47 protein-coding genes, 2 tRNA genes and 3 pseudogenes (1 of these 52 running past the window's edge) are annotated in these 57,671 nt (G+C 65.6%); 27 read left to right on the top strand and 25 right to left on the bottom strand.

Annotated elements, in window-relative coordinates; translation table 11 throughout:
* Positions 1–9,073: the 3' portion of a LysM domain-containing protein gene (locus QW881_RS29965; protein ID WP_315754317.1), read on the top strand. 1,472 nt of this gene lie to the left of the window's left edge; only the last 9,073 of its 10,545 coding nucleotides appear in the window; its start codon lies off the left edge, out of view; it ends in the stop codon at positions 9,071–9,073.
* A 110-nt stretch (positions 9,074–9,183) separates the two neighbouring features.
* On the opposite strand, the gene QW881_RS29960 is transcribed toward QW881_RS29965, so the two are convergent.
* A tRNA-Arg gene (locus tag QW881_RS29960) sits at positions 9,184–9,260 on the bottom strand.
* Positions 9,261–9,374: 114 nt separating this feature from the next.
* Positions 9,375–9,635 carry a hypothetical protein gene (locus QW881_RS29955; RefSeq protein WP_315737659.1) on the bottom strand — a complete coding sequence of 87 codons (261 nt, stop codon included), beginning with the start codon at positions 9,633–9,635 and terminating at the stop codon, positions 9,375–9,377.
* 218 nt (positions 9,636–9,853) lie between these two features.
* Here QW881_RS29955 and QW881_RS29950 point away from each other — a divergent pair, with 218 nt between their 5' ends.
* The gene (locus tag QW881_RS29950; RefSeq protein WP_315754319.1) at positions 9,854–10,297 is read left to right on the top strand and encodes a hypothetical protein; all 444 of its coding nucleotides are present in this window, start codon (positions 9,854–9,856) and stop codon (positions 10,295–10,297) included.
* 256 nt (positions 10,298–10,553) lie between these two features.
* Here the strand turns inward: QW881_RS29950 and QW881_RS29945 are convergent, their stop codons facing one another.
* Both QW881_RS29945 and QW881_RS29940 read right to left on the bottom strand, forming a co-directional pair.
* Positions 10,554–10,859: a histone gene (locus QW881_RS29945; protein WP_315754321.1), complete on the bottom strand. Its 306-nt coding sequence runs from the start codon at positions 10,857–10,859 to the stop codon at positions 10,554–10,556.
* Positions 10,860–10,931: 72 nt separating this feature from the next.
* On the bottom strand, positions 10,932–12,377 hold the full coding sequence (locus tag QW881_RS29940) for a deoxyribodipyrimidine photo-lyase (RefSeq protein WP_315737662.1): 1,446 nt from the start codon (positions 12,375–12,377) through the stop codon (positions 10,932–10,934).
* 126 nt (positions 12,378–12,503) lie between these two features.
* On the opposite strand from QW881_RS29940, the gene QW881_RS29935 reads away from it, so the two are divergent.
* Entirely contained in the window at positions 12,504–14,207 is a 1,704-nt protein-coding gene (locus tag QW881_RS29935; protein WP_315754323.1) for a methyl-accepting chemotaxis protein, read from the top strand.
* Between the two features lie 9 nt (positions 14,208–14,216).
* Here the strand turns inward: QW881_RS29935 and QW881_RS29930 are convergent.
* Together QW881_RS29930 and QW881_RS29925 are read right to left on the bottom strand one after the other, a co-directional pair.
* Positions 14,217–14,366 (bottom strand): annotated as a pseudogene (locus tag QW881_RS29930) (C4-dicarboxylate ABC transporter permease); the annotation flags it as partial.
* Positions 14,367–14,902: 536 nt separating this feature from the next.
* Positions 14,903–15,415 (bottom strand): DUF6789 family protein, encoded by a 513-nt coding sequence (locus QW881_RS29925; RefSeq protein ID WP_316159199.1) that lies wholly within the window; start codon positions 15,413–15,415, stop codon positions 14,903–14,905.
* Positions 15,416–15,527: 112 nt separating this feature from the next.
* On the opposite strand from QW881_RS29925, the gene QW881_RS29920 reads away from it, so the two are divergent.
* The 5 genes from QW881_RS29920 to QW881_RS29900 all read left to right on the top strand — a co-directional run bounded on the left by QW881_RS29920 (position 15,528) and on the right by QW881_RS29900 (position 19,398).
* Positions 15,528–16,034 (top strand): Spy/CpxP family protein refolding chaperone, encoded by a 507-nt coding sequence (locus QW881_RS29920; RefSeq protein WP_316159198.1) that lies wholly within the window; start codon positions 15,528–15,530, stop codon positions 16,032–16,034.
* A 182-nt stretch (positions 16,035–16,216) separates the two neighbouring features.
* Positions 16,217–18,184: a DEAD/DEAH box helicase gene (locus tag QW881_RS29915; protein ID WP_316159197.1), complete on the top strand. Its 1,968-nt coding sequence runs from the start codon at positions 16,217–16,219 to the stop codon at positions 18,182–18,184.
* A gap of 72 nt (positions 18,185–18,256) precedes the next feature.
* Complete coding sequence (locus QW881_RS29910) at positions 18,257–18,658, top strand: DUF2177 family protein (protein ID WP_316159196.1); 402 nt, start codon at positions 18,257–18,259, stop codon at positions 18,656–18,658.
* Positions 18,659–18,732: 74 nt separating this feature from the next.
* Positions 18,733–19,017, top strand: coding sequence for a type II toxin-antitoxin system ParD family antitoxin (locus QW881_RS29905; protein ID WP_315799224.1), 285 nt, complete (start codon positions 18,733–18,735; stop codon positions 19,015–19,017).
* Between the two features lie 132 nt (positions 19,018–19,149).
* Positions 19,150–19,398 (top strand): type II toxin-antitoxin system RelE/ParE family toxin, encoded by a 249-nt coding sequence (locus QW881_RS29900; protein ID WP_316159195.1) that lies wholly within the window; start codon positions 19,150–19,152, stop codon positions 19,396–19,398.
* Positions 19,399–19,415: 17 nt separating this feature from the next.
* Here QW881_RS29900 and QW881_RS29895 read toward each other — a convergent pair whose 3' ends face one another.
* Positions 19,416–20,075, bottom strand: a complete 660-nt coding sequence (locus tag QW881_RS29895; protein ID WP_315754335.1) for a peroxiredoxin — start codon at positions 20,073–20,075, stop codon at positions 19,416–19,418.
* A 363-nt stretch (positions 20,076–20,438) separates the two neighbouring features.
* Here QW881_RS29895 and QW881_RS29890 point away from each other — a divergent pair, with 363 nt between their 5' ends.
* Both QW881_RS29890 and QW881_RS29885 read left to right on the top strand, forming a co-directional pair.
* On the top strand, positions 20,439–21,008 hold the full coding sequence (locus QW881_RS29890) for a hypothetical protein (RefSeq protein ID WP_315737674.1): 570 nt from the start codon (positions 20,439–20,441) through the stop codon (positions 21,006–21,008).
* A 160-nt stretch (positions 21,009–21,168) separates the two neighbouring features.
* Positions 21,169–22,293 carry a S1C family serine protease gene (locus tag QW881_RS29885; RefSeq protein ID WP_315754337.1) on the top strand — a complete coding sequence of 375 codons (1,125 nt, stop codon included), beginning with the start codon at positions 21,169–21,171 and terminating at the stop codon, positions 22,291–22,293.
* Between the two features lie 181 nt (positions 22,294–22,474).
* On the opposite strand, the gene QW881_RS29880 is transcribed toward QW881_RS29885, so the two are convergent.
* On the bottom strand, positions 22,475–24,331 hold the full coding sequence (locus QW881_RS29880; RefSeq protein WP_315754339.1) for an alkaline phosphatase family protein: 1,857 nt from the start codon (positions 24,329–24,331) through the stop codon (positions 22,475–22,477).
* Between the two features lie 205 nt (positions 24,332–24,536).
* Here QW881_RS29880 and QW881_RS29875 point away from each other — a divergent pair, with 205 nt between their 5' ends.
* A complete protein-coding gene (locus tag QW881_RS29875; protein WP_315737676.1) occupies positions 24,537–25,031 on the top strand; it encodes a ferritin-like domain-containing protein in 495 nt (164 codons plus the stop codon).
* Positions 25,032–25,183: 152 nt separating this feature from the next.
* Here QW881_RS29875 and QW881_RS29870 read toward each other — a convergent pair whose 3' ends face one another.
* Positions 25,184–25,855, bottom strand: coding sequence for a TetR/AcrR family transcriptional regulator (locus tag QW881_RS29870; RefSeq protein ID WP_315754341.1), 672 nt, complete (start codon positions 25,853–25,855; stop codon positions 25,184–25,186).
* Positions 25,856–25,936: 81 nt separating this feature from the next.
* On the opposite strand from QW881_RS29870, the gene QW881_RS29865 reads away from it, so the two are divergent.
* Positions 25,937–27,061: an NAD(P)/FAD-dependent oxidoreductase gene (locus QW881_RS29865; RefSeq protein ID WP_315737738.1), complete on the top strand. Its 1,125-nt coding sequence runs from the start codon at positions 25,937–25,939 to the stop codon at positions 27,059–27,061.
* Between the two features lie 47 nt (positions 27,062–27,108).
* Here the strand turns inward: QW881_RS29865 and QW881_RS29860 are convergent, their stop codons facing one another.
* From QW881_RS29860 to QW881_RS29850, 3 genes and pseudogenes are all read right to left on the bottom strand, one after another.
* On the bottom strand, positions 27,109–28,359 hold the full coding sequence (locus tag QW881_RS29860) for an arsenic transporter (RefSeq protein ID WP_315754343.1): 1,251 nt from the start codon (positions 28,357–28,359) through the stop codon (positions 27,109–27,111).
* Between the two features lie 22 nt (positions 28,360–28,381).
* A pseudogene (locus QW881_RS29855) lies at positions 28,382–28,667 on the bottom strand (MFS transporter); the annotation flags it as partial.
* Positions 28,668–28,694: 27 nt separating this feature from the next.
* Positions 28,695–31,160: a PAS domain-containing protein gene (locus QW881_RS29850; protein WP_315754345.1), complete on the bottom strand. Its 2,466-nt coding sequence runs from the start codon at positions 31,158–31,160 to the stop codon at positions 28,695–28,697.
* 226 nt (positions 31,161–31,386) lie between these two features.
* On the opposite strand from QW881_RS29850, the gene QW881_RS29845 reads away from it, so the two are divergent.
* From QW881_RS29845 to QW881_RS29825, 5 genes are all read left to right on the top strand, one after another.
* Complete coding sequence (locus QW881_RS29845; protein ID WP_315754348.1) at positions 31,387–32,514, top strand: putative zinc-binding peptidase; 1,128 nt, start codon at positions 31,387–31,389, stop codon at positions 32,512–32,514.
* A gap of 68 nt (positions 32,515–32,582) precedes the next feature.
* Positions 32,583–32,804, top strand: a complete 222-nt coding sequence (locus QW881_RS29840; protein WP_315754351.1) for a hypothetical protein — start codon at positions 32,583–32,585, stop codon at positions 32,802–32,804.
* Between the two features lie 156 nt (positions 32,805–32,960).
* The gene (locus tag QW881_RS29835) at positions 32,961–34,976 is read left to right on the top strand and encodes an acetyl/propionyl/methylcrotonyl-CoA carboxylase subunit alpha (RefSeq protein ID WP_315754353.1); all 2,016 of its coding nucleotides are present in this window, start codon (positions 32,961–32,963) and stop codon (positions 34,974–34,976) included.
* Positions 34,977–35,086: 110 nt separating this feature from the next.
* A complete protein-coding gene (locus tag QW881_RS29830) occupies positions 35,087–35,953 on the top strand; it encodes an isocitrate lyase/PEP mutase family protein (protein ID WP_315754356.1) in 867 nt (288 codons plus the stop codon).
* Positions 35,950–36,252, top strand: a complete 303-nt coding sequence (locus QW881_RS29825; RefSeq protein WP_315754359.1) for an acylphosphatase — start codon at positions 35,950–35,952, stop codon at positions 36,250–36,252. The genes QW881_RS29830 and QW881_RS29825 overlap by 4 nt, the downstream gene beginning before the upstream one ends.
* A gap of 117 nt (positions 36,253–36,369) precedes the next feature.
* Here QW881_RS29825 and QW881_RS29820 read toward each other — a convergent pair whose 3' ends face one another.
* A complete protein-coding gene (locus tag QW881_RS29820; protein WP_315754361.1) occupies positions 36,370–37,179 on the bottom strand; it encodes a class I SAM-dependent methyltransferase in 810 nt (269 codons plus the stop codon).
* Between the two features lie 149 nt (positions 37,180–37,328).
* On the opposite strand from QW881_RS29820, the gene QW881_RS29815 reads away from it, so the two are divergent.
* Genes QW881_RS29815 through QW881_RS29805 form a run of 3 tightly spaced genes read left to right on the top strand, consistent with a single transcriptional unit; the run spans position 37,329 to position 40,008 of the window.
* Positions 37,329–37,898: a GbsR/MarR family transcriptional regulator gene (locus tag QW881_RS29815; RefSeq protein ID WP_315737686.1), complete on the top strand. Its 570-nt coding sequence runs from the start codon at positions 37,329–37,331 to the stop codon at positions 37,896–37,898.
* A 17-nt stretch (positions 37,899–37,915) separates the two neighbouring features.
* On the top strand, positions 37,916–38,575 hold the full coding sequence (locus QW881_RS29810; RefSeq protein WP_315754363.1) for a DUF4166 domain-containing protein: 660 nt from the start codon (positions 37,916–37,918) through the stop codon (positions 38,573–38,575).
* A complete protein-coding gene (locus QW881_RS29805; protein WP_315754365.1) occupies positions 38,572–40,008 on the top strand; it encodes a TIGR01777 family oxidoreductase in 1,437 nt (478 codons plus the stop codon). The genes QW881_RS29810 and QW881_RS29805 overlap by 4 nt, the downstream gene beginning before the upstream one ends.
* 13 nt (positions 40,009–40,021) lie before the next feature.
* Here the strand turns inward: QW881_RS29805 and QW881_RS29800 are convergent, their stop codons facing one another.
* Both QW881_RS29800 and QW881_RS29795 read right to left on the bottom strand, forming a co-directional pair.
* Positions 40,022–41,068, bottom strand: coding sequence for an AraC family transcriptional regulator (locus QW881_RS29800; RefSeq protein WP_315754367.1), 1,047 nt, complete (start codon positions 41,066–41,068; stop codon positions 40,022–40,024).
* A gap of 59 nt (positions 41,069–41,127) precedes the next feature.
* Positions 41,128–41,985: a LysR family transcriptional regulator gene (locus tag QW881_RS29795; protein ID WP_315754369.1), complete on the bottom strand. Its 858-nt coding sequence runs from the start codon at positions 41,983–41,985 to the stop codon at positions 41,128–41,130.
* Positions 41,986–42,092: 107 nt separating this feature from the next.
* Here QW881_RS29795 and QW881_RS29790 point away from each other — a divergent pair, with 107 nt between their 5' ends.
* Positions 42,093–42,521: a 4-oxalocrotonate tautomerase family protein gene (locus QW881_RS29790; RefSeq protein ID WP_315754372.1), complete on the top strand. Its 429-nt coding sequence runs from the start codon at positions 42,093–42,095 to the stop codon at positions 42,519–42,521.
* 3 nt (positions 42,522–42,524) lie between these two features.
* Here the strand turns inward: QW881_RS29790 and lipB are convergent, their stop codons facing one another.
* Entirely contained in the window at positions 42,525–43,247 is a 723-nt protein-coding gene (lipB, locus tag QW881_RS29785) for a lipoyl(octanoyl) transferase LipB (RefSeq protein WP_315754374.1), read from the bottom strand.
* Between the two features lie 65 nt (positions 43,248–43,312).
* Here lipB and QW881_RS29780 point away from each other — a divergent pair, with 65 nt between their 5' ends.
* Positions 43,313–43,561 carry a FliM/FliN family flagellar motor switch protein gene (locus tag QW881_RS29780; RefSeq protein WP_315717718.1) on the top strand — a complete coding sequence of 83 codons (249 nt, stop codon included), beginning with the start codon at positions 43,313–43,315 and terminating at the stop codon, positions 43,559–43,561.
* A 135-nt stretch (positions 43,562–43,696) separates the two neighbouring features.
* Positions 43,697–43,781: transfer RNA gene (locus QW881_RS29775), tRNA-Leu, on the top strand.
* A gap of 47 nt (positions 43,782–43,828) precedes the next feature.
* Here the strand turns inward: QW881_RS29775 and QW881_RS29770 are convergent.
* A complete protein-coding gene (locus QW881_RS29770) occupies positions 43,829–43,984 on the bottom strand; it encodes a hypothetical protein (RefSeq protein ID WP_315754397.1) in 156 nt (51 codons plus the stop codon).
* A 44-nt stretch (positions 43,985–44,028) separates the two neighbouring features.
* Here QW881_RS29770 and QW881_RS29765 point away from each other — a divergent pair.
* Positions 44,029–44,262: pseudogene (locus QW881_RS29765) on the top strand (hypothetical protein); the annotation flags it as partial.
* Here QW881_RS29765 and QW881_RS29760 read toward each other — a convergent pair.
* From QW881_RS29760 to QW881_RS29725, 8 genes are all read right to left on the bottom strand, one after another.
* Entirely contained in the window at positions 44,169–45,545 is a 1,377-nt protein-coding gene (locus QW881_RS29760; protein ID WP_315754401.1) for a HAMP domain-containing sensor histidine kinase, read from the bottom strand. The pseudogene QW881_RS29765 and the gene QW881_RS29760 sit on opposite strands and share 94 nt — an antisense overlap.
* Positions 45,546–45,549: 4 nt before the next feature.
* Entirely contained in the window at positions 45,550–46,203 is a 654-nt protein-coding gene (locus tag QW881_RS29755) for a response regulator transcription factor (protein WP_315754403.1), read from the bottom strand.
* A 64-nt stretch (positions 46,204–46,267) separates the two neighbouring features.
* A complete protein-coding gene (gene ccmI, locus QW881_RS29750) occupies positions 46,268–47,587 on the bottom strand; it encodes a c-type cytochrome biogenesis protein CcmI (RefSeq protein WP_315754405.1) in 1,320 nt (439 codons plus the stop codon).
* Complete coding sequence (locus QW881_RS29745; protein WP_316159194.1) at positions 47,584–48,096, bottom strand: cytochrome c-type biogenesis protein; 513 nt, start codon at positions 48,094–48,096, stop codon at positions 47,584–47,586. Before QW881_RS29745 ends, ccmI begins: the two co-directional genes overlap by 4 nt.
* Positions 48,093–48,629, bottom strand: a complete 537-nt coding sequence (locus QW881_RS29740; protein ID WP_315737696.1) for a DsbE family thiol:disulfide interchange protein — start codon at positions 48,627–48,629, stop codon at positions 48,093–48,095. Before QW881_RS29740 ends, QW881_RS29745 begins: the two co-directional genes overlap by 4 nt.
* 8 nt (positions 48,630–48,637) lie before the next feature.
* A complete protein-coding gene (locus QW881_RS29735) occupies positions 48,638–50,626 on the bottom strand; it encodes a heme lyase CcmF/NrfE family subunit (protein ID WP_316159193.1) in 1,989 nt (662 codons plus the stop codon).
* A gap of 298 nt (positions 50,627–50,924) precedes the next feature.
* Positions 50,925–52,448, bottom strand: coding sequence for an ankyrin repeat domain-containing protein (locus tag QW881_RS29730; protein ID WP_315754411.1), 1,524 nt, complete (start codon positions 52,446–52,448; stop codon positions 50,925–50,927).
* Entirely contained in the window at positions 52,435–53,736 is a 1,302-nt protein-coding gene (locus QW881_RS29725) for an NAD(P)-binding domain-containing protein (RefSeq protein ID WP_316159192.1), read from the bottom strand. Before QW881_RS29725 ends, QW881_RS29730 begins: the two co-directional genes overlap by 14 nt.
* Positions 53,737–54,095: 359 nt before the next feature.
* On the opposite strand from QW881_RS29725, the gene QW881_RS29720 reads away from it, so the two are divergent.
* The 3 genes from QW881_RS29720 to QW881_RS29710 all read left to right on the top strand — a co-directional run.
* Positions 54,096–54,974, top strand: a complete 879-nt coding sequence (locus QW881_RS29720) for a pyridine nucleotide-disulfide oxidoreductase (RefSeq protein WP_316159191.1) — start codon at positions 54,096–54,098, stop codon at positions 54,972–54,974.
* Positions 54,975–54,986: 12 nt separating this feature from the next.
* On the top strand, positions 54,987–56,345 hold the full coding sequence (locus QW881_RS29715) for a cytochrome c3 family protein (protein ID WP_315799222.1): 1,359 nt from the start codon (positions 54,987–54,989) through the stop codon (positions 56,343–56,345).
* A gap of 487 nt (positions 56,346–56,832) precedes the next feature.
* A partial coding sequence (locus QW881_RS29710; RefSeq protein WP_316159190.1) for a hypothetical protein occupies positions 56,833–57,671 on the top strand: 839 nt, incomplete at its 3' end.

Genomic DNA, 57,671 nt, shown 5'->3' with positions numbered 1-57,671 from the left:
CGCGCAGAGCTTTCAGTTCGATGCTGGCTTCAGCCTGACGCTCAATCTGCTCAAGATCAACAACCAGCCGATCCTTGCCGTGCGGGAGGGAACGGTCTCAATCGCGGCGCAGACTCCGACGCAGACGCCCGACGGGGGCAATGCGACGACGCTGTTGCGGGCGGCGCCGCTGCCGATGCTCCGGACCTCGCGAGTGGTCGCGCTGCAGACCGCCTCGCAGACGCAATGGAAGTCGAGCGTCGGAGGCTTCCTCGATGTCGGGCCGTTGCACACCAAGGTCAGCGTGACCTATGACGGGTTCGAAACGCCGAAGCGGTGGGACCTCGCCGCCTCGCTGGAGGAGCCGCTCGAGGTCTCGGAACTGATCAACCAGTTCTTTTCGCCCGGCAGCGCCTATGGATTCCCGAGCTTCCTGCCCGGAGATCTCATCATCTCCGAATTTGCGATCACCGCGACCATTCCGGCCGAGCAGGGCGAGCTGAAGACGAGCTACGACATCACCGTCGGCTTCAGCTGGACGTTCACCTTCGGCGATCAGACCGTCGGCATCGATCCGGCGCGGCTCGGCGTCAGCTATGACGGCCAGAAGCCGGCCCAGCAACAGTTCTCCGGCTTCGCGCAGGGAACCTGGGTCTATTCGGCGATCAACCTCAAGCTCACGATGGGCTATGAGTTCAAGACGACGGAGGCGGGCTCCAACAACATCCTGTTCGTCGAGTGGGAAGGATTCCGCGCGGATTGGGAGAGCGGCAAGGAGCTGGTCACCTTCAGCCTCAAGGGCTGGAGCATCGGGTCGCTGGTGCAGGCGCTGGTGCGTACGCTCGGCAATCCCTACTTCACGCTGGATTCGCCATGGGACCTGCTCAACCAGATTTCGCTCGATGCGCTCCGTGTCAACGTCTCGCTCAAGAGCGGCGAGAGCTTCTCGCAACGCCTTTCGGCCAGCTACGAGCTGTCGAGCCCGATCAATCTCGGCTTCATCAGCATCACGGCGCTGACCTTCCGCCGCGGCACCGACGGCAAGGTGACCCTCGCCATCGAGGGCTCGAGCCCGCTCGTCGCCGATGATCCGGCATTCAAGAATCTGCTCGATCCCGCCAAGGGGCAGGACGTGCAGAACCTGCCGTCGGTGCCCGGCCGGGGCGAGGAATGGTTCAAGCTGTTCCTGCTTGTGCTCGGGCAGCGCATCGGAATCACCGGCCATTCCAGCTTCAACAGCACCAAGGAGGTGATCTGCGCGCTGCAGTCCGTCCCAAGCACGACGGGCAAGATGAATCCGGTGGATCCAAATGCGGACGAGGGCGGCGCGCCGGGCCTGCCCTATTACGACCAGTCGAACAACTGGCTCATTGCCGGGCATCTCGGCCTGATGAAAGTGGCCGGCGCCTGGTCGATCGATGCCATGCTGGTGTTCAACGACCCCAATCTCTACGGCCTGCGGCTGGCGCTCGCCGGCGAGAAGATGGGCGGGCTCGCCAATCTCGTCGTCGACATCCTCTACAAGAAGATCACCGACGATATCGGCGTCTACCAGATCGATTTCACCTTCCCGGACATCATTCGCAACCTCAATTTCGGCGCGGTGTCGATCACGCTGCCGCAGCTCGGGATCAAGGTCTACACCAACGGCGATTTCTTCATCGACATCGGCTTCCCGTACAATCTCGATTTCCGCCGCTCCTTCTCGATCTCGGTGATCGTGTACGGCGTGCCGGTGCTGGGCGCCGGTGGCTTCTACATCGGCAAGCTCTCCAATGCGACATCGACCAAGATCCCGAAGACCAACCTCGGCACTTTCGATCCCGTCATCGAGTTCGGCATCGGACTGCAGCTCGGCCTGGGCTACAATTTCGAGAAGGGGCCTCTGAAGGCGGGCTTCGCGCTCACGGTGTTCGGCATCGTCGAAGGCGTCGTGGCGCCGTGGCATCCCTACAATCCCGCGCGCACGCTGGCATCGCGCGCCAGCAGCGGTGCGCTGCAGAGTGACTATTATTTCAGGCTGTCGGGAACGGTCGGCATCATCGGCCTGCTGTACGGCAGCGTCGATTTCGCGATCATTTCGGCCTCGGTCAACGTCAAGATCGTGCTGTCGATCCAGCTCACCTATGAGAGCTATCGCGAGATTCCAGTGATCGCCAGCGCGAGCGTGACGATCAGCCTCAAAGTCAAGATCAACCTCGGCCTGTTCTCGATTTCGATCAGCCTGTCGTTCTCGGCTCAAGTCTCCGCGACCTTCGTGATCGGACAGACCAGTACGGCGCCGTGGGAGGTCCAGGGGGCGCGCGCGGATGCCTTGCTGATGCAGCGGGCCCATGCACGCGGACCGGACGCGGCCATGCGGCTGGCGCGCAGCCTGAAGCCGCGGACGAAGCGGCTGGCGCCGGCCGCCGCTCATCGCATGGGACTTGCCGCCACCGCCGGCGACAAGCCGAGACTGTCGCTGATGGCGGGCGCGCAGTACACCGTGCTCGCTCCGGAGGCAGCCACGGACGCAGCCTCGAACCAGGGGGCATTTGTGCTCCTGCTCGCAATGGACGCGCCGGATGCCGCGGCGAGCGCGCCGTCCGCCACCAAGACGTCCTTCGACGTGCTGGCCGAGGTCTACTTCCCCTGGATCATCGACGCACTGGGGAACGAGAGCGGGGATGCGGCCGAGCTCGGCGAGACGCTGGCCATGTCGGTGACGCTCACCCAGCTAGAGGCCTATGTCGCGCGTCTCGCCGACACGGCCGATCCGTTCCTGTCGATCAAGGGCCTGCTGCAGTTCCTGGCCGACGGATTCACGCTCGACATCTTCAATCCGGCGACGGCGCAATCGTCGGGGCTGAAGACCAAGCTCGATGCCGGTTCGGTGCTGTTTCCGGTGTTCGACGGATTGAAGCTGCAGGTCCCCGGCATGTCCGGTGGCCAGACCTCGCCGATCGCGTTCGAGACCTACACCACGGCCACGCCCGGCTACGCGACCGCGGTCAGCAAGATATTCGCGCAGGTCGCCGCGAACATCGAGGCCCAGAACAAGGAAACGCGCCGGCTTGCCGCGGAGACCGATACGAGCTCGGCGGAGTCGATGGCGGCCCTGGTGTTCGTCGACACCTTCACCCTGATCGCGCGCCAACTGCTCCAGGCCGCGGCCGACGCGCTGCAGAGCTATGCCTATCCGCTGACCCCGACGAGCAGCATCGGTGCTATTCTCGATGAGCTCAACGGGATCGCCGGCAATGCCTTGATGATTGCGGATATCGTGCAGCCCAACGTCGATCATGCCTTGGGGGCCGGGTTGTCGCTGCATGTCGACGGCCTCGAATATGTGGTGCAGAGCGGGGACACGCTGCAAGGCATCGCTGGCCGCTATTCCGATGCGGCGTCGCCTCCGCGCTGGACCACGACGCCGGACCGCCTGATCGTGGCCAACCGGTCCCGCCACATGCTGCAGGGCGGCGTCGTCTTGCTGCTCACCAACAGCCAGGGTCAGGAGCAGATCTATGTGACGCGGCAGGGCGACAGTTTCGACGACGTCGCGCTGCAACTCGGCGCGATCTCGATCGACGCGCTCGCTGCACAGAGCGTGCTCTACGGCGTCGCCGGCCTGCTGCAGCCGACCTTGCCGCTCGCGATCTGGCCGATCGCCTACAAGACCGCAGGGACATCCGGCCCGTCATCCGATACGCTGGCGACGGTGGCGAGCCTCTTCCAGACCACCGCCGTTGCGGTTGCGGACGCCAATCGCGGCGTCGCCGGCCTGTTCTCCGTGCAGGCGGAGCGCGGCCTGCTCACGGTCGCCAATCTTCAGGCCCTGTCGGTTGGCGCGCTGTGGTCGGCCATCGCGGCCACGGGTCAGGTCGGGCAGACCGCCGGCATGGTCTCGCGCTTCCTGGTCTATGGGTTGCGGCTGCCGGTCCAGGACGGATTGACGCTGTCCAATGCGTTCCTCTATCCGAGGACGCAGTCGGCCTATGGAGTCTATCAGCTCACCGGCCAGCAGTTTCCGACACCCAGTTCTGCCACGAGCTACAAGGTCGGCTTCGCACGCGAGACTCAGAGCCACGGCGTCCCGCTCGATTTCATTTTGCTGAACGACGGCACCGACCTCAGCATGGAGGTTGATCTGAGCCAGGCCTATGCGGCGCTCGATGTGGTCGTCAGCTGGGCCAGGGGGCCGGGCAATTTCGTCCCGAGCCCGACATTCGCGGCGCTGCCGCTCGCCGAGCGCCAGCCGCGGCCGTTTACCGCCAGCGGCTACGCGCGCTGGTCGAGCGGCTCCGTCGCGAGCCTGTTGGCTCTGACGAACCGCAGCGGCGTGGCCGCGGCGGCCGATGCCGGCGCGCAGGTGCAGCCGACGCTGTGGAGCCTGCCGCCGGCGCAGACCAATCTGGTCGCCACGCGGGAGCAGTCGATCCGCGCCGTCATGCCGGATCTTCGTTCGACCTTCGCGCTGCTGCCGAAATTCCAGCCGCAGACCGGCCGCAGCAATCCTGCAACGGGACGCACCGACTATGCCGACATCGCACGTTGGGCCTGGTGCACGCGGCTCGACGTTCAGATCAAGCGTCTGCCCGACGCGGCGGCGCTGGCCGCGCAGGGCGTGGGCGCAGGCGATCTGCCGAGCGGTCCGGCGTCCGCGCCGTCGCTGCCGTTCGTCTATGAGTTGGTCGGCCCCAGCTCGGAGGATGCGGTGCGACTGCAGCGCATCCTGACCGCCATGGACGCCCTGGGCGAAGGCATCGCCTCCGCCGTCTTCCTGCTCTACAACCAGTCCGGACCCGGCGCGCCGATGCTGGTGACGCCTGCGGATGCCAACTTCCTCGCCTTCATCACCCAGACCAACCTCTCGACCGAGACCAATCCGGCGGCGGCGCTCCGGCTGACGCTGGCTGCCGAGGACGCTCCGCCGCGCGGCGTTGCCAACTCCCCGGCGCAGTTCATCCGCCTGATGTGGGAGCTCAGCACGGTCCGCAGCGGCGGCTACTATCTCTATTACGAGAACGTCGAAAGCGGCGAGGGCTTGCCGGCCGCCGTCTTTGATTCCTCCGGTTCGGGCATAGTGACGGTGGTCGTGACGTTCGCTACGCAAGGCAGCGAGTCGTTCGGCACCACGCTTCCCGATTTCGTCAACGCCTTCGTGACGACCGACGCCGTCGATCCGCAGAGCGATCTGGTACAGACGGTGTCGCTCGCCTCGACAGGCCAGACGGCGCCGGTTGCGGCGGGGGCATCGCTCGATGCGCTCGCGGCGATCTACGGCCCTGGGCCCGGGCGGATCGCCGAGGTCAACGCGACCAAGCCGCTCGCCGCGGGCGCGCTGGTGCCGATCGTGGGCGCGGTACGCCAACTGACCGACGCGGATCTGGTCCGCGGTGCCGGCGGGTCCATCGACGCGCAGGCCACCCTCGACAAGCTCGCCAGGCTGTTCTCTGCCGGCGCCATCCACTCCATCAGCGGCCAGGACATCGCCGCGTTCAATCCGCAAGTCGCTGTTGCGCTTGCGGCCGTCTTCTACATCCCGCCGCTGACCTATCAGGTCAACGCCTCCGCCGCGCCCGGGATGAGCTTGGCCAGCATGGCCGCCTATTACGGGCTGGATGTCGACCTGATCGCCCGTGGCGCCAGCGCAGCGCCCGGACTGTTCCCGGTCAATGCCGTGCTCGATCTCGACCCGCAGCTGTTCTCGCTGCGCGACCAGCTGCCGCCGCAGAACATCGGTTTCTCCTTGACGCGCGACAATCTCGGCCTGCCGCCGGACGATCCAGCGGCGCCGGACTTTGCCAAGAAGACGATGTATCAGCTCTATACCTCGCTGGCCGCGGGGCTCGCGGGCAACGTCTTCTACAAGGCTACTCCGCTGGGCATGCCGTTCGGTCCTCAGGACCATGACGACGATCAGTCCGGCGCGTTCGAGAGCCATGCGCGCTCGGCGCGGACGCGCGGCAACCGGCTGGCGCAGGTTGCCCTCGCCGATTTCGACTATCGCCAATCGATCGGCATCGGCGCGCAGTTCGCGCTGGTCAACGCCGCGCCGGACCCGTCTGATCCGGATCTGCCGCCGAAGGCAGCCAACCCCTATCTCGGCGTCGGCACCATGGCGCAGGTCGCGCTGCAATGGCGCGATATCTTCGGCAACACCACGGTGACGCCGTTCGAGGCACCGCCGCAAGGGTACCGCGGCGCGCTCAACGGTGCGGCGGTGCCGATGCTGTATCGCGACGAGCTGATCGGGCTGGGGTCCTGGATCAATACCAACGCCAGCTACAGCTATGACGGCACAGGCGGTGCCGCGTTCAAGCTCGCTCTTTCCCTCAACGCCGCCGCCTATGCCGGGCCGGACGGCGTGGCGCGGGCCGCCGACGATCTCTCGCTCTACACCCGGATCTATTATCAGCTGCATCAGGACTATTCGGCCGATGTCGCCGTGCATGTGCCGGGCGTCTCCGGCAACGCGGTGGCGATGCGGCTATCGAATTCGCTGATGGCCAAGCCCGATGTGGACCTCAGCGACCCGCAGGCGGACATCATTCGCGGCTATGTGCGCGCCTGCGTGCTGTATCTGAAGCTCGTGACGCGCGGCCAGGCACCCGCAGCCCCGGCTGTGACCCTGTCGCTTCCGGTCGACGTCAAGGCGATCGCCGCCGGCAACATCCTCGAGCTGGATGTAACACTCGCGTTCAGCCGCAATCCGTTGCTGGTCGATCCGGCGGTGGCGGCGCTGCAGGGCGGCAGCGGCGTGGCTGCGGCGATCCTGCCGCGTGCCGATGGCGACGGCAATGTGTCCTATACGGTGTTCAGCAAAGCGGTCGAGGCCGTGTTCGCCACTGCCGACTGGTATCTCAAGGTCGGGCAGGGCCTGTCTCGCGACGGCGAGGATGCGGCCGACGGCGCTCAGCAGCTCTGGGCGGTGCGCTTCGGCAAGGCGGCAGGGCAGGGCATCCATTTCAAGCTCGGCACGTCACCGAGCTATTTCGCGCCGAAGCCGATCGCCAAGGCGCTGGCCAGCGGCGGTGCGACGATCACGCGCTATGACAGCGGCGACACCGACACGCTGCATCTCGACGGCGTCGACCTGAACCAGTGGTTCCAGAGCGCGCTGGATGCAATCGATCAGTTCCTGTCGGCCGACTACGCGCCGCACGCCTTCATCCTCGACCGTATCGACGGCGTGACCGATCCGATCAAGGACGGTTCGCTGGGAAGCGTGTTGTCGGCCAAGGAATCCCTGGCCGATACGATCAGCCTAAAGACGCTGCCGGTGCTGTCGACCAGCGCGGGCGATCCTTCAACCGGATTCGCCGCCAGCGAGAAGCTGCGCCAGCAGCTGCTCAACCAGCTCGGCGCAGCCTATCGCGCCGGTGCGGCCGTCGTGTTCGGATTGACCGAGGTGACCGGCGGAGGCGACAGCAACCCGGCCGGTCCGCCGAACCTCTACGGTCAGCCGGGCGGCAGCATCAAGGGCGTCGCGGACAATCAGAATTTCACGCTCACCCCGACGCGCATTCCGCTCGGCGAGGTGTACGATTCCGCCAGCAAGACTTGGTACGATCCGCGGCTGGCCTTCGTGTTCGCCACCAAGAACGTCGTCGACCAGGCCTATGTGCCGCTCGAGCTCACGCTCTCGCTCACGCATCTCGAGTTCGAGCGGCGGACTGTCCCCGGTATCGACGGCTATGTCGATTCGCGATGGCTCGCCTTCGTCAATGGGCCGTTCAGCTATCCGCTGGGCACGCAGGTCACCAACATTCCCGTGGTCAACCGCGATCTGCCGACACCGCCGACGGTCTCCGCGCAGCAGGCGCGGCAGCTCACCGGCGAGGGCACGACCGATCCATCGAAGCTGAACGCCTGGGGTTATTCGTTCGACTATCTCTATCAGCAGGCGGCAGCCGACGCAGTGTCCTGCACGATGGAGTTCAACCGGCCGACCGAGCCGACGCTGCGCGGCTCGGCCAAGTTGAGCGGCGAGCCCGACCTGTTCACCGCGCTCGCGCAATTCGTCACCAACTATCCGGCGATCCTGCGCGACCTCAACCAGTATCTGGTCGGCATCGATGGCGCCGAGCCGGATCCGGCGACGCTGGCCGCTGCGCGCAAGGCGACCGCTGCCTTTGCCCTTGAGACCAGGCAGATCGCGGATGCCTATGCGCGGGAGACGGTCGGGCCTGCAAGGCTGGCGGTCGCACCGGCGCATGTGATCGTGAAGTTTCTGTCGACGCTCGACAGCACCAGCGACGGGCACGCGCGCACCAATCTCGTCAACATCACCATCGATGGCGTGGCGGCGAGCTGGAATGCGGCGGCCAATACGATCTCGAACGGCACCACCACGCTTCCGGCGCCCGTGATCGCAATCATCGCGCCCGAGCTCTATACGCCCCAAGCCGTGCCTCCGGCGGAACTCCCCCCTGGTGTAGAGATCGCCTACGTCTATACGCGTCAGGTCGACGGCAAGACGGTCTATCTCCGCGAAGCGGAGGCGCGCGGGCTGCCGGCGCGGACGGTGTCGATCGCTCCGCTCGATGTGCTGCTGTACCAGAGCGGCTGGGCGTCGGTGTTCGTGCAGCGCAATCTCGCGCTGTTTCCGCTGGCAGATCTCAAGACCACCAGCACCAATCCGGCATTCCTGTTCCAGACGCCCGAGGTGCGTTTCGCGTCCACGGTGGTCCCGCAGCTGAACTACACGGCGTTCTCGCTCGACGCGATGTCGGGCGCCTCCGGCGACCTCGACGCGCGCCTGACCAAGTTCTTCGCGGGACTCTATGCTGACGGCAATGGCAGCACCAGCGACGAGGTCGCGATGCAGGGCATGTACAGCTACGAGGTCGTAGCCGGCCAGCCGGCGATCCCGCGCGTACGGCTGCCGATCAACCTGCTGACGCCGACCCCGTCAGCGGTCGATCCGGGCGTGAAGCCGCCCTTCGTGGCCCCGTTCGCGCAGATGATCGATACGTGGCGGGCGACGACCAAGCCAACGACGTCGGGCCATGCCCGCGTCGAGATCGAGCTGAAGGTCTTCGGTGGCGTCGGCGATGCGACGCAGCCGTTGATCCAGGTCGGCCGGCTCACTCACGACATCGCGAGCGCCTGAAGGCGGTACCGGCATCGAAACTGCGGCCGTCGCCGGAGATCATCTGGACATGCCGCCCGCAGCGTCGGGTGGTACGGGCTCAAGGGGCGAGTGCTGGGTCGGGTGATGACTGGCGCGCTCGGAGAGATTCGAACTCCCGACCCTCGGAATCGAAATCCGATGCTCTATCCAGCTGAGCTACGAGCGCGCGGTGCGGGCCAAATCTCCCGCGTCACCGGGATACCAGACTTGGATGGGCAAGGCCAGCCTCCGCCGCGCATGAATGGTCGTTCGCCGAAGCTGGCTCGGCGTCCGGATGGCATCAGAAGCAGGGATGCCGGCGTCGGTCCTGGCCGATATAGGCGGCCGAGCTCTGGTAGCAGTGGTTGGTGGAAGGACCGTCATAGAACGCAAAGGTGCCGGGCAGCGGGCCGGGGCCATAATTGTGCAGGAAGCTGATGGCGTAGGGCAGCCCGTAGTGGTGGCGATGATGCCGATGATGGCTGCGTGCCTCGGACGTGGCGGGCACCAGGGCGGCAGTTGACACGATCAAGGCGGCGGCGAGGGATGCGAGCTTGCTCATGACTTTTCTCTTCTCCGGAAAACGACGTCAAGGCCGGCCGTCTGGCCGGTAGCCTAACGCGGAAGTGGCGGAAAGGGTGCGCAAAAGGCGATAGTTCGTCAAAATTTTGGCCTTTTCCGCATGCTTAAGGAGCCATGACAAGGTCCGGTAAGTGCCGTCGTGCATTTGGCTCGAGGCGTTGTCGCGACAGCGCCAGAACCGGGTTTGCCGTCCGATCCATGAATCGCCTGATCCCAAGCGTCGTGCTCCTGCTGGTCGCCGCTAGCCCGGCGCGTGCGGATTTGCACATTACGCGTGATCATGGTGGCTACATCGAAGTGTACAAGGCCAAGTACAAGCACATCCGGGAAACGCATCAGCGTGTCATCATCGACGGCATCTGCAATTCGGCCTGTACGCTCGTCTTCGGCTTGGTGCCGCTCAACAGGATCTGCGTCACGCCCAGGGCCAGCCTCGGTTTCCACCAGGCCTATTACGACAAGGCGTTCACGTTCGGCATCAAGGTCACCAGCGTGGAGGGGACGTCCGAGCTGATGTCCTATTACCCCGATTCGGTGAAGGACTGGATCCGGCGCAACGGCGGGCTCACCACCGAGATGAAGCGGATCAAGAACGGCATCGAGCTCTGGAAGATCGTCGACCCCTGTCCTGACGTCTGGTGAGGACGACGTTCCTCCTCGAGACGCCGGCCTGACCTCTCCGACGGCTCCGATCGTCGCGCCGGGTTGCAGCATGTTTGCTGCGTTATGCCCTGGACACCGGATCGTGGTTCCGGGGGATCGTGGTTCCGGGCCGGCATCCGGACCACACCTCACGAAACAATCCAGCGCCAGATTGTCCCCATGACCGGGCACTGGATTGTTTCGCCGAGTCGGCCGGGCAAGCCGATCGCCTGCCTTCAGGCCGGGCCGAGCAGAATCAGCGCTTGGCCTTCTTCGTCTTCTTGGCCGCTTTCTTGGTGGCCTTCTTGGCCGTCTTCTTCGCAGCTTTCTTGGCCGCCTTCTTCACGGTCTTCTTCACAGTCTTCTTGGTGGACTTCTTGGTCGCGACCTTCTTGGCCTTGGCGGCGGCCCGCTTGGGTGCAGCCTTCTTGGAGGTCTTCTTCGCGGTCTTCTTGGCCGCTCGCCGGGCCTTAGGTGCCGTCGTGATCACCGGATCCTTCGGCGCCTCGGCGGGCATGCTGGTCTCGGTCACGGTCGGGTCAGAGAGTGGAGTGTCGTCCATATCGGGTCCCCCGATTTGTTGGAAACCCTGCGACGATAGCTGGATTCTCCGTGCTGTCAAAGCGCACCCCAACTAATCACTTGTGCGCAAGCTCGCGTAGGCTGCCAGCGCGCGCTCCCGCCCGGGCTTGTGATCCACGAACGGCGCCGGGTAGGTGCGGCCGAGTGCAACCCCGGCCTCCGCGAGCTCGAGCGGCTTTGCCGCCCAGGGCTGGTGGACCAGCGCGGCCGGCAGGCGCGCCAGCTCCGGCACCCAGCGGCGGACATAGGTCCCGTGAGAATCGAACTTCTCGCCCTGCAGCACGGGATTGAAGACGCGGAAGTACGGCGCGGCGTCGGCGCCCGATCCTGCAACCCATTGCCAACTTGCCGGATTGCTGCCCGGGTCGGCGTCGACCAGCGTGTCCCAGAACCACTGTTCGCCGAGCCGCCAGTCGATCAGAAGGTGCTTCACGAGCAGCGAGGCGACCACCATACGGACGCGGTTGTGCATGCTTCCGGTATGCCAGAGCTCGCGCATGCCGGCGTCGACGATCGGATATCCGGTTCGCCCGCGCTGCCAGGCCTGCAGCGCTGCATCATCCTGAGCCCAGGGAAAGGCGTCGAATGACGGCTGCAGGTTGCGGGTTGCGAGGTCGGGATTGTTGTAGAGCAGGTGGCGGCTGAACTCGCGCCAGCCGAGCTCGCTCAGGAACTTGTCGATGCCGGCGGCGGAAGCCGGACGCTCGGCGGCGGCAAATCGCGCCGCATGCCAGACCTGGCGCGGGCTGATCTCGCCGAAGCGCAGATGCGGCGAGAGCCGGGAGGTCGCCTCGATGTCGGGCCGGTCGCGATCGGCGGCATAGGTCTGAACGGCCGTTTCGAGAAAGCTGGCGAGGCGCGCCTGTGCCGCGCGCTCGCCGGCTTGCCATGACGCGCGTAGGCCGCCCGCCCAGTCGGGCTTGCGCGGCTCAAGCGCGAGCTCGTCGATCGGCAAGCTCGCGCCGCCGGGGGCGTGCGACAGCCGGGCCGGCCGCGGCAGCGGCTTCGGCGGATCACCCAGAGCGAGCACGCGCTTCCAGAACGGCGTGAACACGCGCGGCCCGCGTCCATCCTTGCCGCGCAACTCGGCCGGATCGACCAGAAGGTCATCGGGAAACACGCGTGAAGAGACGCCGATCTCGGCGAGTGCTGCTTCGACATCGGCAGCCACGGCGCGGGGAGCGGCCTGCGCGACATCGTTCCAGTACACCGCGCCGGCCTTGGTCTCACGCGCCAGTTCGCAGAGCACCTCGGCCGCGGCTCCACGGCGGATCACGAGCCCGGCGCCGAGCGCATGTAGTTCGGCCTGGAGTGCACGCAACGATTGCGCGAGCCACCAGCGCGTCGCGCCGCCGAGCGGACGCAACCCAGGGCTTTCCTGATCGTGGACGTAACTACAAACGATCCGAGTGCCCGACCTTGCTGCTTCATACAACGCGGGGTGGTCAGAGAGCCGCAGGCTCTCGCGAAACCACACGATGATGGGGGAGGAGGACATGATCAGGGTATCTTACTGCCGTTTTTATAGAGAGTTCCGGTATTCTACGCTCCGGAAAATAACTGCTTTGAAACGAACTACGGGCACTTTGAGATTCAGTTGCAGTTCCCCTGGAAGGTTTATGACGTGTCCGTCAAATTGAAGCTCGGCACCAAGGCGCTGATCGGCGCCGTTGTCGTGATCGCCCTGAATACCGCCCTGGTCGTCGGCGCAGCGTACTGGTCGCTGTCCTCTGACTTCGCCGACCGCGCCAAGCGCGACATCGAAGGCAATCTGCGCACCTTTGCGCTGACGTTCACCGAAACGTTCAAGGACGCGAAAGTCAGCGTGCAGAACGGCGTCGTTACGCGCATCGAGATTACGGCGATTCCCGAGATCAAGGATCACGCGATCGTCGATCGCGCGGTGTCCTATGTCGGCGGCAGCGCCACGCTGTTCGTGGTCGATGACAGCGGCCAGTTCGTCCGCCGCTCGACCAACGTGAAGAAGGAGAATGGCGACCGCGCCGTGGGCACCCAGCTTGCCGCGGATCATCCGGCGCAGGCGCTGCTGCGCCGCGGCGAGGCTTACAAGGGCCCCGCGACGCTGTTCGGCAAGTCGTTCATGACCGCTTATTTTCCCGTCACCAATCCGGCTGGAAAGGTGATCGGCATTCTGTATGTCGGCGTGCCCATGGCCGAGCTCGACGCCATGCTGTCGCAGGCGATGCGGACCATGGTCGTCGCGGCTGCGATCGCCGCGCTGCTGGTGCTCGGCTTGACCATGCTGGCGGTACGCCGCGTCACCAAGCCTCTCGCCGCGGTGACCGATGCGCTCACCGCCATCGCCGAGGGCCGCGAGGACGTTGCGATCAAGTCCAATGACCGCAGCGACGAGATCGGTGAGATCGCCCGCAGCCTGGTCGTGTTCCGCAGTGCCGCGAGCGAGCGGCGCCGGATGCGCGAGGAGCAGACGGCTGCGGCCGCAGCGGCTGTCGAGCAGCGCAAGGCCGAGCTGCAGCGTTTCGTCGATTCGTTCCAGGCCAGCATCGGCGGCATCATCGAGAACGTCTTGACCTCGTCGGGCGAGTTCGAGCGCGAGGCGCGCCAGCTCACCCAGACCGCGCGGACCACCGCCGACCTGTCCGGCCATTCGGCCGGCGCTTCGGAAACCGCTTCCGAGCACGTCCGCACCGCGGCCGTTGCCTCGGACGAGCTGTCCGGCTCGATCGCCGAGATCATCCGTCGCGTGCAGGAGTCCAACGCCATCGCCGCCGAGGCGGTCAACCAGGCGACCGCGACCGACCAGCGCATCAAGGAGCTGTCCGACGCCGGCAATCGCATCGGCGACGTCGTCAAGCTGATCACCTCGATCGCCGAGCAGACCAACCTCCTGGCGCTCAACGCCACCATCGAGGCCGCCCGTGCCGGTGATGCCGGCCGCGGCTTCGCGGTGGTCGCTCAGGAGGTCAAGACCCTGGCCGGCCAGACCGCCAAGGCGACGGAGGAGATCTCCAGCCAGATCGCCAACATGCAGACCGTGACCCAGGAATCGGTCGACGCCATCAAGGCGATCGGCTCGACCATCGAGCGCATCAACGGGATCGCCGCCTCGATCTCGGCCGCCGTCGAACAGCAGCGCGCCGCCACGCAGAACATCACCCAGAGCGTCCGCTCGGCCGCGACCGGCACCGCAGAGGTCGTCGAGAACATCCGCAGCGCGGCGCGTGGGGCAGGCGAGACCGGCGAAAGCTCCAACCGGATGTTCGCCTCCGCCCAGGCGCTGTCCGGCGAGAGCCTGCGGCTGAAGGCCGAGGTGCAGAAGTTCCTCGACGGCATGCGCGCGGCCTGACACGGCTGCTCACCCGTAGAGCCATCGTGGCAGGATCGTCACGATGCCCGGAAACAGCGTGAGCAGCAGCACGAAGGCGATCATGATGACGAGGTAGGGGGCGGTCACGCGCGCGATGTAGCCGAGACCGTCCTCCGTCAGGCCCTGGATCACGAACAGTGCCCGGGACGACAACAGAGATCTGCGCAAGCGTCTCAAGACATGACCTCGCATTCCCGCGGCATGATCAGCCCGAGTTCTGCGGCCTGTTTACCCTCTGCAAAACGAGAGGGTGCAGGGAATGCCGGGTGAAGGCCTCACCCATGGCCCGCCTGCGAAAAAAATGCAGGCGGCAGGTACCACAGGCAAAGCCGATCAACCGGCATTCCCTGCGCGATGTCTTCACGCTTATACGCAGTCTCCCTGGTGCGCCGAGCGTGTTGGCCACCATGATCCGCGCGGCGCCTCGAGCGCCGTCGCGAACGTAACACCAGCATCGGGGTGTCAGGACGCTGCGACTTCGCGTCCGCGATCATGCCGGTCGTCTGCGCGAAACGCGCGTCCGGCATGACTGCGGCCACCGCATCCCGCACCCGACGTTCGTGACGACGCGTACGTCCCTCTGCATGGGGCAGGACGACGCGGATCATACATGATTTACGAGAAAACGAAAGCGGAAAATTTCGGTCTTTTCGAATTGGAGGCGACGGCGGCGCTCAGACGTGATCGCTTTCTCCGACTCGGCGAAGCTCGGCCTTCGGATCCGGTCTCTGCAGGGCCGCATACACGGCGCCCAGCACGATGCTGTAGGTCTCGACCATCGCCAGCGAAAACAGCGCCGGGCCGGCGCCCAGCCCGAGCGACGTTGCGAACGGTCCAAGGCCGATGGCGGGAAACAACCCGATTCCGAGCAACACCCAGCCGGCGAGCCCGAGCAGGAAGCCTTTGGCGACGCCGCTGCCGCCGGGCAGGCGGTGGAAGAAGCGCCCGAACAGCAGGCCGATCAGGAAGGCTCCGTTGAGCTGCGACAGCAACCATAGCGGCGCCCCATCGTGCATCGCTCGGGCGAACAGGGGCGAGAGCGTGTCGAGAAGCGCCGAGGCGGGATCGAACTGCGGCAATAGGTGAAGCCGGCTCTTGAGCTCCATCAGGCCGATATGCGCCAGCGTCCCGCAGCCCGAAGCGACCGCCGAGGTCCATATCCAGCGATAGCTGCGTATCGTTGTCATCTCCTCTATTCGCCATGGCTCGTCCGTGGCTCGTTGATCTCGCTCAAGCACGCAAGCTCGCCGCTCGCTTAGTTTGCGCAAACTTATTGGTGCCACGTCAAGGAGTTCTGCAATGCGATTAGATCCACGCGCGCTGATCTTCGCGGCCGCAATCGTCACCGTCACCGCCGCACCGGGCTTTGCCCAGCCGGGCGCGGGCGGGCCAGGTTGGGGCCCGGGCATGATGATGGGGCCGGGGATGATGGGCGGCCGGGGCTTCGGCTTCCTTTGCAATCCCCGCATGGCCGGATTTGCCGAATGGCGGATGTCGCAGATCGAGGCCGCCATCAAGCCGAACGACGCGCAGCGGGCGCGGCTCGATGATCTCAAGGCGGCATCGGCCAAGGCCGCGGAGCTGATCACGAAGGACTGCCCGGCGACGCCGCCGGTCAAGGCGACCGACCGCCTCGCACTGGCGGAGCAGCGCCTCGACACGATGCAGCAGGCGATCAAGATCGTCCGGCCGGCGTTTCAGGCGCTCTACGACTCGCTCGATGACAAGCAGAAGGCGGCCATGGACGCCAGCGGTCCGCGCAACTGGGGCTGGCGTCACTGGCATTGGCCGTGGAGCGACGAGTAGCCGAGATCTCGCGCAGCGGTGGCCACGCGTCTCGCATCTTCCGGGCCGCGCGGCCGTCGACCGTCGGTATCGCCCGGCCAGGCTGGGCGCACTGAGCAGGACAGGATTTGACCGTTCACGGCCCTCGTGTTCCGGCGCGGCATGGCGTAAAGCAGCCGGATCGAAACGAGGTTTCCGGTCACTTGTCCTTTCCCACGACGAATCCGCCGCTCGCCCGCGCTCTGGCCGAGCGCAATTATGAGACTCCGACGCCCGTACAGCTCGCCGTGCTTGCGCATGACGCCGTCGACCGTGACCTGCTGGTTTCGGCGCAGACCGGCTCGGGCAAGACCGTGGCCTATGGGCTGGCGCTTGCGAACAACCTGCTGGGCGAGGCCGAGCGGTTCGAGCGGGCCACCGCGCCGCTGGCGCTGATCGTGGCGCCGACGCGCGAGCTTGCCTTGCAGGTCCAGCGCGAGCTCGCATGGCTTTATCAGCACGCGGGCGCGCGCGTCGTCTCCTGCGTCGGCGGCATGGATCCGCGTCGCGAGCAGCGCGAGCTGGAGGCAGGGGCCCATATCGTCGTCGGCACCCCCGGGCGGCTGTGCGATCATCTGCGGCGCGGGCGTCTCGATATCTCGGAACTGAAGGCCGTGGTGCTCGACGAGGCCGACGAGATGCTCAATCTCGGCTTTCGCGAGGACCTCGAGTTCATCCTCGAGACCACGCCGGAAACGCGCCGGACGCTGCTGTTCTCGGCGACTTTCCCGCGCGGCATCGTCGCGCTGGCCAAGCAGTATCAGGACAACGCCTTCCGGATCGAGGTCGAGGGCGACGAAGGCGGGCATGCCGACATCGAGTACCGCGCCATCCGCATCGCCGCCGACGATGTCGAGCATGCGGTCGTCAACGTGCTGCGCTTCTACGAGTCGCCGAGCGCGATCGTGTTCTGCAACACCCGCGAGAAGGTGCGCCATCTGCAGGCGGCGCTGCTGGAGCGCGGCTTTTCCGTCGTCGCGCTGTCGGGTGAGCTGACCCAGAACGAGCGGACCACGGCGCTGCAGTCGCTGCGCGACGGGCGCGCGCGGGTGTGCGTGGCAACCGACGTCGCAGCACGCGGCATCGATCTCGCGAAGCTCGACCTCGTCGTCCACGCCGAGCTGCCGAATGATCCCGAGGTGATGCAGCATCGATCGGGTCGCACCGGCCGCGCCGGCCGCAAGGGCGTCAGCGTGCTGCTGGTGCCGCCGGCCCGCCGACGGCGGGCGGAAACGCTGCTGAACCTCGCCGGCATCGAGGCCGCGTGGGGCGCGGCGCCGCAGACGGACGAGATCCGCAAGCTCGATCAGGAGCGCATGCTGCACGACCAGGTGTTCACCGAGGAGACGACGGCGGAGGATCTGGCGCTCGCGCAGGCGCTGCTGGCGGAGCGGTCGGCCGAGGACATCGCCGCCGCATTGGCGCGGCTCTATCGCGCGCGGCTGCCGTCGCCCGAGGACATTCTCGATCCAGGCCAGGACCGTGGCCGTGCGCGGGAGGATCGCGGTCGCGACACCGCCAGGCCGGCGCGCGGCGAGGAGCGGCCAGCGGCGCCCCGAACGAAGACAGGAAAGCCGTCGGCGCGCCACGGCATGGGCGAGCCGAGCGTCTGGTTCCGGGCGGCGATCGGGCGCAGGAAGAATGCGGAAGCGCGCTGGCTGCTGCCGATGATCTGCCGCCGCGGGGGCATCGACAAGCACGACATCGGCGCCATCAAGATCCAGGACACGACGACCGAGTTCGAGATCGCCGCGCGCGTCGCCGACGCTTTCACTGCGAACATCCGCCGCCCCGACAAGGAGGACAATATCCGGATCGAGCCGCTGGCGGGCGCGCCCTCGGGGCAGGCCTCGCCGGACAAGCCGCGCGCCGACAAGCGGCCGCCGCGGCGCGAGGCGGACGAGACGGCCTACCATCCGCTGCAGCGCGATGAGCCGCGCGGGGGCAGGGACGCCAAGCCGCGTGGCAAGCCGCATCGCGAGGGTCCGGCGAAGTCCGGCCAGGAGCCGGCGTTCGCGAACAAAAAGCAGCATCGCGACAAATCCAGCCACGGCGGACAGACGTATTCAGACAGACCCTCGCGGGCGAAGGCGCCGGGTGGAAAGAAGGCCAAGGCCAAGCGCCGCGGCTGATTGGCCCGGCCCGGGCAGGGGCTGCCGTCGCTCCGCGTTATCGGCAGGTGAACCACCAGGGAGGAGCCGCGCATGAGCCGGTACGCCGTTCTGTATTTCGCGACGCTGGCTGTGCTGCTCGGCTTCGACATCCCGTTCCTGAGCATCGTCGCCAAGGGCTTCTTCCAGTCGCAGGTCGGCGAGATGCTGGGCGAGATCCGCCCCGTGCCGGCGGTGCTGTTCTATCTGCTCTATGTCGTGGGCGTGCTGATCTTCGTCAGCGGGACGGCCGACGCGACATGGCGCTCGACCTTGCTCTACGGCGCGCTGTTCGGGCTGTTCTGCTACGCCACCTTCGAGCTGACGTCGCTGGCGATGCTCAAGCAGTGGACTTGGGCGGTGGTGGCGGTCGACATCGGCTGGGGTGTATTCGTGACGGCGGTGTCGGCGACACTCGGGCTGCTGATCGCGGACTGGGCGACGCCACGGGGCTAGCACGTTCCTGGGCCTGGAAGCCTGGCGACAGGAGCCGTCGCCCGTGGCATAGTGAGCCTATAATGGGCCTTGCGATGCCGGTACGAAACGTCGTTCTGACGGACGATCAGGAAAAGATCATCCAAGGTCTGGTGGAGTCCGGCCGGTACCAGAACGCGACTGAGGTGCTGCGCGATGGGCTGCGTTTGATCGAGCAGCGCGAGGCCGAAGATGCTGCACGGCTGAACGGCCTGCGTGAGGCCGCGCAGGCCGGTTTTTCTGCGCTCGATCGCGGCGAGTTCAAGGAGTTCACCAGCATGGACGAGCTTGAAGCCTATCTCAACGGCCTCTCGGACAGGCTTATCAGCCGCGCCGATTGATCGCCGCGCCCGCACGGGAGCATCTGACGATGGAGGAGACGTGGAGAGTTCGTCTCAGTGCCGTCGCAGAGCTCGACTTCGCGAATATCCTGAAATGGACGGTAGAGAAACTTCGGTCGCCGTCAGGCCGAAGTGTACCGGGACACGCTGCTGCGCGCGATCGGAAAACTAGCGTATGGTCCCGATGTTGCGGGATCCAGGGCTCGAGATGAGATCATGCACGGCGTTCGCACACTTCATGTCGCACGACACGGCCGCGCTGGGCGCCATCTGCTGCTCTACCGCGTGGGTGGCCGTGGGATCATCGAGATCGGCCGCATCCTGCATGACCGTATGGACCTGCGGCGGCATTCGCCCTTCCCATCCGAGAAGGGCGAATGAACTGGCCGCTCGAGCACTCACTTCGGCTGCGGCACCACGCGCAGATAGGGCTTCGGCGCCTTCCAGCCGTTCGGATAGATCGTCTTGGCCTCGTCGTCGGACACCGAGCCGGCGATGATGACGTCCTCGCCCTGCTTCCAGTCGGCGGGGGTTGCGACGCGGTGCTTTGACGTCAGCTGCAGCGAGTCGATGACGCGTAGAATTTCCTGGAAGTTGCGGCCGGTGGTCATCGGGTAGACCAGGATCAGCTTGATCTTCTTGTCGGGCCCGATGATGAAGACGTTGCGGACGGTCTGATTGTCGGCCGCGGTGCGCTTGGACGGATCACCGGAGATCGCCGCCGGCAGCATGTCGTAGAGCTTGGAGACGTTGTAGTCGGTGTCGCCGATCATCGGATAGTTCGGCGCCGCGCCCTGCGTCTCGCGGATGTCCTCCGACCATCTGGCGTGGTTGTCCACCGGGTCAACCGACAGGCCCATCAGCTTGACACCGCGCTTGTCGAACTCCGGCTTCAGCCGCGCCAGCGCGCCGAGCTCGGTGGTGCACACCGGGGTGAAATCCTTCGGATGCGAGAACAAGAGTGCCCAGCTGTCGCCGATCCAATCGTGGAATTTGATCTTGCCTTCGGTGGTGTCTGCCTCGAAGTCCGGGGCAGTTGAGCCGATCTGGAGAGCCATGGCAGTCCCTTTCAGTACAGGTGGCGGGAATAAATCTTCTAAACACTATAGGAAATGCCGCCGCGGAAGGGAACTGGCTGACGGAAAAGAGAAGATAATTGCCTCAAAGCTCACGCGACCAACAACTTCTTTTGAGTTTCCGGGCTGCGGCGAAACATCCGTGAGACGACTGGTTGCCCCGATTTCGCCATCTGTTGGTCGCAACACGCCGCCCCCTGACGCCCCTTGGCTTTGAACCGTGATCGAGGTCACTGCGGCAAATCGGCAACCGATACAGAAACCCACAGCACCGTTTCGAACCGTTAACCACTCGTTCAGACGCGGGCCGACAAGGTGGGTCAACACAGCAACTGAGAAGAGAACATGGCTACCTCTGCACCAAAAACCATCGGCATCGATGGGCTCGAACCGTCCTCCTGTGAGACCGCTGCTTTCGCGCTCGGCATCGTGCGCGACGGCGTGATCACCGGCGAGGGTCCGACCACCGCGGGACGCGTGCATTTCTCCCGCGTGCTCGATGCCGATGACGCCGCCTGGTGCGCGCGCATTCTGAGCGCTGCCGCGATCAACGACGTGCCCGTCAGCCGCGCCGAGGCCGAAGCGCTGTTCGCGATCGATGCCGCCGCGACCGAGCGCAAGGACGACGGCCGGTTCGAGGATCTGCTCGCCAAGGCGGTGGCGCATCATGCCGCCGCCGCCTCCGGCCTGCCGGTGCCGCCGCGCAGCGTGGCGTTGTCGCCGGAGACGGCGATCGAGAGCTGGGCTCCGGTCAATGCGCGGGGCCTCCGCACCGATGCGCTGGAATGGGTCGCCAAGCAGATGCGCGGCAAGCGCCAGGGCAACCGTGCGCTGATGGCGATGGTCGCGACGCTGGTCGGCGTCACCGTGCTGCCGCTGGCACAACTGCCGTCGATGATCGACATCGGCATGTAAGCGCGTCGCGTTCATCCAAAGGCACGAGTTCGACGAGCGCGATGACCTCATCGCGCTCATTTCTTTTTTTGACCGGCGGCGATCGCATGACGGCTCTTGATGGCGCCGCCCGGCCGGTGAATCAATCGGCGGTGATGCGACCGAACACGGAGATGTCGAGATGAGCCGATGGAGCTTCGCCGCGCGTCTGATCGCGGTGGCGGCGACGGCGCTGCTGCTCATGGTGGCGTGGCAGACCTTTCCGCTGATCCAGGCCGAGCTGCTCGGCCTTCGTGCCAAGCCGCGCGAGATCACGCCGCGCGGCGATCTCGCGGCCGACGAGAAGAGCACGATCGCACTCTTCGAGAGCCGCAGCGGCTCGGTCGTGTTCATCACGACCGTTCAACAATCGGTCAACCCGTGGACCGGCAACGCGCAGCAGGAGCGCTCCGGCACCGGCTCGGGTTTCGTGTGGGACGAACTCGGCCACGTCGTCACCAACTATCACGTCATCGAGGGCGCGACCGAGGCGCTGGTCAGCCTGACCGATGGACGCTCGTTCCGCGCAGCGCTGGTCGGCGCCAGTCCGGAGAACGATCTGGCGGTGCTCGTGATCGGCGTCGGCGTCGACCGGCCGAAGCCGTTGCCGCTCGGCACCAGCACCGATCTCAAGGTTGGGCAGAAAGTGTTCGCGATCGGCAATCCGTTCGGTCTCAGCAGCACGCTGACCACCGGCATCGTCTCGGCGCTCAACCGTAACCTGCAGGTCACGCAGGACCGCGTTCTCAATGGCCTGATCCAGACCGATGCCGCGATCAATCCCGGCAATTCCGGCGGGCCGCTGCTCGACAGCGCGGGCAGGCTCATCGGCGTCAACACCGCGATCTACAGCCCGTCGGGCGCCTCCGCCGGCATCGGCTTCGCCGTGCCCGTCGACAGGGTCAACCGCATCGTGCCGCGCCTGATCGCGAGCGGCCGCTATGTCACCCCGAGCCTCGGCATCCGCACCGATCCCAAGGCCAACGAGGCGCTGTCGGCGCGGCTCGGCCTGTCCGGCGTGTTCGTGCTGGATGTCGAGCAGGATTCCGCGGCCGAGAAGGCCGGGCTGATCCCGGCGAGGCTGACCCGCGACGGCGGCTTTGCGCTCGGCGATGTCGTGCTCGCGATCGATGGGCAGGCGGTGGATTCGCCAGAGGATATGACGCGCGCGCTGGAGAACAAGAACCCCGGTGATCGGGTGGTGCTGCGCGTGCTCCGCGGCGGCAAGACGATCGAGGTCCGGGTGACGCTCGATGTGGCGCGGTGAGGGAGCTGATCGCATTCTCGCGGCGAGAACGCTGCCGTAGCCCGCATGAGCGAAGCGACATGCGGAAACGGTCTGCCCGGTATCGCTGCGCTCACCCGGGCTACGGCACCACGTCTAGTCGAAACAGAAATGCCCCACTTTCGCGGGGCACTCTGCTGATCGCGTAGAGGCGACGGACCGACTACTTCGCCGCCGCCGTTTTCTTCGGCGCCTCGTCGTCGAGTCCCACGGTGCGGCCGGGGAAGCCGGCGGCGTCGAAATAGCGCTGGGTGCCGACGCGCTGCAGCTTCAGCACGGTGCGCAGTCCGCCGGCGGCCGGATCCGACTTGATGACGTCCGACGTCGCCTTCGGCGTGGTGCCGTTCGGCATCGCCTCGGTCATGATGCGGCCGATCAGTCTGCCCTTCGGAGCGACCTTGAGGTCGAGCAGCTTCACCGCGGTGATGCCGACATCGGCATTGCTGACGGGCAGGGGATCGACGAAGCCTGCCTTGAAGTCGGGTCCGATGGCCGCCATGAAGTTGTAGGTGTCGCCGCGGCCGAACGAGCCGTGCATGCCCTGGCCCTGGCGCAGCACGGTGTCGGCGACCTCGACCTGGCAGTTGCTCGGCTGATCGCAGCCCGGCGCGACATAGGAGCGGAAGTTGACCACGATCGCCGGATGCGGCGTCACCGCCTTGCCCTGCAGGTTGATCCGCGACAGCGGCAGCGTGCCGGGAATCTCGCCGAGCTTGTCGTCGACGAAGATGCCGGAGACGTAGTCCTGCGCCAGCAGCGCCTTGACGGTGCGGCGGGCGAGCTTCCTGTCGTTGTTGGGCAGATAGATCAGGTCGGAGCCGCCATTGGTGGCGACGACGAGATCGGGCTTGGCCGGGTCCTTGCCGAGCACGCCATTGCCGGCCTTCGGGTGCTTGCCGTCGGGCACCGCCGCGTTCTTGTCGTTCGGATCGAACAGCGGCAGGCCGAGCGCCTTGGCGAGGTCGATCGCCAGGAAACCCATCGGCAGGAAATCCTTCGGCGTGTCGTCATAGCCGACCTTGGCCGATGGGCTGGTCTTGCTCTCCTTGGAGATGGTCGAGAAGCCGTGGTCGGCCTGGACCATGATGTTGGTCGAGGCGGCAAGCCCGAGATCGTCGAGCGCCTTGCGCAGCGCCGCCAGATTGTCGTCGGCATTCCTGATGCCGGCCATCGACGTCGGGCCATTGATGCCCGGCGTGATGGTGTTGAGGCTGTCGCCGTGATTGTGCTGGCTGCCGTCCGGATCGCGCGACCAGAACACCAGAACGAACGGCTTGTTGCGGGCCTTGAACATCGGCAGCACCGCCTTGGTGGCGACGTCGACCATGTAGGCCTGCTGCGCGACGTTGGCCGAGGTCGTGCCCGGCGTCTTGGCGTCGCCCGCCTTTCCGTTGTCGCCGCGCGACGGCGTCGCCAGCGGCAGGCCGGCCTTGGTCATGGCATCCTTGACCTCGTCGGTGACAGGCACGCCGTTCTTATTGCCCGTGGAATCGTCGATCACGATCGAGGAGGTCGCGCCGGGCTTGCAAGGGCAGCCGGTGTGGTCGAACAGGTAGGTCGGGCCGACTTTGCCGATCGCGGCGGTCGAATAGCCGGCCTTGCGGGCGAGCTTCAGGATGGTGTCCTCGTTGAGGTAGTCGCCGTTGAAATGCTCGTCGATATCGCCGAGCACGGCGTCGTTCTCGATGAAGGGCACGACGGTGCCGCCGGCCGGCGCCGAGGTGTAGCCCGTGAAGATCGTGTTCGAGAACGTGCCGGTGTCGCCGAGATAGTGGCCCGTCGCCATGGCCGAGCCGTTGGCCATCGTGAAGGTCGGAAACAGCGAGTGCGAATTCTTGAAGTTGACGCCCTTGTCGCGGACGGCGGCCATGGCCGGGGCGGTCTCCGGCGTCACCTTGAGCGCACGCAGGCCGTCGGGAATGAACAGGATGAGGTTATGGGGGGTGGCGTTCTGCGCAAATGCGGCTCCGGACGACAGCAAGGTCAGTCCGGCGCACAGCAGCACGAGCGGGCGGCGCATTGAAAACTCCTGAAGGCAATCGCTGGAATCGCGGCGTCTCGCCGCAGGGAAGAGCTGTAGTTTTGCCGGGTGACAGTTTTGTTACAAGAGGCTCGGAGGGCCGCCGACAGCGCTCCGGGCAGGATTTTCTTGCGGCGGGCTCGTCGGTGGCAGGAACTAGGGTATGGCTTTCTGGTTGTCGGCTCACAATCAACAGGAGCACACCATGCCTGCCGACAAAGACCTCAACGAGCTCTTCCTCGATACCCTCAAGGACATCTACTACGCCGAGAAGCAGATCCTGAAGACGCTGCCGAAAATGGCCAAGGCGGCGCAGTCGGAGAAGCTGGCGGCGGCGTTCGAGAAGCACCACGACGAGACCGAAGGCCAGATCGAGCGGCTCGAGCAGATCTTCGAGCTGATCGGCAAGCCCGCCCGCGGCAAGAAGTGCGATGCGATCGAGGGCATCATCGACGAGGGCAAGGAGATCATGGACGAGTACAAGGGGACGCAGGCGCTCGACGCCGGTCTGTTGGCCGCTGCCCAAGCGGTGGAGCACTATGAGATGTCACGCTACGGTACCCTGAAGGCCTGGGCGCTCAAGCTCAACCTGCCGAAGGCCGCCAAGCTGCTCGACCAGACGCTGAATGAAGAGCGGAAGACCGACGAGACGCTGACCAAGATCGCTGAGACCGCGGTCAATTACGAAGCTGCGGCCTGACCATCGGCCGATCGTGACCACAACGCCGCCGCCGGCGCTGCCATCAGCGCTGGCGGCGTCGTCACGAGTCCCATCTTTGGAGCCTGGTGAGAGTCTGCCAAGGTGCTCACCTCGATGTTCTCCCGCCGGTTGGGGTATCTCTCAGCTGCTGCCTATCGTATGGTTCCGATACCGGCCAGGATGAGGTCGATGCCGGCAAGAAATTGCGCGCGGTCGTCGTGCTCGCGCAGCTCCGTCGCCACCCGATGCACGAACGGGTACTCTGCGGGATCGAGCTGCGTCCACCGCGTGGCGACCGCTCCGAGGAACGCCGCGCGGTCCGTCTCGCGCGGGAGGAGGCGGGCGTTCGCGGCATTCTGCCCGGCCACGCCAAGGATGTAGTTCAAGAGCGCGGACGCGGAATCGAACAGGGCGCTTTCGGGGACACCGAGCGTCTGGAGCCGTCCGCCGACGCTTTCGACGATCTGCAGCATCGCGGACCGCCACGGTTCACGGAAAAGCTGGGCACCCACCCAGGGGTGGGCGTCGATTGCGTCGAACAGCCCGAGGGCAACGGCACGGATCGCCTGTCGCGGCTCTGCATCGCCCACGACCCCGGTCATGACACGGGCAATGACGTCATCGGTGGCCGCTGCGAGCAAATCGCTCTTGTTGGCGACGTGCCAGTAGATCGCCCCGCTGCCGGTCGCCAGGCGAGCCGCGAGCGCGCGGAAGGTCAGAGCGCTTTCGCCCTCGGTGTCGAGGATCTCGGTCGCGGCCTCGACGATTCTCTCCTTCGAGAGCGCATCCGCGCGCCGTTCCGTCCGTTGTGTTCTGCTCGCCATGACCATCATCTTGACATGATTGGAACGTTGTTCCAATCGACTTTCATGGAACGACGTTCCAGTCAATTTGAAAGGCAGATGATGACGACACCCGTCACGATCGTCGGCGCGGGCCTCGGCGGCCTTACGCTCGCACGCGTCCTCCATGTCCACGGTATCCCGGCTACGATCTATGAGGCGGAGCCATCCGCCGAAACCCGGGCGCAAGGCGGCCAGCTCGATATTCACGAGCACGACGGGCAACGTGCCCTCGCAGACGCCGGCCTCATCGATGCGTTCCGTGAGATCATCCATGAGGGCGGCGCGGCGTCGCGCGTGCTTGACCGGCATGGCACGGTGCTGCTCGCGCAGCCCGATGACGGCCGACGCCCCGAGGTGCTGCGGGGTGATCTGCGGCGGATTCTTCTCGAGTCCCTGCCAGCTGAGACGATCCAGTGGGGCAAGAAGCTGACCGGCGTCGTGCGCCTCGGCGACCACAGGCACGAGCTGAGATTCGCGGACGGGGCGAGCGTGGTCACGAGCCTGCTGGTCGGCGCCGACGGCGCCTGGTCGAAGGTCCGGCCCCTGCTGTCGGCCGCCAAGCCGGAATATGTCGGCACGACGTTCGTTGAGACCTACCTGCATGACGCCGACGAGCGGCACACCGCGGCGGCCGAAGCAGTCGGCGGCGGCGCATTGTTCGCGCTCGCTCCGGGACAGGGGATCTGCGCGCACCGTGAGGCAGGACAGGTTCTTCACGCCTACGTCGCGCTGAACCGCTCCGCCGAGTGGATCGCCGGCATCGACTTCATGGACGCTGCCGCCGCGACGGCGCGAATTGCGGCCGAGTTCGACGGATGGGCGCCTGCGCTCACCGCGCTGATCACCGACGGCGAAACCCCGCCGGTCCCGCGCATGATCCACACGCTTCCGAACGACCATCGGTGGGACCGTGTGCCTGGGGTGACGCTTCTCGGTGATGCCGCGCACCTGGCGCCGCCGGCCGGCGAGGGCGCGAACCTGGCGATGTTCGACGGCGCCGAGCTCGGCAAGGCGATCGCTGCCCACCCCGGCGACATCGAAGCGGCACTCGCCATCTACGAAGCAGCGCTATTCCCGCGCAGCTCGTCGGCGGCCGCAGGCGCGCATCAAATCCTCAAGCTCTGCCTCGGCGACAGCGCACCATTCGGGCTCGTCGACTTCTTCAACGGTGCCCTGGAGAGGTAGGGCGGGCTCCCGCCTTCGTCACCGTGCCCACCGCCATCACATCGATGTCAGATCGCTGCGGCCAGCGCCGCGATCAGCGCTGGCGGCGTTGCTACGAGTCCGATCTTGAGAAACTGCCAGGCGGACACCTCGATTTTTTCGCGCCGCAGGGCGGTCAGCCACAGGATGGTGGCGAGCGAGCCGGTCACCGAGATGTTGGGGCCGAGATCGACGCCGATCAAAATCGCGCGGATGACCTCATGCGGCAGGTGGTCGCTGGCGGCGACCGAGCCGGCGACCAGTCCCACCGGAAGATTGTTGGCAATGTTGTCGGCCACCGCAGTGATCAGGCCGGCCGCCCAGGCCGTACCGACGGGCGAGCCGGCCACGCCCTGATGCAGCCAGGCGCTGAGCTGGCCGATCGCTCCGGCGCGATTCAGACCCTCGACCATCACGAACAGGCCGGCGACCAGTGGCAGCACGCCCCAGGACACACCTTTGATGGTCGGCCAAGGCGATTGCCGGCTGACCAGCAGGATCGCGGTCGCCGTGACCACGCCACAGACGAAGGTCGGCAGGCCCAGTTGGACGTCGAGCGCCGAGGCGGTCAGCAACACGGCGGCAATCGCCATGATTCCGACCGCGGCAAGCCGACCCTCGCGGCTCAGGTGCGGCTTGTCGACATCGGTCCGCAGCGTCTCCTCACGGAGCGCGCGGCGCTGGGTCAGCCACAGCGCGACATAGGTCAGGGCGATCGCGGCCATCGAGGGCAAAGTGAACTGGCGCAGCCATTCGGTGAGATGCGGCATGCGCTCGCCGAACACGACCAGATTGGCCGGATTGGAGATCGGCAGCACGAAGCTCGCGGCATTGGCGATGAAGGCGCAGACGTAGAGATAGGGCAGCGGCGAAGCGCCGGCGGCGCGGGTGGCGGCATAGACGGCCGGCGTCAGCACGATCGCGGTGGCATCGTTGGAGAGCACCACGGTGACCAGAGTGCCGACCGCATAGACCAACAGGAACAGGAGTTGCGGCGAGCCGCGCGCATGCTCCACGGCATAGGCCGCGAGATAGTCGAACAAGCCCTCGCGGCGGGCCAGCTCGGCAATCAGCATCATGCCGATCAGGAACAGATAGACGTCGACGCCCTTGCGGATGCCGGTGAGCGCATCAGCGACAGGCAGCAGGCCGAGCGCGACCAACAGGATCGCGCCGGCGACGGCCCACACGGCCTCGGGCAGCCGAAACGGGCGGATGATGACGCCGGCGGTGGCGGGAATGATGATGGCGTAAGCGAGCCAGGTATCGTGCAGGGACATGATCAGGGATCGATAGAGCAAATCATTCGGCGGGGATAGCGGGCGAGGGCGCCGCATCCGGATGCGCGGCCTCCGGTCCACCGGTCTCGGGAAGCAGCCGCCAGCATACGATCACGGCGAGCGCGGCGGCCGCGCCGAGGGCCAGGAATGCGGCGCTGTAGCCGCCATGGACGACGGCCAGCGCGGTCGACAGCGCCGCGCCAATGCTCTGCGCTGCAATCACGGCGCCCTGAGCAATGTTGAAGCGGCCGGTGCCGCGCATCTTCCGCGACGGTCACCGGCATGATCGCGCCGAAGATGCCGGCGCCGGGGCGCGCGAAGCGCGCACTACCTACTCAGCGCGGCAGCGGCGCCTTCTCGGCCATCGCCTTGCGCAGGATGCGCGACAGCGACTCCACCGAATAGGGCTTCTTGATCAGCTCGAAGCCGTGATGGGCGTTCTCCGCGAGCACGTGGCTGTAGCCGGATGTCAGCACCACCGGCAGGCCGGGATAGCGGTCGCGGATGATGCCGGCGAGCGCCAGGCCGTTGATGCCGGGCATGATGACGTCGGAGAACACGAGGTCGACCGCGAATTCGTCGTTCGCCAGGATTGCCAGCGCATCGGCGGCATTGGCGACGCGGCGCGTCACATAGCCGAGGTCCTCGAGCAGCTCGGTCGAGAACTGCCCCACCTCGTCATTGTCCTCGACCACGAGCACGCGGTAGCCGCGCCCGATGGTCGCCGGCTCGATGCGCGTGGAGCCGGCTTCCGTGCTGGATTGCGGAGCCATGGCCTGCGGCAGGTAGATCGTGAAGGTCGCGCCGTGGCCGATGCGGCTGTCGACCGCGATGTCGCCTTCGGACTGCTTGGCGAAGCCGAATGCCTGGCTGAGGCCGAGACCCGTGCCCTTGCCGACCTCCTTGGTGGTGAAGAAGGGTTCGAAGATCGCGTTGAGGTGCTGAGGCGCGATGCCGCCCCCGGTGTCGGCGACCGAAATCGCGATGAAGGCACCGGGCCGGGGGCCCTGGCCACGCAAGGCCGGGATGCTCTCGGTCCGCTGCACGCCGATTTTCAGATGTCCTTCACCGTTCATGGCGTCGCGCGCATTGACCGCGAGATTGATCAGCGCAGTCTGAAATTGCGCGACGTCGGCGAGGGTGAACAGTCCGCTGTTCGTGACCGCGAGCTCGATCTGGATGCGGCCGCCGACGAGAGGACGGATCAGCTGCACGACATTCTCGACCTGCTCGCCAACATTGAACACCTGCGGCGTCAAGGGTTGCCGCCGCGCGAAGGCCAGCAGTTGCGCGGTCAGCTTCGAGGCGCGCTCCACCGTCTCGGAGATCGCATCGACATAGCGCCGGCGCCGCTCCTCGGGGAGATCGCGGCGGCGCAGGAAGTCGGTGGCCGAGCGGATGATGGTGAGCAGGTTGTTGAAATCGTGCGCGACGCCGCCGGTGAGCTGGCCGATCGCCTCCATCTTCTGCGACTGCCGCAACAGCTCCTCGCCCTGGATGCGCTCGGTGACGTCGACCGCCTCGGCGACCGCGCCGGTCACCACATCATGCTGGTCGAACAGAGGCCGCATCGAAAGCTCGAAATGTCGCTGGCCGCTGGCGAAATCGAGCCGCATCTCGGTCCGAAAGCTCTCGCCGGCGAGAACGCGGGCGAACGCCTTGCGCAGCATCTCGGTCACGCCCGGCGTATGGGTGAACCAGGGCGCATCCCAGAGCGGCTGGCCGATGACGTTCACTTCACCGGCGCGCATGCCGGCGACCGCGATGCGGTTGGCATGCAGCACGCGGCCCTCGACGTCGAGGATGGCTTGGTACTGATTGCTGGTGTCGAAGATCGCGCGCATGCGCGCTTCATTGGCCTCGAGTTGGGCGGTGCGCTCCTTGATCCGCTCTTCGAGGGTCTCGTTGATGCGGCGCAGCTCGATCTCGGCCTGCTTGGCGGCCGTGACGTCGTGAGCGACGCCGATGAATCCGACATGTTTGCCGTTCGCGTCCCAGCGCGGCTGCGATTCCGAGCGCAGCCAGCGCCATTCGCCGTCGGCGCGGCGGTAGCGCGCCTCGAGGAAGAACGGCTTCAGCGAGCGCTCTCCCGATTGCTGCTGCTCCAGGATGCGCGGAAGATCCTCGGGATGCAGCACCTTGCGCCAGTCGAAGGCCAGCGTCTCGTCATGGGGCAGGCCGAGGAAATCGACATAGGCGCGATTGACGAAGGAGCGGGTGCGGTCGAGCTTCGTCACCCAGATCGGCACCGGGGCGCTGTCGGCGATCAGCCGGAAGCGCTCCTCGCTCTCGCGCAGCTTGGCCTGCGCCAGCATCTGGTCGGTGACATCGATATGCGCGCCGACCAGGCGGATGGCGCGGCCGTTCCAGTCGCGCTCGATGCGGGCGATGACGCGGACCCACCGGATCTCGCCATCGCTGGGACGGATGATGCGGTATTCGGTGGTGTAGTCCTCCTGCTTGCTCTTGACCGCGGCGATGAACTCCTGCTCGGCCTTGACGCGGTCGTCGGGATGGACGCGCCTGACCCAGTCTTCGTGAGTCTCGTGAACGGCTTCCGGCGGCAGGCCGTGAATGATCAGGTATTCGGGGGAGCGGCGGTTGCGGTAGCCTTCGCGCAGGTCGACCTCGACGCCGCCGACCCGGGCGATCCGCTGGATGCGCGCGAGCTCCGCCTCGCGTTCCTGCAGCGCGCGATAGGCCTCATCGCGATCGCGCGCGATCTCCTCGATATGCTGGCGCAGCGCGTCGGCGGCAGCCTCCGGCCTCACTTCGTCTCTGGGCGCGTCCGCGCTGTTCATGCTGACCTGCACTGATGTGGCGAGCAGTCGCCCGAGAATTCCATCGCGGGTGTTCGGAAGCTTGGCGACATTGGGACCAAGGAAAGCAAACTGACCAGAGATTAAGGCGGGCAGACGCCGGCATGACGAGAACGTCGGGGCAGACAAAAAGTTCCGCGCTCCCGGAACGGACTGTTACTGTCGTGCGTCGTCAGGCCCTGAACACCGCAACACGTAGGTCCACGCCGTGAAGCTCTTCGTCTGTCAGGTCTGCACGAACATCCTGTACTTCGAGAATCGGAGCTGCGGGCGCTGTGGCCATCAGCTCGCCTTCATGCCGGAGCGCCAGATCCTGTCGGCGATCGAGCCGGCGGAGGAGGGCTTTCGGACGCTCGCCGACAACGGGACGGGGCGCTTCTTCTGCGCCAATGCCGAGCACGACGCCTGCAACTGGCTGCTCGAGACCGGCGAGACCGCAGGCTTCTGCCGCGCCTGCCGGCACAACGGCACCATTCCCAATCTGTCTGATCCCGCGCAGCTCGCGGGATGGCGCGAGCTGGAGGTGGCCAAGCACCGACTGTTCTACTCGCTGATCCGATGGAAGCTCCCTGTGAAGACACGGATCGAGGATCCCGAGCACGGGCTGATCTTCAACTTCCTCGCCGATGACCCCGCCGGCCAGCAGAAGGTCATGACCGGCCACGACAACGGCCTCGTCACCATCGCGCTGGCCGAGGCCGACGATTTCGAGCGCGAGCGGCGGCGGCTCGAAATGGGCGAGCCGTACCGAACCTTGCTCGGTCATTTCCGCCACGAGGTCGGGCACTATTTCTGGGACGTGCTGGTGCGCGATGCCGGCACGCTCAAGGAATGCCGGGCCGTGTTCGGCGACGATACCCAGGACTACGGCGAGGCGCTGAGGCGGCATTACGATCAGGGGCCTCCAGTGGACTGGCAGGACAATTTCGTTTCGGCCTACGCCACCACGCATCCGTGGGAGGATTTTGCCGAGACCTGGGCGCACTACCTCCACATCGTCGACACGCTGGAGATGGCCTCCGAGTTCGGCATCGAGATCGATCCGCCCGCGGACCAGATCGGCGGGCTGACGGCGCGTGTCACCTTCGATCCGTATGTCGCGGAGGATTTCGACACCATCGTCAACGCTTGGCTGCCATTCACCTTCGCCATGAACAGCGTCGCACGGGCGATGGGCGCGCGCGATCTCTATCCGTTCATCCTGACGCCGCCGGTCATCGGCAAGCTCGGCTTCGTCCACCATCTGGTGCGGCAGGGCGCACAGCAAGAGTCTGTCGCTCTGGCTCCCGAAAAGCCACAGGCCGAGCCGCAGCAGGAAGAGATCGGGGCGGCGTGATCCGCCTTGACTCCTGTGAACATAAAGTGAACATGGCGGCGTGACCGGAGCGAGGACCGTCATCGCGCATGCAGCCCAGATCGCAATCCAAGACCGATGCGGCGGACACCGAAGACCTCGCGCTGGACGCCGCCGTGGACCAGGCCATTGCTGCCTGCGGGGGCGATCCGCGGGCGGCCATTCGTGCCCTGATCGTTGCGAACGATTTTCTCGAGACCGAGGTCGGCGAGCTGATGAAGGCGGTGTCGCACGCCTATGCCCGCGGACGTTTCCACAGCTATTCCGGCTGACGGCAAGGGACGCAGCTGGCATGCCTCGCCGGACGGCAACGTCGGAACGAGAGGCGGGTTGCGCGCGGGCGATTTTGGTATAGACGAACCGGTCAAGCTCGCGGTGTTACGCCTGTGCCACGAGCGGGGAGCCCGCCCAAAGGTATCAAGCAAGAAATGTTCAAAACCATTCTGATCGCGAACCGCGGCGAGATCGCCTGCCGGGTCATCAAGACCGCCCGCCGCATGGGAATCCGGACCGTTGCGGTCTATTCGGAAGCCGACCGCGATGCGCTTCATGTCGAGATGGCCGATGATGCCGTGCTGATCGGCCCGCCCGCCGCCGCCGAGAGCTATCTCCTGATCGACCGCATCGTCGAGGCCTGCCGCAAGACCGGTGCCGAGGCGGTGCATCCGGGCTACGGCTTCCTGTCCGAGCGCGAGGCGTTTCCGCGAGCGCTGGCCGAGGCTGGCATCGTCTTCATCGGTCCCAACCCCGGCGCCATCGCCGCGATGGGCGACAAGATCGAATCGAAGAAGGCGGCCGCCAAGGCCAAGGTCTCGACCGTGCCAGGCTTCCTCGGCGTCATCGAGGACGACAAGCATGCCGTGCGCATCGCCGACGAGATCGGCTATCCCGTCATGATCAAGGCCTCCGCCGGCGGCGGCGGCAAGGGCATGCGCATCGCGCATTCGACCGCCGAGGTGGCCGAGGGCTTCAACCTCGCCAAGGCCGAGGCCAAGGCCTCGTTCGGCGACGACCGCGTCTTCATCGAGAAGTTCATCGTCGATCCCCGCCACATCGAGATCCAGGTGCTCGGTGACAAGCATGGCAACGTGATCTATCTCGGCGAGCGCGAGTGCTCGATCCAGCGCCGCAATCAAAAGGTCATCGAGGAGGCGCCGTCGCCGCTGCTCGACGAGGAGACGCGGCGCAAGATGGGCGAGCAGGCGGTCGCGCTCGCCAAGGCCGTGAACTACGACTCCGCCGGCACCGTGGAGTTCGTCGCCGGCCAGGACAAGAGCTTCTACTTCCTGGAGATGAACACCCGCCTGCAGGTCGAGCATCCCGTCACCGAGCTCGTCACCGGCATCGATCTCGTCGAGCAGATGATCCGCGTCGCCGCCGGCGAGAAGCTCTCACTTGCGCAGAAGGACGTCGCGCTGACCGGCTGGGCGGTGGAGTCGCGCGTCTATGCGGAAGATCCGTTCCGCAGCTTCTTGCCCTCGATCGGGCGCCTCGTGAAGTATCGCCCGCCGGCCGAGAGCAAGGCTGACGGCGTCACCGTGCGCAACGACACCGGCGTGCAGGAGGGCGGCGAGATCTCGATCTACTACGATCCGATGATCGCCAAGCTGGTCACCCATGCGCCGTCGCGGGCTGCCGCGATCGAGGCGCAGTCGACCGCGCTCGACGCCTTCTATGTCGACGGCATCCGCCACAACATCCCGTTCCTGTCGGCGCTGATGAACCATCCGCGCTGGCGCGAGGGAAGGCTGTCGACCGGCTTCATCGCCGAGGAGTTTCCCAAGGGCTTCGCCGCGCGTGCGCCGGAAGGCGAGATCGCGCGCCGGCTGGCGGCGGTGGGTGCTGCGATCGACCACGTGCTCGGCGAGCGCAAGCGGCAGATCTCGCAGCAGATGATCGGCCGGCCCGTGAGGCGGCAGGGCCGCCGCGCGGTGTGGCTCGGGCGCGACGAGATCCTGCTCGACATCACCAGGGAGAACGGCGCGATCACGGTCCGCTTCGTCGGGGCCGACGGCAAGGTCGGCGCGGCGCATCAGCTGGTGTCGGACTGGAAACCGGGCGACGCGGTCTGGCACGGCACCATCGATGGCGCTGCCATCGCGGTGCAGACGCGCCTCATTGCGAACGGCGTGCGGCTCGCGCATCAGGGCGTTGAAGCGCCGGTCTACGTCTACACGGAGGCCGAGGCGACCGCGGCGCGGCTGATGCCGGTCGTCGCCGCCGGCGACAGCGGCAAGAAGCTGTTGTGCCCGATGCCCGGCCTCGTGGTCTCGATCGCCGTGACCGAAGGGCAGGAGGTCAAGGCCGGCGAGACGCTCGCCGTGGTCGAAGCCATGAAGATGCAGAACGTGCTGCGCGCCGAGCAGGACGGTACGGTGAAGAAGATCCACGCGACAGCCGGCGCTACGCTTGCGGTGGACGCGCTGATCTTGGAGTTTGCGTAAGCAGCAGTCATCGTCATTGCGAGCGCAGCGACGCAATCCAGAGCTCGACAGATAGCTCTGGATTGCTTCGTCGCTGCGCTCCTCGCAATGACGGGAGAGAGGAGGCGAGGATGACCTTCCATGCACGCAGAGAGGCGCTCCGTGCGATCCTCGCCGGCGATCGCTGCATCCACCCGGGCTCGGTGTACGACGCGATCTCGATCCGCATCGCCGAAGATCTCGGCTTTGAGCTCGGCATGTTCGGCGGTTCGGCTGCCTCGCTCGCCGTCCTCGGCGATCCCGACATCGCGCTGATCACGTTGACCGAGTTGGCGGAGCAGATGCGGCGGATGTCGCGCGCCGCCGCGCTGCCGGTGCTGGTCGATGCCGATCACGGCTATGGCAATGCGATGAACGTGCGCCGCACGGTGCAGGAGCTGGAGGCGGCCGGTGCCGCGGGTCTCACCATCGAGGATACGCTGCTGCCGCAGGCTTTTGGCGAGGCGAAGCCGCAGTTGATCTCGCTTGCCGAAGGGGTCGGCAAGGTGAAGGCGGCGCTCGACGGCCGAGGCGATCCCGCGCTGGTCATTCTGGGACGAACGGGGGCCGTCTCCATCGCCTCGCTCGACGACGCGATCGCGCGCGCCAAGGCCTACGAGGCCTGCGGCGTCGACGGCCTGTTCTTCACCGGCATCACCTCGCACCATCAGCTCGATGCGATTGCGGCAGTCACCACATTGCCGATCGTGCTCGGTGGCGCGCCGGAGGAGATGTCCGATCTCGGCTATCTCGCCTCGCGCCGCGTCCGCGTCGCGCTGCAGGGCCATGCACCGATCGCGGCCGCGACGCAGGCGGTGTATGAGACGCTGAAGGCGCTGCGCAACGGCGCCTCGCCGAAGCAGCTCAAGGGGCTGCCGTCGGCCGAGCTGACCGCGCGCGTCATGCGCGATGGCGATGTGAAGAAGAGGCTTCGCGAGTTCCTGGGGCTTGGTTCATGATCGGTCGTGCCATCGTCCACGTCACGGTCCGCGGCCGCGTCCAGGGCGTCGGCTACCGCGCCTGGGTCGAGGACCAGGCCATCCTCAACGGCCTCGAAGGCTGGGTCCGCAACCGCAGCGACCGCAGCGTCGAGGCGGTCTTCGCCGGTCCCGCCGATGACGTCGCGGCGATGGTCACGGCCTGCCGCAAAGGGCCGCCGGCTGCGCGTGTCGACGACGTGATCGACGTCGCCGGGACGGTCGATCAGCTCGCATCGCGTCGGCCCGGCGAATCGTTCTCGGTGCTGCAGACGGCGTAGTTGTCTTCCGTTGCCGACTACCGATCGTGCATATTTGTCGGCTTTCTGTTCTGGGCGGCTTTGGTCCTGCTGCTGGTGCATTTCACCCGCGGTGCACCGTAGAGCGGTCGCTGTCGCTCACCCAGCCGAGATCACCAGCGCCTGTATGCGGCCCTCGATCGGTCCGTCGCCGAACCGGCGCGCCAGCGCGTTCGCGGCCGCCTGCGTGACGGCTGCGAGGCCGGGCGTGCCGCGTGCTTCGATCTCGCCGCGCATCGGTGTGCCCTGGCAGAACGCCATTGCCGACTGATGTGGCGAGGCGGCGCGGCTGCGATGTGCAACCGTCTCGATCACGATATCGGTGAAGCCCGCTGCTGTCAGATCGGCCTTGATCCGACTGGAATCGAAATAGCCGTGCGGAGTCCGGGTGAAGAACTGCGGCGGGTTTTCGGGGAAGACCTGCTGCAACGTCTCGTGAACGACGTGAGGGATTTCGTTCTCATCGATCCGGTCCCAGACATTGAAGACGAAACGTCCTCCGGGCCTGAGCACGCGGCGGGCCTCAGCATAACCCTTGACGCGATCGGGGAAGAACATCGCGCCGAACTGACATGCGACGGCATCGAAGCTCGCGTCGGCAAAGGGCAGGGCCAGCGCATCCGCTTGACGAAATGCGATGCGGCTCTCGGTGGCGAGATGCGTCTTCGCCTGTGCGAGCATCGGCTCGTTGAGGTCGGTGGCGGTGATCCGGACCTCCGGCGGCAGTTGCGCGTGCAGCGCCCTCGTGACCACGCCGGTGCCCGCCGCCGTCTCCAGCACGTCGCGCGGCAGGCAGGCCGCGATGCGCCGCGCAAGATCCTGCGCGTAGGGCACGAAGATCAAGGGCACCAGCAGTTGATCGTAGATCTGCGGGATCGATCCGGTGAAAGCCTTGTCGGATGCCGTCATGGCTTGCTCCTGTTGCAGATGGGGCAGGCGGGGATCAGGCGGTCTCGGCGCGCGCAAGAGGGGCGCTGTAACATCCGTCTTGCCGGCCACCCGCCCGGTTCAAATAAGACGCTCTTGACATTCACTCTCTACGGTCAGATATTTCTGTCATGACAGAAACACCAGGCAATCGGAAGCTTCCGCCCGCCGTCGAGCGCTTCATCCTCAACTGGGGCGACATGGGCGACCAGTGGGGTGTGAACCGCTCGGTGAGCCAGATCCACGGCCTGCTGTACCTCGCCGAGAAGCCGATGACGGCGGAGGACGTCGCCGACACGCTCGGCATGGCCCGCTCCAATGTCTCGAACTCGCTGAAGGAGCTGCTCGCCTGGGGCTTGATCCGGCGCGTGCCGATCCTCGGCGACCGCCGCGATCATTTCGAGGCCGAGACCGACATCTGGGAGGTGGCGCAGCGGATCGCGGCCGGCCGCAAGGAACGCGAGATCGATCCGGCCATCGCGGCGCTGCGCGCCTGCGTCGCGGAAGCGACCGGAGATCCCACGATCAGCGCGGTCGCAGCCAAGCGTCTGAAAGACATGCTGGCGTTCACCGAGCTGATCGACCGCTGGTACGTGCAGATGCTGAAGGTGCCGCGGCCGCGTCTCGTCGCGCTGATCAAGCTCGGCGAGAAGATTGCAAATCTGTTGCCGTCGGGAAGGTCCAGGTCCGGCAGCGCTTGAGGAGAGTGGAGGGCGTCATGGTCACCATGCGACATCTCGGACTTTCAACGCCCTCCAGCGCCCGGCTCCATGATGATCGCAGGTTCCGCGCGCTGCTGTCCGCCGAAGACTGGGGACGACTGCCGGTGTCGATCTGGCGCCGTTTCTCCAAGAAACTCGCCGATGGCGCCACCGTCGTCTATGTCGGCGAGGTCGATCAGGCCGAGATCAGCCGTGCCGGCTTCTGGTTCGCGCATCTGGCACGGCTGATCGGCGGGCCGCTGCCGACGCGCGCGGACATCGGTGTGCCGATGATCGTCGCGGTGACGGAGGACGCGGCGAGAGGCGGTCAGATCTGGACGCGCATTTGCGGGCGCCCGCATGGCTTCCCGCAGGTGATCCATTCCGCCAAGCGCTTCGCCGGTCCGACGGGACTCGAGGAGTATCTCGGCTGGGGCCTCAGCATGAGCCTGCGCGTCGGCGTCGCCGATGGCGCGCTTCATTTCCATGGCGCCGGCTACACGTTCGACTTCGCCGGCCGGCGCTGGGCGTTGCCGGCATGGCTCGCGCCCGGCGACCTCACCGTCACCCATTCCGATCTCGGCAGCGGCGTCTTTCGCTTCTCGCTCGAGATCATCCACCCGCGCTTCGGGCGCATCATCCGCCAGAGCGCCGTGTTCCGGGAGTCCACACCATGACGCCGCTGCTCTGGTCCCTGATCGCGCTCCAGATCGTGATGGGTGTGTTCGACACCTTCTATCACCATGAGTTCACCGAGCGCCTGGCGTGGCGGCCGTCGCAGCAGGGCGAGCTCAAGCTGCACGGTATCCGCAACGTGCTCTATGCGCTGCTGTTCGCCGTCCTCGGCTGGTGCGAGGTGCATGGATTGTTCGCAATCCTCGTGCTCGCGGTGCTCGTGGCCGAGATCGCCATCACCTTGACCGATTTCGTCGAGGAGGATCTGACGCGCAGGCTGCCACCGAGCGAGCGTATCAATCACACTCTGCTCGCCATCAACTACGGCGCGATCCTGATGCTGCTGGTGCCGCTGCTGATCGGCTGGGCGATGTGGCCTTCGGCAATCGTGCCGGCCTATGCCGGCGTGCTGAGCTGGATTGCGGCTGCCGCCGCGGCTGGCGCAGGCCTATGCGGTCTGCGCGACTTCGCCGCGGCGCGGCGCCTCGCGCGGATGTCACGGCCGGATGCCGCTGGGCTGGTCGCGGCGCTGCCGGCGGCGCAGACCATTCTCATCACCGGTGCGACCGGCTTCATCGGCGCGCGGCTGGCGGCCAGTCTCGCCGCGGCCGGCCATCATGTCGTCGCCCTGGTGCGCGACCCGGCCAAGGCCGCAATGTTGCCGGCGCCGCTGACCTTGATCACCGGTCTCGATCAGCTCGCCTCCGACATCCGCATCGACGTGATCGTCAATCTCGCCGGCGAGCCGATCGGCAACGCACCGTGGACGGCGGCCAAGCGCGCGACGATCCTGCAGTCGCGGCTGGCTACGACGGAAGCCGTCGTCTCTCTGATTGCTCGGCTCGACCGCAAGCCGAATGTATTGGTCAACGGCTCGGCGATCGGCTGGTACGGCCTGTGGCAGGACCAGCCGCTGACCGAATCCGCCAAGTCGCATGCCTGCTTCAGTCATGACCTCTGCGACGCCTGGGAGCAGGCGGCTCGCGGTGCCGAAGCACATGGCGTCCGCGTCGCATTGCTGCGGATCGGTCTCGTCGTCGGCCACGACGGCGGCTTCCTGGCGCAGATGCTGACGCCGTTCGAATTCGGCCTGGGCGGGCCATTCGGCTCCGGCCTGCAATGGATGTCCTGGATCGAGCGCGACGATCTCGTCCGGCTGATCGCGCACGTGATTGCGACCGAGACCATCACCGGGCCGGTCAATGCGACAGCGCCGCTACCGGTGCGCAATCTCGCCTTCACCGCCGAGCTCGCGCGCTGCCTGCGGCGCCCGGCGCTGCTGCGCGTTCCCGCCGGCCTGCTGCGCCGGATCGGCGGCGACCTCGCCGAGGAGCTTTTGCTCGGCGGCCAGCGCGTGGTGCCGAACAAGGCGTTGTCGAGCGGTTTCGTGTTCCGCCATCAGAGCCTGCGCAGCGCGCTCGAAGCCATCCTGTGAGCGGCCGAAAGCGTCACGATTGCTCGGCGCGCGTCATCGTCGCCGATGGCAACTCGCCGAACGTGGCGCGATAGTAGCGGGCGAAGTGTCCGGCATTGGCAAAGTTGCAGGCGGCGGCCGCCGCCGCAACCGTGACGGCCGGATCGCCGGACCGCAGCATCTCGTGGGCGCGCCGCAGGCGCACCGACTTGGCAAAGGCCATCGGCGAATAGCCGCGCACGCGCTCGAACAGACGGAAGATCGAGCGGGCGCTGACGCCGGCTTCGCGCGCAAGGCGCTCGATCGTGATCGGCTCGCGCCAGTTGGCCTCGATGTAATCTTCGAGCCGCTTGACCAGGCCGAAATCCGGCATCGGAGAGGGATCCAGGAGCGTGTCGCGGAAACGATGACGGCTCGCGCAGAGGAAGGCGACATGCACCGCATCCTCCAGCTCGCGATAGACCGCAGCGGGGAACGCCGCATCCTGCTCGTTCAGCTGGGTCGTCAGGAAATCGAGCAGCCGCATCAGGCTGCGGGCCTGCGGATCGGCGGCCGGAATGGCGGGGGCGATTGCAAAGTCGGCGCGCGGCTGCACGCCGACCAGCGCCGTCAGGCGCCGCCGCAGCGCTTGCGGATCGAGCCGCAAAGTGAGGCGTCGATGGCCACCCTGGCACGCCATCTGCCATGGCACGCCGGCCGGCGCGACTGCGAACTGATGCTCGTTGACGTCGGTCGCCTCGCCGCGGGCGCAACTGACCGCGCGTCCCTTCAGGGCGATCTGCACCCTGATGAAGTCGGCCGCACGATGGTCGCAGACCATGTCGCAGGTCGTGGTGCCAAAGGCGAGGCCGATGGTCTCGAGTTCGATCAGGTTGACGATCGCCTCGAAGCGCTCGGCGTTCCTGAAGTCGACGCGCTCGGCGCCGAGCCGGCGCCCCGCGAGGTCGCGCAGCACGTCGGCGTTGGAGGTTCGGATCAGCGCGTGGCGATGTAACGGTTCGAGGCCGGTCGCGCCGGTCGAGGCCGGGCTCGGCTTTGCTGGGGCGCTGACGAGGTCAGCTGCGGTCAAGAGACGGTTCAAGCCGCTGCTCCTGAGCTCCGATCATCAACCCATGCTACATCAGGCTCCGCGGGCGTCAATTACTTCGACATCGCGGCGCTTCGGAAGGCCGCGGCCAGCGTGCGCAAGGCCGCGCGCTTGGCCGCATCTCCCGCCTTTGCATGCAGCATCACCTTGGAGCGGCCGAGCTTGGGCAGGCCGAGATCCGGTCCGACATCGATCAGTCCGCTCGGCGCGATCCGGCGGGCCAGCGGCGCAACCGCAAGACCGGCGCGCGCGGCCGCCGCAACGGCCGTTACCCCGCCGCCGACGAATGTCTCGCTGAAGCTGATTCGGGCGCGCTCGAGAGCGCGGACCGCGATGCTGCGCACGCCGCAGGGCGGCGCGAGCGTCGCGAGCGGCAGCGTGCCGCCCGCCGGCAGACGAAATCTGGGAGCTGCGAACCAGCCGAACTCGTCCGTGATCAAGGCCTCGCCACCGCGGCGGCTCGCCTCCTGGCGGACGATCACGGCGTCGAGCTTGCCGGCATCGTAGCGGTCGAGCAGGTCGCGCGAGAAGCCGATGCTGACCGACAGGACGAGGTCCGCCATGGCTGCATGCATCTGCTCGAGCATCGGCACCAGCTCGGGGCCGGCGACGTGATCGCTGATCCCCAGCGACAGCAGCGGCCGGATGCTGGGGGCTCCGGTGAGCGCGAGGTCATGCGCGGCAACCAGCGCGCGGGCGTTCTCGGCGAAAGCCGCGCCGTCGGCGGTGAGCCGGACCGCGCGCGGCGAACGCTCGACCAGCCGCTTTCCGAGCAGCGCTTCCAGGCGCTGCAGCTTCAGGCTGACCGCGGCCTGGGTGGTGCCGAGCGTCTCGGCCGCCCGCGTGAAGCTGTGCAGCTCGCTCACCAGCAGAAAGGCGCGGACGGTCGCGATGTCGAGCGTGGCGGTCATATGCGTCTGTTATCATTGATATCCATATCGATAACGTACCAAAATGGGCGGCATGGGGCTAGCTTTGCTTTCGAAGCGCAGTCACGCGCTCGAGACCGGGAGCCAAAATGCCATTGATCAACATCGTCTATGCCAGCCAGCGTCGCTCGCCCGCGCTGAAGAAGGACATTGCGGACGCCGTCACCGAACTGACCGCACGCATTCTGCGCAAGGATCCCAAGGTCACCGCCGTCATCGTCTCGGAAGCGGATGCCGCGGACTGGTTCGCCGGCGGCGCCGCGCTGGCGGAGCAGGGGCTTTCAAGCTATTGGATCGACGTTCACGTCAGCGAGGGCACCAATACCAAGGACGAGAAGGCCGCCTATCTCGCCGCGGTGTTCGCGCGCATGGCCGAGCTGATCGGACCGCTGCATCACGAGACCTACCTTCATGTCGACGAGGTCAAGGCGGACGCCTACGGCTTCGGCGGCTTGAGCCAGGAGCGCCGCTATGTCGCGGCGAAGCTCGACGTGCCGCCGCAGCGGGGTACCGCGTGAAGCTCAGGCCGTCTCCGGCTGCGCGACGCTGACGGCGCCGAACACGCTCTCGAACGCCTGCCGGAACGCGATGTCGACATCGGCGAGCGTCACCGGCAGGCCGAGATCGACCAGACTGGTCACGCCATAGCGTGGGTCGGTCACGCCGCAGGGCACGATGGCCTGAAAGTGCGACAGGTCCGGCTCGACATTGATGGCGATGCCGTGAAAGGTCACCCAGCGCTTCAGCCGCACGCCGATCGCGGCGATCTTGTCCTCGTGGCCGTCGCCCTTGTCGGGCCGTTTGACCCAGACGCCGACGCGATCCTCGCGCCGCTCGCCGCGCACGTTGAAGGCGTCGAGGGTGCGGATGATCGTCTCCTCGAGCGCGGCGACATAGGCGCGTACGTCGGGGCGCCGCCGCTTCAGGTCGAGCATGACATAGGCCACCCGCTGGCCGGGCCCATGATAGGTGACCTGGCCGCCACGGCCGGTCGGCACCAGCGGAAAGCGCGGATCGCGCAGGTCTTCCGCCTTGCCCGACGTACCGGAGGTGTAGACCGGCGGGTGTTCGAGCAGCCAGACCATCTCCGCGGCCTCGTTGGCGGCGATCGCCGCCGCCCGCGCCTCCATGAATTCGGTGGCCTGGGCGTAGTCGACCAGCGAATCGGAGATGCACCACGCCACGGCGTTGCCGGGCGGCCCCGCAAAGGTCGTCAGGTCGAGTGTTTGGCGGCTGTTAACCATTGGCTAACCACAACATGGTGATGTCTGGGCAACGAAAATCCAGTCGTGACTTCGGTGGTCCTGCAGTGTCAACCCTCGATAAAGTGACAGTCGACCTGATGGTCGTTCTCGGCACCTGCTCCATGCCCATCCACCAGGTTCTGCGCCTGTCCCGCGGCGCCATCATCGAGCTGGACGCCACCGAGGCTGATGACGTCAAGGTGCTCGCCAACAACCTGCCGATCGCCAACGGGGTCGTGCTGGTCGACCGCAACCGCATCGCGGTCGAGGTCAAGCAGATGCTGCCGCGCTCGCCGACGCCGACGTCGCGATAGCGGCCCCGGGCGGCGCGAAAACCATCCACAATCCGGTATTTTAGGGCAGGGCGGGCCTTGTCCCCCCGACATCGATTTGATACACGGGCGCCACTGATCCGGTGCCGCCCTTCCTCTGGCTCCGGCTTCTTCTTCGCGCTCGTGGCGGAATTGGTAGACGCGCTGCCTTGAGGTGGCAGTGGGTAACACCGTGGGGGTTCGAGTCCCTCCGAGCGCACCATAAATCCTCGTTTAATCCTTGAACTTTTCGGATGCTGCCTGGGAATGTTACCGCTCGTTCCCGCGGGTCGTTGCTGTCCTGTTTTCTGTGACGGGCTTGAGAAAATCGTCCAATGACTTGTCCTGGTCGAACGCGACCACCTCGTCCATTCCGCCGATGCCAGGCTTCTCACGGTTGGCTTGGGCGATGTCGTGAGCCGGCATTTCGGGGTCTCGATGCTGGTACACGACGCGCCGACGAAGGGCCGTTCTTCGGCTGCCCATTTGCTTTCCGCGGCAAGAAGGCGTTGGTGCTGAAGGTCCGGTTCTGTGACGGCAATGGGGGGCGTCTGTTCACCAAACGAATCGACCAGGGCGGCTTCGTGTGGCGCTGCGGGCACCAGTCATGTCACGATGAGCTTGGATCACCCTTCTTTCGAAGTGCGAGCTTCAGGGCGACGCCCCCAATTCTCGAATCCTCGATCCATAGTCGGCCATCATAGAGACTGGTCAGGTCGCGGGCAATCGCCAGACCGAGCCCAGTGCCCGGCTTCGCGTCGTCAAGTCTCGTGCCCACGTCGAACACGCGCATTCGCTCTTCGACTGGAATGCCGGGCCCGTCGTCCTCCACCGTGATCAAGACGGTGCTGTCGAGATCCTCGATCGAAATCACGACGCGGTCATGTGCCCATTTTGCCGCATTGTCGAGCAGGTTGCCGATGAGTTCGGTCAGATCGTTCGTATCGCAGGCAACGACGACGTCGGCTGCTCCTTCGACTTCGAACCGCCGGTCGTGCCCCGGGCTGAATCGCGAGTAGGTATTGATGACGCTCCTCAATACGTCTGCGACGACCGCAAACGCACCTGCATTCGCGATCGTGGAGGCCTTTGCGCGCGCCGTCTGGTAGTCGATGAGCAGCGCCATTCGCGAGCACTGCTCCGACAGAATCTGAGCGTGGCTCTCCTGACCGGATGCTTTCAGCCGTGCTGCCTCCTCGTCGAGAATTGCCAGAGGCGTCTTCAGCGCGTGTGCAAAACTTCCTGCGAGCACGCGAGCGCGATCGACCATGTTGAGATTTGCCGTGATCATTCCGTTCAGCTCGGTTACGAGCGGCATGATTTCCTCCGGCAGGTCCTCAGGCAGCCGTGTGGTCTTGCCGCTGCGCACGTCCACGATGGCGCGACTCATGCGCTGGAGTGGCCGCAGGCCGTAAACGACTTGAGCGTAGGCGGTGCCAACCATGGCGAGGGCCATGATACCCAGCGTCGCGATCAGCGTCAGATTGAGGTGCTGCATCTCGTCACTGATCAGTCGCTCGTCGGCACCGACACGGATTTCGACGGGTTGCCCGAGACGAGACGGCTCGCTGATGTTTCGGACCATGCGCATCGGCCCAGTCGGTCCGTCCACATTCGTAAGCGCCGTGGAGGGGGGCAGGGAACCCTCGCGAGTCTGGTCGGGCGTGAATGAAAGAGAAAGGTCATCCTGTAGCGACGGCGAACGCGCGCTTTCGCCGTTCTGCAGGATGACCTGCCAATACATTCCGGACCTGGCAGGGGAGAAACGCGGATCGCTCAGATTGCGGGCGATGAATAGCCGCTGCGTTGCGTCGATTTCCACGAGGTCGGCGAGCTCGCGGGCGTGATCCAGGAGGTCATGATCGAAGTGGGCCTCGACGACACGGCGAATGACGATCGAGAGTCCGAGCCCGCTGGCGAACAAGACGATGGAAATCCAGATCGCGGCGACCACGATCATGCGGGCTCGGAAGTTGCGGCTGAACATTGCTCTATCCGAAGCGATATCCCATGCCTCTGACGGTGCGAATGCAATCACGCCCCAGCTTTCTCCTGAGCCGGGCAATGTAGACTTCGACCGTATTGGAGTCGCGATGGTCGCTGCTCGGATAGATGTGCTCCAGTAGCTCGGTCTGCGACACGATATGATCGGCGCGGCGCATGAGGAGCTCGAGGACGCGCAACTCGAGTGCAGTCAGGTCGACGATCTGCCCGTCCTTCTTGACCAGGCCAGCCGCCGCGTTGAATTCGATCTGCCGGAGGCGGAGCACGGCCTCCGGTCTGCTGGAGACCCGACGGAGCAGCGATTTGACCCGCGCGACCAGCTCCTGCGCCTTGAAGGGCTTTTCGAGATAGTCGTCCGCGCCAGCGTTCAGGCCGTTGACACGCTCGACCCAGCCGCTGCGGGCCGACAGGATCAGCACCGGCAGCGTGTGCCCGGTATGACGCCAGCGTTGCAGCACGTCGAGGCCCGAAATGCACGGCAGGCCGAGGTCGAGGACCGCGGCATCATAGGGCTGGCTGTTGCCCAGCATCCAGCCCTGCTTGCCATCGGTGGCGAGATCCGCCTCGAAACCGGCATCGGCCAGGCTTTCCCTGATGCGCTCCGCGTAGACGGGCTCGTCCTCTATGAGCAGAATGCGCATTGCCATTCCTCCGGTTGCCGAACGGGTTCCGACGATGCGGACACGCGGATCGGGCCCTCGAACGCTATGGATTGATCCCGAGCTCTCGGGCTGCGTCAGCTATGCGCGTGCGCTCCGGGACGTCCTCCGCGAAGATCGACAGTGCGCGTTGCAGCGACTGTTTCGCCGCTTCGACCTCGCCCAGCACGACCCGCGAGCGGATCAACTTGATCCAGCCTTCTACATCGCGCGGTGATTGTTCGAGGCGGCTCGCAAGGCCATCCACCATGCCGCGGATCATGAGGTTGCGGTCCTGTGTGGACATGCTTTCGGCCTTGCGGATGTCCTCGGCGCGGGGGCCGCGCGGCTCCGCCGGCTCGGTCGCGGCGGTCTTGCCGGAGCGCAGGAGCTCCTGCATGCGCTCGGCGGACAGGTTCGGCCGGGCAGGCGATGGCGAGCCGTCATCCTCCCCGAGCTCGCGACGAAGCGCGCCGAGCCGTTGCTTGAGATCGGGCAGCCACGGCTCGTTCGGATCGGCCTCCGATACGATTGCCGTCCAGTCGGCCATCGCACCCCGTTTGTCGCCCTCCTGTTCTTTCACGGCGCCGATGAAGAAGCGGGCGCGCGCGTCCTTGGGATCCAGCCTGAGTGCCTCGCCGAAATCCGCGCGGGCTTCGGGCGTGACGGTGCCGTCTGCGGCCCGCACCAGCGCTTCGCCGCGCGCGCTGCGGTATTCGGCCGAGCCCGGCCGCAGCTCCATCGCGCGCGCATAGGCCTGCGCCGCCTCGGCAAAGCGCTCGATGTTGAACAGCGACCAGCCCAGCAGCCGCCATCCGTCGGCATCCTTGGGATTCCGCTCCAGTCTGGTCTGCACACGCTGGATCATCTCTTCGACCGGCGGCAGTCCGCTGCCCTGCTGCGGTCGGTCGCGACCGTCCTGGCTGGCCATCTGCTCCAATGACGCGATGGCCTGGGTGCCGGCGTCGGATCGCGCTTCGCCAACTGACCTCGCCGTCGTGCTGCTGGCGGTCTGGCCCGGCGCGGCTGCGGGGACATCCGGATTTCCGATGACCGCGTACAGGATGACGGAGCCGAACACCACCGTCATCGTGACGACGGCGAGCGCAAATTTTCGTTCGGAGCTGGTGAGGGAGGGCGCCGGCGGCTGTTCGGCGGCGGCTGCGGCGAGAATGCGCCGCTTGATCTCGCTGGCCGCGTTCTCGCCATCCGACTTGTCGATCAGGCCCCGTGCGGTTTCGTTCTCGATCTCGCGGAGCTGGTCGTGGTGGACGGCGAGTCCCTGAGCCGAAGCCAACCGTCTCCGCTCGTAGTTGCGGATGAAGGGCGTCGATATCAGCACGGCGGCCACGGAAATCATCGCCGTCAGGATCAGCCATAGCATCATGAAAGGCTCCGTCGATCGAGGATCGCCTCGATGGCTTCGAGTTCGTCGGCGCTGAGCGGAGCGACGTGCTCCGCTCCGGGCGCGGTCGCATTGGCTGCGGCCCGGCGCACGTAGCGGCCAAAGCCGACGATGGCCGCCAGCAGCGCCAGGAGCGGGCCGATCCACAGCGGGATCGTATTCCACTGCAAGGGAGGCTTGAGCAGGACGAAGTTGCCGTAGCGTGCGACCAGGAAGTCCACCGCCTGCCGGTCGCTGTCGCCGGCCTGCAGGCGGTCGCGCAGCAGAACCCTCAGATCATGCGCCAATGGAGCGTTCGAATCGTCGATGCTTTGATTCTGACAAACGACGCAGCGCAACTCCTGGCCCAGCGCGCGCGCACGGACCTCCAGCCCCTCATCCCGCAGCATTTCGTCCGGAAGCACCGCACGGGACGGCGACAAGGTCGCCGTCAGCACGAGCGAGCTGACGAGCAGCGCTCCGGTGACTCCCTTCATCCGCCGGCAGCTCATGACTCGCTCCTGAGCGCCTTCAGCAGAGGTTCGAAATCGTCACGCCATACATCTTCGGTCAGCGGGCCGGGATAGCGGTAGCGGATGCGGCCGGCCCGATCGATCACGAAGGTTTCGGGAACGCCGGTCACGCCGAGGTCGATGCCGGCCCGGCCGGACTCATCGGAGCCGACACGGGCATAGGGACTGCCGTGCTTGGCAAGCCAGCGTTTGCCGTCGTTCCGATCGTCCTTCCAGTTCAGTCCGTAGATCGGGATCGCGGAGCTCTCTGCGAGCTTGAGCAGCATGGGATGCTCGACGCGGCATCCGGGACACCAGGATGCGAACACGTTGAGCAGGACCACATCGCCCTGCAGATCGGTACTGGCAAGACCGCCGCCCTTGCCGTCGAGCGACGCGAGCTGGAAGCGCGGCGTCGGCTTGTCGATCAGGGTCGAGGGCATTCGCCGCGGATCGTTGGTCAGGCTGAAAGCCAATCCAGCGGCCAGCGCGGCGAAGGCCACGAGAGGTATGAGATAGGGTAGGCGCGGCATATCTCGTCCTATTCAGCAGGAACGGCAGTCGGTACGGCCCGCATCGCCCGTCGCGGAGCACCGACACGAAATCTCCGGTCGGCCAGCGAGATGAAGCCGCCGCAAGCCATCATCAGCGCGCCGATCCAGACCAGCGGCACCAGAGGGTGATAGTAGCAGCGCACCGCCCACGCGCCTTTGTCGTCGGGGTCGCCGAGCGTCACATAGACGTTCCAGATCAGGTTGGTTCGAATGCCGGCGGCGGTCGTCTGCTGCTGTCTGACGGGATAGAAGCGGCGCTCGCTGGAAAGCTGCGTGAACGGCTTTCCGTTCCGCGTGATGTCGAAGGAGCCACGCTCGGCTTCGTAGTTGGGGCCTGGAAATTTTCCGATCGAGCGCAACTTGATGTCATAGCCCGCGAGCTGCAGGCTCTGGCCCGGCCGCAGCATCTGCACCTTCTCGGAGGCCCACGCGGTCATCCCGGTAATGCCCGCGACGGTGACGCCCATTCCCGCATGGGCCAGCACCAGGCCGTAGACCGCGAGCGGGGTGGTGCGCGCGAGGTTGAGCGAGGTCGCCAAGGGAGTCGTCGTGCCGAGGCGGACGCGATGAGCCAGCACCATCAACGAGCCGATCACGAGCCAGACGGCGATGCCGAAGAAGAATGCGACCAGGAAACGCTGTCCGAACGTCGCGACAAGGATTGCGACGGCGACGAATGCCGCAAGCACCCCGGCCAGGCGGAGCCGTTGCAGCGCCGCAACGAGGAGATCGCGCTTCCATTTCAGAACCGGGCCGATCACCATGGCAAGCAGCAGCGGAACCATGATCGGAACGAACGTCAAGTTGTAGTAGGGAGGGCCGACCGAGATCTTGTCGTTCCCGAGCATGTCGACGAGGAGCGGGTAGAACGTGCCGAGAAACACGGTGGCCACGGCTGCCGTGAGCAGCACATTGTTGAGGACGAGGCCGCTCTCGCGGCTGACCGCTGCAAACAGCGCGCCGTGCTTCAGGCTTGGCGCCCGGATCGCATACAGCGTCAATGCCCCGCCGGTCGCCACCAGGATCAGTGCCAGGATGAATGCGCCACGCGATGGGTCCTGTGCGAAGGCATGAACGCTGGTGAGCACGCCGGACCTCACCAGGAAAGTCCCGATCAGGCTCAATGAGAAGGTCACGATCCCCAGCAGGATCGTCCAGCTCTGGAGGGCGCTCCGACGCTCGACCACAAGGGCGGAATGCAGGAGCGCAGTCCCCGCAAGCCACGGCATGAAGGAGGCGTTCTCGACGGGGTCCCAGAACCACCAGCCGCCCCAGCCGAGCGTGTAGTATGCCCATGCGCTGCCCAGCGTGATTCCAATCGTGAGAAAGCACCAGGCGGCGAGCACCCACGGTCGAACCCAGCGGGCCCAGCCGGCATCGACCTTTCCCTCGATCAGCGCGGCGACCGAGAACGAGAACGCCATCGAGAAGCCGACGTAACCCAGGTACAGAAACGGTGGATGAAAGGCGAGGCCGGGATCCTGCAGAATCGGATTCAGTCCGTTGCCTTCGAGGGGAGCATCGACCAGCCGCGCGAACGGATTCGAGGTCGAGACGATGAACGCCAGAAAGCCGAGACCGATCATGCCGTGCACGCCGAGAACGTTGCTCTGCAGCCGCTCGGGAAGGTTCGTTCCGAACAATGCTACTGCCGCGCCGAACAAGGAGAGGATCAGGACCCACAGCAGCATGGATCCCTCATGGTTTCCCCAGACTCCGGAGACCTTGTAGAGCAGCGGCTTCAGCGTGTGCGAGTTCGCTGCGACGACCTGGACTGAAAAGTCGGAGTGGACGAACAGCGACGTCAGGCACGCGAATGCGATCGCGACGAAGAGAAACTGAGTCAGGGCAGCGTGACGAACGAAGCCGGCGATCATCGCGGATTGGCGACGCAGCGCTGCGAACGGAACGATCGACTGCACCAGCGATACGACGAGCGCGAGAATGAGCGCAAACGATCCGGCCTCCGCTGTCATGTAGTATCTCCGACTGCAGCGGATATTCCTGCAGCTAACTATCAAGTGTCTGTGATGCGTCGACAATCAATGCGCCGAATGAGGCATCATTCGTACGGAATGATGATGATCCATCGACGCGCATCGTCGTGAAATTGCAACTCATTCTCACCCACTGCCGGAGATCGGTATCACCGGTCGTCTCGGCACGGAGCGTTGTGTTCGTTGGTAAATAGCGGTCGAATCGTCTGCGGCGCCATGGAACAGCGAACGCTGCGTCGATCGCATGATGGGCAGGAAGGCGAAACGAGATCGGCTGCTATTCCAGAAGCTTGGCAATATCGCTGTGACCGCTGGCGGCGGCGATGTCCGTGGCACGTTCGCGCCGCTTGTTCCTCAATTGCTTTTCGGCGCCGGCGGCGAGAAGGCTCTGCGCAATGCCGATGTCTCCCTCATGGGCCGCCATCATCAACGCGCTCATGCCCTGGCCGTTGCGCGCGTTCGGATCGGCCTTGCGCCTGAGAAGTTCACCGACGACATCGGCAAGGCCGGCGCGCGCAGCGAGGATGAGAGCGGTGTTTCCGCCTCTTGTCGCGCGTTTCGGATCGGCGCCGTGGTCCAACAGAAGCAGCGAGGCCGCGGCGCTGCGGCCTTCGATTGCATTCAGCAACGGCGTCTTGTCGTCGGCGTCAGCGCGGTTGACGTCCGCACCTGCGCGGATCAGTTGCGCGATCGCTTGCGTATTGCCATTGCCGGCCGCGTGCCAAAGTGCGGTGCGGCCCTGCCCATCGGCGGCGTTGAGGTCGGATCTCTGAACGAGTTGCCGATCGAGCGGGCCATTGGTGCACGACGCGACCGCGATCATGAGTGGGGTCCGGCCGTCTGCCAACGGAGGCAGACTGCCGGAAGCGCCGTTGAGGAGCGCGGCGATAGCGGCACCATTGCAGCGGCTGAGCGCCATCAGTAGTGCGGTCGTGCCATCCGCACGCGCTGCAGATGGGTCGGCCGCCTTTGTCAGCAGCAATTTGATGATGTCTCCATGATCCTTGTCCGCTGCCAGCATCAACGGCGTGTCGCCGCGCCGGTTGCCGGTGTTCGGGTTGGCTCCCGAGGCGAGCAGGAGCTCCACCAGCCGAAGATGCCCGGCGGCCGCGGCGATCGCCAGAGGCGTATCGCCGTCCTCGTTGACCGCGTTGACGTCAGCCTTCGCAGCGATGAGCTGGCGCATCGGATCGAGCTGGCCGCGCAGGGCGGCGTCGATGATGGCCGGATGGCCGTTTCGCATGGCGGCCTGCGCATCGAGCGTCGGCGCGGGCCTGCGCGCAGTTTCCCGCTCCGGCTCCCTGGCGCGCGGGCGCGCGTTTCGGTTGGCCGTATCGGCCAGCAACTGCTCGGCGGGCTGATAACCGGCCGCAGCCGATTTACGCAGCCAATCCCGCGCCCGGTCGGGATCGGCGGGCGTTCCGCGTCCTGCGAGCCACATCGCTGCGACATTGTACTGTGCCTTGACGTGTCCTTTCCTTGCACTTGCCTCCATCCATTTGAACGCCAGCGCGTCGTCTGATTTGGTGCCGAGGCCGGCGCGGTAGAGTGATGCAAGGCGGTACTGCGCCTCTGGATCCCCGGCGATGGCCGCGCGCTCGAGCAGCTTCAGTGCTTCCTCGGGACGTCCGGCCCGGATTGCCGCGTCCGCAGCCTGGCTCGTGCCGGGGACTTCGGAGCTCGCGCCCGCTGGATTGCCGCCCAGCACCGCCGTGTCGCCGGCCAGGGCGACCGATGGTACGGTCAAGCTGACGAGACAGATCAGCGGGAGGATGACAGGAGAGGATTTATGCCGTGCCATACTTCGTCTCGACCTCGATACCCATGCTCTTCAGGAACGCCGTCGGCAGAATGCCGCCGACGCACACGATGACGGCATCGTTTCGGATCGTGCTCGTCCTACCATCGGCATCGATCTCGACGTCGTCACCGCCAACTCGTTTGACTGACGAATTGTACATGACGTGGAGCCGTCCCGATTGGGCGGCTGCTTCCGTCCGTTGACGGTTCTTCAGTTTGGCGCGACTGAACGAGTCGCTGCGATGGGAGAGAGTCACCGTCGTTCCGGGTTCGTCGGCGATGGAGCAGGCGGCTTCCAGCGCGGCGTCGCCGCCACCGACGACGAGCACGTGCTGGCCGCGATACTGTTCGGGGTCGATCAGTCGATAGACGACCTTGGTCTGCTCTTCGCCCGGGACGTCCAGCTTGCGCGGTGTTCCGCGTCGTCCGATTGCCAAGAGCACGGCATGCGTTCTGTAGCTGCTGCAGTTCGTCTTGACGTCGAAGCCATCGCCGACGCGGGCGACCGCTTCGACGCGCTCGCCGACGTTCACCTTGAGGCGGGACTTGCGCACGATGCTCATGAAGAAGGCGATCAGCTGTTCCTTGCTGAGCTCTCTGAAGTTGAATTTACCCGCGAGCGGCAGCGTGAAGGGAGCGGTCATCACCAGCTTGCCGCGGGGGAAGTGCGCGACGGTGCCGCCGAGCGAGTCCTGTTCGAGGGTGACGAAGCGCAGCCGATGCTGCAGGCAGGCGAGACTGGCAGAGAGTCCGGCCGGACCGCAGCCGACGATCACGACGTCGAGCATGTCCGACTTGCCGATGTTCTTGATCTTGCGGACGGAGTCGATCGCCTGGCGTCCCTGCTCGATGGCGTTTCGGACCAGCCCCATCCCGCCGAGCTCTCCCGCGATGAAGATGCCGGGCACATTGGTCTGAAACGCCTCGTCCACGTTCGGAATGTCAATGCCGCGCGTTTCGGTGCCAAACACCAGCGTGATGGCATTCACGGGACACACCGCCTTGCAGGCGCCGTGTCCAATGCAATGCGAAGGCTCGACGAGCGCCGCCTTGCCGCCGATCAGGCCGAGAATGTCGCCCTCCGGACACGCCCTGACGCATGAGCCACAGCCGATGCACAAGGCAGGATCGATAATGGGGTGGAGCGATGCCGGTTCGAGAAGACCGGCGTCCTTGGCGGCCGAGAGCTTCGCGACGCTCTTTATTTCTTTACGCTTGCGCACGGCCATGTAGGTGGCCCAGACGCCGAGCATCGGCGCGGCGTAGACGATCAGGAGATCGAGCGCCATGTCCTCTCTTTCCCCTTCTTAAGTCCTGACAGTAGGCGGCAGCAGGTGCCGGCTGTGGTGGCCGCTCGGAAAGGTCGGCCGCATCGCTAGATGCAAATTCGTCTCAACAGATGCCGACATAGAAATTCCAGAATGATTTGTAGTTTTGCGGACGAGGAGTAGTTCATTCGTTGAACAGATGCCGTCGGCGGAAATATGGCTCGCACTGATCTCACACGAATGATGTCAGTGCCGGAGGACGCAACAGTTATTTGCAAGTGGTTATCAGGAAGGAATCTCTCGACTGAGATCCGGAGATCCGCAGGCAAGCCGGACATTCGCCCATCCGGCATTTGGGTTTCACAGGAAGCGTCGAGAACATGAGCAGAACAGCAGTCGTTCGCGCGAACGGCGATCCTCTTCGAGGAACCATCCCGGTCATCGTCACACTTCTCGTTGTCGCAGCGATCGGCATCGGATGGCTGCAGAAGGAGGAGGAGTATATTACGCCGGGATCGGGGACCGGCTACTGGCTCGGAATATACGGCAGCGTCGCGATGCTATCGTTGCTGGCCTATTCGATGCGCAAGCGCTTCAAGTCGCTCCGCGGGATCGGCTCGGTGCCATTCTGGTTCAAAACGCACATGCTGCTGGGCGTCGTTGGCCCCGTGCTGATCCTGTTTCATGCCAACTTCAAGTTGGGAGCACTCAACAGCAACGTGGCATTCTTTGCCATGTTGATCGTTGCGATCAGCGGCGTGATCGGCCGGTATATCTACGGCAAGATCCACATCGGTCTTCATGGTGGAAGGGCGCGCATCAAGGAGCTGCTTGCGGAAGCCGAGGCGATGAGGATGGAGCTCGGTCAGGAGATGCAGGCAGCGTCATTCGTGTCGCGGGAGTTGGCTGCCTTCAGCAAGGGGCTCGACAACAGGGTGCCGCGAACTGCGCTGGGGAGCCTGCGGACGGGGGCGATCATCGCGGCGCGGACGAGGCGGCTGCGTGCCAACGTGGTTGCGGAAGCGCGCCGGCTCATTCGCGCCGAAGCCAAGCGTGCGCGATGGTCGTGGTTCGAGCGGCGACGGCGCGAGAAGCGAATCGAAGAAGTCGTGCGGAGGTACACTGCTGCGGTGCGGAAGGCCGCCGAACTGACATTTTTCGAACGGCTATTTTCGCTGTGGCACGTTCTGCATCTGCCGCTGTTTTTTCTCATGCTGCTGGCGGGTTTCGTTCATGTCTGGGCCGTCCATCACTATTGACGGAGTTTCGTGATGAGGTGGCGCCTAGCGGCGGTTGTCGCTGTCATGGTCGGTGTTGCGCTGCTGTCGGCCGGGCTTCGAGCGCAGACGTTGCTTGAAAAACTGGTCATGCCGGGCCCGCTGGCCGAGAAGCATGCCAAGCTCGAAAGCGAATGCGGAAAGTGCCACGAAGCCTTCACGCGGAAGGCGCAGTCGGGCCTCTGCCTCGATTGCCACAAGGAGATTGCAGTCGATCGCAGGCAGCATGAGCGCCTGCATGGACGCGAGCAGGCGGCGCTGACCCAGGAATGCAGGCAGTGTCACACCGACCACAAGGGGCGTGGAACCGACATCGTCCAGCTCGACAAGGAAACATTCAACCACGACATGACGAACTACAGGCTGGTCGATGCGCACAAGAACGTTCCTTGTGCTGGATGTCATGTCGCGAAGGTGAAGTTCCGCAACACGCCCTCGACCTGCTTCGAGTGTCACAAGGCGCTCGATCCTCATCGCGGCCGGCTCGGTGAGCGCTGCGAGAACTGCCACACGGCGGTGAAGTGGCGCGCGACCAAGGAATTCGATCACACGAAGACCAGGTTTCCCCTCGTGGGCGCCCACAAGTCGGTCGCTTGTGCAACGTGCCACTCCGGCCAGCAATACAAGGATCTGCAGACGTCGTGCGGCTCATGCCACCGTCTTCAGGACGTCCATGCCGGCCGCTTCGGCGACAAGTGCGAGACGTGTCACGATCAGGAGAAGTGGAAGACGGTCCGCTTCAATCACGACAAGACCCGCTTCCCGTTGCGAAATGCGCATGCCAAGGTGAAGTGTGAGAGCTGCCATACGGGTGATCTCTATCGGGACAAGCTCGCGACGTCATGCGTGTCCTGTCACCGCAAGCAGGACCCGCATCAGGGTAAGCTCGGCGAACGTTGCGAGACCTGCCATAGCGATGCGGGCTGGCGGAAGAGGCTCTCCTTCGATCACGAGATTACGCGTTTTCCGTTGATAGGTCTGCACAAGTCGGTGCCTTGCGAGGAGTGCCACCGGACGCCGACCTACAAGAATACGCCGATGGCCTGTGAGAGCTGCCACAAGGATTTCCACCAGGGGAAGCTCGGAGGACGGTGCGCCAGTTGTCACAATCCGAATGGGTGGCGGCTGTGGCGCTTTGATCACGCGCGGCAGACACGATTCCCGCTGGTTGGTGTCCACCAGAAGATCACATGCGAGGCCTGCCACAAGGCCAAGTCGCCGCCGGATCTGAAGTTGCCGATGGATTGCTTCAGCTGTCATCGCAGCTCGGACGTGCACAATGGCACCTTCGGTCAGACGTGCGAGCGCTGCCATGTCGCAACGGGATGGCGCAACGTTCAGATCAGGAACTGATTCGAACGGCTGCGCTGGCCGCATCGGTCGTCCGACATCGTGTCGAGCTGACATCAGCTCGCAACAGCTATCAGTTCGCCTGCAGATCAACGGTTTGCGCGATGCGCTTGCGAGAACCTCGTGAGCGAAGGACGCCAGAAACATTACCACCCATTCAGCTTGAGTTCAGCTTGGCCCAGTTTTGGGCCAGCTTTGCCGGTCTCTGAAGCCCTGTGTTGGGCGTGACGCTGCGCGATCTGGCTGATGACTTGGTCGCCGCCGATCAACGTGGCGCTCGATTGAAAGGCAGGGGGCGTTCCGAGTGTTCGGTAGCTGGGAAGGCATGCTGCCGGGCCGTTTGGGGAGGAAATCCGCAGGAGTGTCTTGGGTTTGTTGGGGCGACCGGCGAGCAGCGGGCCGCTCAAGGGTTTCGGCTGGATTCGGGGCGACCGGTCTCCGTTGAATATTCGGATGGCGATCGAGTCGAGAGTGAAGATCGGAGTTTGAGTTGAGCAGCTGCTACAGCAAGCGGGGGCTGTTGGCGCGAGCATCGCACTACGTGGTGCGGTGGTTGCTTGCCGGTATGCTGCTCGCTCTGGCGCTGGCAGGGCACGCTGCTGCGCAGAGTTCATTCGATCATGTCTCGACCGGGTTTCCGCTGACCGGAAGCCATGTTGGAGTGGAGTGCTCGTCCTGCCACGTCGGTGGGCGGTTCAAGGGCACGCAGACGCAGTGCGCCAGTTGCCACAACGGCGCTCAGACGGCCGGCATGTCGGTCAACCATCCGATGACCACGAGGCGCTGTGAGAGCTGCCATCAGACTTCGACATGGAAGGACGTTCGGGCGATCGATCATACCCAGGCGAAAGCGTCGTGTACGACCTGCCACAACGGCGTGATGGCACGGGGCAAGTCGAAGAACCACATCACGACGGCGGCGCCATGCGATGTGTGCCACAGGTCGACGGCGAGTTTCCGCATCAGAATGAAGATGGACCACGCCGGCATCGTCGCCGGTTGCGCCAACTGCCACAACGGGACGACGGCGCGCGGCAAGTCCAGCAATCATCTCCAGACCAATCTGCCGTGCGAGTCCTGCCACACCAGCACGGCCAGCTTCGGCGGCGCGGCGTTCAAGCATGCCGCGACCGACACCAACTGCGCGACCTGCCACAACGGCAAGACCGCGCAGGGCATGACGACGCCGCCGCATATCCCGACCGGGACGCTGCAGTGCTCGAACTGCCACAGCAACACCGCGGCGAGCTTCGCCACCTACACCATGAACCACGCCGCGGTATCGACCGCGCGCTGCGACAGCTGTCACAACGGCAGCTACACCGGCCA

It is taken from the genome of Bradyrhizobium sp. SZCCHNS3016, from assembly GCF_032484535.1.
Taxonomy (GTDB): domain Bacteria; phylum Pseudomonadota; class Alphaproteobacteria; order Rhizobiales; family Xanthobacteraceae; genus Bradyrhizobium.
The sequence above is the reverse complement of the archived record's forward strand: the minus strand, read 5'-3'. Positions and strand labels throughout refer to the sequence as shown.

Coding starts and splice junctions, on each gene's coding strand:
- QW881_RS29955 (WP_315737659.1), bottom strand. CDS start 9,635: ATGAGCAAGCTCGCATCCCTCGCCGCCGCCTTGATCGTGTCAACTGCC.
- QW881_RS29950 (WP_315754319.1), top strand. CDS start 9,854: ATGAATCGCCTGATCCCAAGCGTCGTGCTCCTGCTGGTCGCCGCTAGC.
- QW881_RS29945 (WP_315754321.1), bottom strand. CDS start 10,859: ATGGACGACACTCCACTCTCTGACCCGACCGTGACCGAGACCAGCATG.
- QW881_RS29940 (WP_315737662.1), bottom strand. CDS start 12,377: ATGTCCTCCTCCCCCATCATCGTGTGGTTTCGCGAGAGCCTGCGGCTC.
- QW881_RS29925 (WP_316159199.1), bottom strand. CDS start 15,415: ATGACAACGATACGCAGCTATCGCTGGATATGGACCTCGGCGGTCGCT.
- QW881_RS29920 (WP_316159198.1), top strand. CDS start 15,528: ATGCGATTAGATCCACGCGCGCTGATCTTCGCGGCCGCAATCGTCACC.
- QW881_RS29910 (WP_316159196.1), top strand. CDS start 18,257: ATGAGCCGGTACGCCGTTCTGTATTTCGCGACGCTGGCTGTGCTGCTC.
- QW881_RS29905 (WP_315799224.1), top strand. CDS start 18,733: ATGCCGGTACGAAACGTCGTTCTGACGGACGATCAGGAAAAGATCATC.
- QW881_RS29895 (WP_315754335.1), bottom strand. CDS start 20,075: ATGGCTCTCCAGATCGGCTCAACTGCCCCGGACTTCGAGGCAGACACC.
- QW881_RS29890 (WP_315737674.1), top strand. CDS start 20,439: ATGGCTACCTCTGCACCAAAAACCATCGGCATCGATGGGCTCGAACCG.
- QW881_RS29885 (WP_315754337.1), top strand. CDS start 21,169: ATGAGCCGATGGAGCTTCGCCGCGCGTCTGATCGCGGTGGCGGCGACG.
- QW881_RS29880 (WP_315754339.1), bottom strand. CDS start 24,331: ATGCGCCGCCCGCTCGTGCTGCTGTGCGCCGGACTGACCTTGCTGTCG.
- QW881_RS29875 (WP_315737676.1), top strand. CDS start 24,537: ATGCCTGCCGACAAAGACCTCAACGAGCTCTTCCTCGATACCCTCAAG.
- QW881_RS29870 (WP_315754341.1), bottom strand. CDS start 25,855: ATGGCGAGCAGAACACAACGGACGGAACGGCGCGCGGATGCGCTCTCG.
- QW881_RS29865 (WP_315737738.1), top strand. CDS start 25,937: ATGACGACACCCGTCACGATCGTCGGCGCGGGCCTCGGCGGCCTTACG.
- QW881_RS29860 (WP_315754343.1), bottom strand. CDS start 28,359: ATGTCCCTGCACGATACCTGGCTCGCTTACGCCATCATCATTCCCGCC.
- QW881_RS29850 (WP_315754345.1), bottom strand. CDS start 31,160: ATGAACAGCGCGGACGCGCCCAGAGACGAAGTGAGGCCGGAGGCTGCC.
- QW881_RS29840 (WP_315754351.1), top strand. CDS start 32,583: ATGCAGCCCAGATCGCAATCCAAGACCGATGCGGCGGACACCGAAGAC.
- QW881_RS29835 (WP_315754353.1), top strand. CDS start 32,961: ATGTTCAAAACCATTCTGATCGCGAACCGCGGCGAGATCGCCTGCCGG.
- QW881_RS29830 (WP_315754356.1), top strand. CDS start 35,087: ATGACCTTCCATGCACGCAGAGAGGCGCTCCGTGCGATCCTCGCCGGC.
- QW881_RS29825 (WP_315754359.1), top strand. CDS start 35,950: ATGATCGGTCGTGCCATCGTCCACGTCACGGTCCGCGGCCGCGTCCAG.
- QW881_RS29820 (WP_315754361.1), bottom strand. CDS start 37,179: ATGACGGCATCCGACAAGGCTTTCACCGGATCGATCCCGCAGATCTAC.
- QW881_RS29815 (WP_315737686.1), top strand. CDS start 37,329: ATGACAGAAACACCAGGCAATCGGAAGCTTCCGCCCGCCGTCGAGCGC.
- QW881_RS29810 (WP_315754363.1), top strand. CDS start 37,916: ATGGTCACCATGCGACATCTCGGACTTTCAACGCCCTCCAGCGCCCGG.
- QW881_RS29805 (WP_315754365.1), top strand. CDS start 38,572: ATGACGCCGCTGCTCTGGTCCCTGATCGCGCTCCAGATCGTGATGGGT.
- QW881_RS29795 (WP_315754369.1), bottom strand. CDS start 41,985: ATGACCGCCACGCTCGACATCGCGACCGTCCGCGCCTTTCTGCTGGTG.
- QW881_RS29790 (WP_315754372.1), top strand. CDS start 42,093: ATGCCATTGATCAACATCGTCTATGCCAGCCAGCGTCGCTCGCCCGCG.
- lipB (WP_315754374.1), bottom strand. CDS start 43,247: ATGGTTAACAGCCGCCAAACACTCGACCTGACGACCTTTGCGGGGCCG.
- QW881_RS29770 (WP_315754397.1), bottom strand. CDS start 43,984: ATGCCGGCTCACGACATCGCCCAAGCCAACCGTGAGAAGCCTGGCATC.
- QW881_RS29760 (WP_315754401.1), bottom strand. CDS start 45,545: ATGTTCAGCCGCAACTTCCGAGCCCGCATGATCGTGGTCGCCGCGATC.
- QW881_RS29755 (WP_315754403.1), bottom strand. CDS start 46,203: ATGCGCATTCTGCTCATAGAGGACGAGCCCGTCTACGCGGAGCGCATC.
- ccmI (WP_315754405.1), bottom strand. CDS start 47,587: ATGATGCTATGGCTGATCCTGACGGCGATGATTTCCGTGGCCGCCGTG.
- QW881_RS29745 (WP_316159194.1), bottom strand. CDS start 48,096: ATGAGCTGCCGGCGGATGAAGGGAGTCACCGGAGCGCTGCTCGTCAGC.
- QW881_RS29740 (WP_315737696.1), bottom strand. CDS start 48,629: ATGCCGCGCCTACCCTATCTCATACCTCTCGTGGCCTTCGCCGCGCTG.
- QW881_RS29735 (WP_316159193.1), bottom strand. CDS start 50,626: ATGACAGCGGAGGCCGGATCGTTTGCGCTCATTCTCGCGCTCGTCGTA.
- QW881_RS29730 (WP_315754411.1), bottom strand. CDS start 52,448: ATGGCACGGCATAAATCCTCTCCTGTCATCCTCCCGCTGATCTGTCTC.
- QW881_RS29725 (WP_316159192.1), bottom strand. CDS start 53,736: ATGGCGCTCGATCTCCTGATCGTCTACGCCGCGCCGATGCTCGGCGTC.
- QW881_RS29720 (WP_316159191.1), top strand. CDS start 54,096: ATGAGCAGAACAGCAGTCGTTCGCGCGAACGGCGATCCTCTTCGAGGA.
- QW881_RS29715 (WP_315799222.1), top strand. CDS start 54,987: ATGAGGTGGCGCCTAGCGGCGGTTGTCGCTGTCATGGTCGGTGTTGCG.